This window comes from Clostridium sartagoforme, from assembly GCF_039521405.1.
Lineage (GTDB): Bacteria > Bacillota > Clostridia > Clostridiales > Clostridiaceae > Clostridium > Clostridium sartagoforme.
Map to the genome: position 1 here is coordinate 1 of NZ_BAAACH010000036.1, position 57,671 is coordinate 57,671.

Annotated in this window: 66 protein-coding genes; 59 read left to right on the forward strand and 7 right to left on the reverse strand. The window is 26.7% G+C overall.

Annotated features, from left to right (window positions below; genetic code table 11):
- Positions 1–477: 477 nt before the first annotated feature.
- The 4 genes from ABDZ60_RS13560 to ABDZ60_RS13575 all read left to right on the forward strand — a co-directional run bounded on the left by ABDZ60_RS13560 (position 478) and on the right by ABDZ60_RS13575 (position 2,998).
- Positions 478–1,161, forward strand: a complete 684-nt coding sequence (locus tag ABDZ60_RS13560; RefSeq protein WP_343778760.1) for a hypothetical protein — start codon at positions 478–480, stop codon at positions 1,159–1,161.
- Positions 1,162–1,595: 434 nt separating this feature from the next.
- The gene (locus tag ABDZ60_RS13565) at positions 1,596–1,835 is read left to right on the forward strand and encodes a hypothetical protein (RefSeq protein ID WP_047000867.1); all 240 of its coding nucleotides are present in this window, start codon (positions 1,596–1,598) and stop codon (positions 1,833–1,835) included.
- 230 nt (positions 1,836–2,065) lie between these two features.
- A complete protein-coding gene (locus tag ABDZ60_RS13570) occupies positions 2,066–2,413 on the forward strand; it encodes a hypothetical protein (protein ID WP_343778763.1) in 348 nt (115 codons plus the stop codon).
- A gap of 261 nt (positions 2,414–2,674) precedes the next feature.
- On the forward strand, positions 2,675–2,998 hold the full coding sequence (locus ABDZ60_RS13575) for a hypothetical protein (protein ID WP_343778765.1): 324 nt from the start codon (positions 2,675–2,677) through the stop codon (positions 2,996–2,998).
- Positions 2,999–3,168: 170 nt separating this feature from the next.
- Here ABDZ60_RS13575 and ABDZ60_RS13580 read toward each other — a convergent pair whose 3' ends face one another.
- Positions 3,169–4,917 carry an Rqc2 family fibronectin-binding protein gene (locus ABDZ60_RS13580; protein ID WP_343778767.1) on the reverse strand — a complete coding sequence of 583 codons (1,749 nt, stop codon included), beginning with the start codon at positions 4,915–4,917 and terminating at the stop codon, positions 3,169–3,171.
- Between the two features lie 100 nt (positions 4,918–5,017).
- On the opposite strand from ABDZ60_RS13580, the gene dapF reads away from it, so the two are divergent.
- The 34 genes from dapF (at position 5,018) to spo0A (ending at position 31,446) form a co-directional block, all read left to right on the forward strand.
- Entirely contained in the window at positions 5,018–5,836 is an 819-nt protein-coding gene (dapF, locus tag ABDZ60_RS13585) for a diaminopimelate epimerase (protein WP_343778768.1), read from the forward strand.
- A 16-nt stretch (positions 5,837–5,852) separates the two neighbouring features.
- Complete coding sequence (locus ABDZ60_RS13590) at positions 5,853–6,842, forward strand: hypothetical protein (RefSeq protein WP_343778770.1); 990 nt, start codon at positions 5,853–5,855, stop codon at positions 6,840–6,842.
- A gap of 97 nt (positions 6,843–6,939) precedes the next feature.
- On the forward strand, positions 6,940–8,331 hold the full coding sequence (locus ABDZ60_RS13595) for a GspE/PulE family protein (protein ID WP_343778772.1): 1,392 nt from the start codon (positions 6,940–6,942) through the stop codon (positions 8,329–8,331).
- Positions 8,303–9,358: a type II secretion system F family protein gene (locus tag ABDZ60_RS13600; RefSeq protein ID WP_343778774.1), complete on the forward strand. Its 1,056-nt coding sequence runs from the start codon at positions 8,303–8,305 to the stop codon at positions 9,356–9,358. The genes ABDZ60_RS13595 and ABDZ60_RS13600 overlap by 29 nt, the downstream gene beginning before the upstream one ends.
- Complete coding sequence (locus tag ABDZ60_RS13605; RefSeq protein WP_343778776.1) at positions 9,355–9,831, forward strand: prepilin-type N-terminal cleavage/methylation domain-containing protein; 477 nt, start codon at positions 9,355–9,357, stop codon at positions 9,829–9,831. Before ABDZ60_RS13600 ends, ABDZ60_RS13605 begins: the two co-directional genes overlap by 4 nt.
- Positions 9,828–10,265: a type II secretion system protein gene (locus ABDZ60_RS13610; RefSeq protein ID WP_343778778.1), complete on the forward strand. Its 438-nt coding sequence runs from the start codon at positions 9,828–9,830 to the stop codon at positions 10,263–10,265. The genes ABDZ60_RS13605 and ABDZ60_RS13610 overlap by 4 nt, the downstream gene beginning before the upstream one ends.
- Positions 10,225–10,740: a PulJ/GspJ family protein gene (locus ABDZ60_RS13615; RefSeq protein WP_343778780.1), complete on the forward strand. Its 516-nt coding sequence runs from the start codon at positions 10,225–10,227 to the stop codon at positions 10,738–10,740. The genes ABDZ60_RS13610 and ABDZ60_RS13615 overlap by 41 nt, the downstream gene beginning before the upstream one ends.
- Positions 10,731–11,159: a hypothetical protein gene (locus ABDZ60_RS13620; protein ID WP_343778782.1), complete on the forward strand. Its 429-nt coding sequence runs from the start codon at positions 10,731–10,733 to the stop codon at positions 11,157–11,159. Before ABDZ60_RS13615 ends, ABDZ60_RS13620 begins: the two co-directional genes overlap by 10 nt.
- Before the next feature lie 8 nt (positions 11,160–11,167).
- The gene (locus ABDZ60_RS13625) at positions 11,168–11,797 is read left to right on the forward strand and encodes a hypothetical protein (RefSeq protein WP_047000875.1); all 630 of its coding nucleotides are present in this window, start codon (positions 11,168–11,170) and stop codon (positions 11,795–11,797) included.
- Complete coding sequence (locus ABDZ60_RS13630; protein ID WP_047000876.1) at positions 11,775–12,188, forward strand: hypothetical protein; 414 nt, start codon at positions 11,775–11,777, stop codon at positions 12,186–12,188. Before ABDZ60_RS13625 ends, ABDZ60_RS13630 begins: the two co-directional genes overlap by 23 nt.
- Positions 12,185–12,541 (forward strand): hypothetical protein, encoded by a 357-nt coding sequence (locus ABDZ60_RS13635; protein WP_047000877.1) that lies wholly within the window; start codon positions 12,185–12,187, stop codon positions 12,539–12,541. The genes ABDZ60_RS13630 and ABDZ60_RS13635 overlap by 4 nt, the downstream gene beginning before the upstream one ends.
- 156 nt (positions 12,542–12,697) lie before the next feature.
- Complete coding sequence (gene efp, locus ABDZ60_RS13640; protein ID WP_016208644.1) at positions 12,698–13,255, forward strand: elongation factor P; 558 nt, start codon at positions 12,698–12,700, stop codon at positions 13,253–13,255.
- 136 nt (positions 13,256–13,391) lie between these two features.
- On the forward strand, positions 13,392–13,754 hold the full coding sequence (locus ABDZ60_RS13645) for a CD1247 N-terminal domain-containing protein (protein ID WP_016208645.1): 363 nt from the start codon (positions 13,392–13,394) through the stop codon (positions 13,752–13,754).
- Between the two features lie 170 nt (positions 13,755–13,924).
- Entirely contained in the window at positions 13,925–14,848 is a 924-nt protein-coding gene (spoIIIAA, locus tag ABDZ60_RS13650) for a stage III sporulation protein AA (protein WP_040437045.1), read from the forward strand.
- Positions 14,836–15,354 carry a stage III sporulation protein SpoIIIAB gene (spoIIIAB, locus tag ABDZ60_RS13655; protein WP_016208647.1) on the forward strand — a complete coding sequence of 173 codons (519 nt, stop codon included), beginning with the start codon at positions 14,836–14,838 and terminating at the stop codon, positions 15,352–15,354. The genes spoIIIAA and spoIIIAB overlap by 13 nt, the downstream gene beginning before the upstream one ends.
- Before the next feature lie 14 nt (positions 15,355–15,368).
- Positions 15,369–15,566, forward strand: a complete 198-nt coding sequence (gene spoIIIAC, locus ABDZ60_RS13660) for a stage III sporulation protein AC (RefSeq protein WP_016208648.1) — start codon at positions 15,369–15,371, stop codon at positions 15,564–15,566.
- 8 nt (positions 15,567–15,574) lie between these two features.
- Positions 15,575–15,958 carry a stage III sporulation protein AD gene (gene spoIIIAD / locus ABDZ60_RS13665; protein WP_016208649.1) on the forward strand — a complete coding sequence of 128 codons (384 nt, stop codon included), beginning with the start codon at positions 15,575–15,577 and terminating at the stop codon, positions 15,956–15,958.
- Positions 15,959–15,966: 8 nt separating this feature from the next.
- Positions 15,967–17,196, forward strand: coding sequence for a stage III sporulation protein AE (spoIIIAE, locus tag ABDZ60_RS13670; RefSeq protein ID WP_016208650.1), 1,230 nt, complete (start codon positions 15,967–15,969; stop codon positions 17,194–17,196).
- Between the two features lie 8 nt (positions 17,197–17,204).
- A complete protein-coding gene (gene spoIIIAF, locus ABDZ60_RS13675; protein WP_343778791.1) occupies positions 17,205–17,783 on the forward strand; it encodes a stage III sporulation protein AF in 579 nt (192 codons plus the stop codon).
- A 13-nt stretch (positions 17,784–17,796) separates the two neighbouring features.
- Positions 17,797–18,405 (forward strand): stage III sporulation protein AG, encoded by a 609-nt coding sequence (gene spoIIIAG, locus ABDZ60_RS13680; protein ID WP_343778793.1) that lies wholly within the window; start codon positions 17,797–17,799, stop codon positions 18,403–18,405.
- Positions 18,406–18,444: 39 nt separating this feature from the next.
- Positions 18,445–18,972, forward strand: a complete 528-nt coding sequence (locus ABDZ60_RS13685; protein WP_016208653.1) for a SpoIIIAH-like family protein — start codon at positions 18,445–18,447, stop codon at positions 18,970–18,972.
- Between the two features lie 84 nt (positions 18,973–19,056).
- Positions 19,057–19,443 (forward strand): Asp23/Gls24 family envelope stress response protein, encoded by a 387-nt coding sequence (locus ABDZ60_RS13690; RefSeq protein WP_016208654.1) that lies wholly within the window; start codon positions 19,057–19,059, stop codon positions 19,441–19,443.
- A 125-nt stretch (positions 19,444–19,568) separates the two neighbouring features.
- Positions 19,569–19,973: a transcription antitermination factor NusB gene (nusB, locus tag ABDZ60_RS13695; protein ID WP_016208655.1), complete on the forward strand. Its 405-nt coding sequence runs from the start codon at positions 19,569–19,571 to the stop codon at positions 19,971–19,973.
- Between the two features lie 21 nt (positions 19,974–19,994).
- Positions 19,995–20,843, forward strand: coding sequence for a bifunctional 5,10-methylenetetrahydrofolate dehydrogenase/5,10-methenyltetrahydrofolate cyclohydrolase (locus ABDZ60_RS13700; RefSeq protein ID WP_343778798.1), 849 nt, complete (start codon positions 19,995–19,997; stop codon positions 20,841–20,843).
- The gene (xseA, locus tag ABDZ60_RS13705) at positions 20,833–22,032 is read left to right on the forward strand and encodes an exodeoxyribonuclease VII large subunit (RefSeq protein WP_343778800.1); all 1,200 of its coding nucleotides are present in this window, start codon (positions 20,833–20,835) and stop codon (positions 22,030–22,032) included. The genes ABDZ60_RS13700 and xseA overlap by 11 nt, the downstream gene beginning before the upstream one ends.
- Positions 22,033–22,046: 14 nt before the next feature.
- On the forward strand, positions 22,047–22,259 hold the full coding sequence (xseB, locus tag ABDZ60_RS13710) for an exodeoxyribonuclease VII small subunit (RefSeq protein WP_016208658.1): 213 nt from the start codon (positions 22,047–22,049) through the stop codon (positions 22,257–22,259).
- Positions 22,252–23,127: a polyprenyl synthetase family protein gene (locus ABDZ60_RS13715; protein WP_016208659.1), complete on the forward strand. Its 876-nt coding sequence runs from the start codon at positions 22,252–22,254 to the stop codon at positions 23,125–23,127. Before xseB ends, ABDZ60_RS13715 begins: the two co-directional genes overlap by 8 nt.
- A 19-nt stretch (positions 23,128–23,146) precedes the next feature.
- Positions 23,147–25,006 (forward strand): 1-deoxy-D-xylulose-5-phosphate synthase, encoded by a 1,860-nt coding sequence (gene dxs / locus ABDZ60_RS13720; protein WP_016208660.1) that lies wholly within the window; start codon positions 23,147–23,149, stop codon positions 25,004–25,006.
- Between the two features lie 11 nt (positions 25,007–25,017).
- Positions 25,018–25,827, forward strand: coding sequence for a TlyA family RNA methyltransferase (locus ABDZ60_RS13725; RefSeq protein ID WP_343778803.1), 810 nt, complete (start codon positions 25,018–25,020; stop codon positions 25,825–25,827).
- A 98-nt stretch (positions 25,828–25,925) separates the two neighbouring features.
- On the forward strand, positions 25,926–26,777 hold the full coding sequence (locus tag ABDZ60_RS13730; protein WP_343778805.1) for an NAD(+)/NADH kinase: 852 nt from the start codon (positions 25,926–25,928) through the stop codon (positions 26,775–26,777).
- Position 26,778: 1 nt separating this feature from the next.
- On the forward strand, positions 26,779–27,228 hold the full coding sequence (locus ABDZ60_RS13735; RefSeq protein WP_016208663.1) for an arginine repressor: 450 nt from the start codon (positions 26,779–26,781) through the stop codon (positions 27,226–27,228).
- Positions 27,229–27,245: 17 nt separating this feature from the next.
- Entirely contained in the window at positions 27,246–28,946 is a 1,701-nt protein-coding gene (gene recN / locus ABDZ60_RS13740; protein ID WP_343778807.1) for a DNA repair protein RecN, read from the forward strand.
- 181 nt (positions 28,947–29,127) lie between these two features.
- On the forward strand, positions 29,128–30,318 hold the full coding sequence (spoIVB, locus tag ABDZ60_RS13745) for a SpoIVB peptidase (RefSeq protein WP_343778809.1): 1,191 nt from the start codon (positions 29,128–29,130) through the stop codon (positions 30,316–30,318).
- A 321-nt stretch (positions 30,319–30,639) separates the two neighbouring features.
- Positions 30,640–31,446 (forward strand): sporulation transcription factor Spo0A, encoded by an 807-nt coding sequence (gene spo0A / locus ABDZ60_RS13750; RefSeq protein ID WP_016208666.1) that lies wholly within the window; start codon positions 30,640–30,642, stop codon positions 31,444–31,446.
- A gap of 148 nt (positions 31,447–31,594) precedes the next feature.
- Here the strand turns inward: spo0A and ABDZ60_RS13755 are convergent, their stop codons facing one another.
- Positions 31,595–31,774 (reverse strand): hypothetical protein, encoded by a 180-nt coding sequence (locus tag ABDZ60_RS13755; RefSeq protein ID WP_047000892.1) that lies wholly within the window; start codon positions 31,772–31,774, stop codon positions 31,595–31,597.
- Between the two features lie 397 nt (positions 31,775–32,171).
- On the opposite strand from ABDZ60_RS13755, the gene ABDZ60_RS13760 reads away from it, so the two are divergent.
- The 9 genes from ABDZ60_RS13760 (at position 32,172) to scpB (ending at position 40,486) form a co-directional block, all read left to right on the forward strand.
- The gene (locus ABDZ60_RS13760) at positions 32,172–32,690 is read left to right on the forward strand and encodes an NUDIX domain-containing protein (protein ID WP_343778812.1); all 519 of its coding nucleotides are present in this window, start codon (positions 32,172–32,174) and stop codon (positions 32,688–32,690) included.
- Between the two features lie 200 nt (positions 32,691–32,890).
- Positions 32,891–33,526, forward strand: coding sequence for a stage II sporulation protein M (spoIIM, locus tag ABDZ60_RS13765; protein ID WP_016208668.1), 636 nt, complete (start codon positions 32,891–32,893; stop codon positions 33,524–33,526).
- A gap of 70 nt (positions 33,527–33,596) precedes the next feature.
- Entirely contained in the window at positions 33,597–34,475 is an 879-nt protein-coding gene (locus ABDZ60_RS13770) for a tyrosine-type recombinase/integrase (RefSeq protein ID WP_016208669.1), read from the forward strand.
- 50 nt (positions 34,476–34,525) lie between these two features.
- Positions 34,526–35,695: a phosphopentomutase gene (locus ABDZ60_RS13775; protein ID WP_016208670.1), complete on the forward strand. Its 1,170-nt coding sequence runs from the start codon at positions 34,526–34,528 to the stop codon at positions 35,693–35,695.
- A gap of 15 nt (positions 35,696–35,710) precedes the next feature.
- The gene (locus ABDZ60_RS13780; protein ID WP_047000894.1) at positions 35,711–37,015 is read left to right on the forward strand and encodes a pyrimidine-nucleoside phosphorylase; all 1,305 of its coding nucleotides are present in this window, start codon (positions 35,711–35,713) and stop codon (positions 37,013–37,015) included.
- A 91-nt stretch (positions 37,016–37,106) separates the two neighbouring features.
- Complete coding sequence (locus tag ABDZ60_RS13785; protein WP_016208673.1) at positions 37,107–38,327, forward strand: D-alanyl-D-alanine carboxypeptidase family protein; 1,221 nt, start codon at positions 37,107–37,109, stop codon at positions 38,325–38,327.
- 187 nt (positions 38,328–38,514) lie between these two features.
- Positions 38,515–39,030, forward strand: coding sequence for an NUDIX hydrolase (locus ABDZ60_RS13790; RefSeq protein ID WP_016208674.1), 516 nt, complete (start codon positions 38,515–38,517; stop codon positions 39,028–39,030).
- A 108-nt stretch (positions 39,031–39,138) separates the two neighbouring features.
- A complete protein-coding gene (locus ABDZ60_RS13795; protein ID WP_047000895.1) occupies positions 39,139–39,885 on the forward strand; it encodes a segregation/condensation protein A in 747 nt (248 codons plus the stop codon).
- Positions 39,878–40,486 (forward strand): SMC-Scp complex subunit ScpB, encoded by a 609-nt coding sequence (scpB, locus tag ABDZ60_RS13800; RefSeq protein WP_016208675.1) that lies wholly within the window; start codon positions 39,878–39,880, stop codon positions 40,484–40,486. The genes ABDZ60_RS13795 and scpB overlap by 8 nt, the downstream gene beginning before the upstream one ends.
- 183 nt (positions 40,487–40,669) lie before the next feature.
- Here scpB and ytfJ read toward each other — a convergent pair whose 3' ends face one another.
- Positions 40,670–41,152 (reverse strand): GerW family sporulation protein, encoded by a 483-nt coding sequence (ytfJ, locus tag ABDZ60_RS13805; protein WP_343778821.1) that lies wholly within the window; start codon positions 41,150–41,152, stop codon positions 40,670–40,672.
- A gap of 9 nt (positions 41,153–41,161) precedes the next feature.
- A complete protein-coding gene (locus ABDZ60_RS13810) occupies positions 41,162–41,761 on the reverse strand; it encodes a DUF2953 domain-containing protein (protein WP_343778823.1) in 600 nt (199 codons plus the stop codon).
- 251 nt (positions 41,762–42,012) lie between these two features.
- On the opposite strand from ABDZ60_RS13810, the gene ABDZ60_RS13815 reads away from it, so the two are divergent.
- From ABDZ60_RS13815 to ABDZ60_RS13825, 3 genes are all read left to right on the forward strand, one after another.
- Positions 42,013–43,062, forward strand: a complete 1,050-nt coding sequence (locus ABDZ60_RS13815) for a D-alanyl-D-alanine carboxypeptidase family protein (RefSeq protein ID WP_047000898.1) — start codon at positions 42,013–42,015, stop codon at positions 43,060–43,062.
- Positions 43,063–43,242: 180 nt separating this feature from the next.
- Complete coding sequence (locus ABDZ60_RS13820; RefSeq protein ID WP_047000897.1) at positions 43,243–44,232, forward strand: sulfide/dihydroorotate dehydrogenase-like FAD/NAD-binding protein; 990 nt, start codon at positions 43,243–43,245, stop codon at positions 44,230–44,232.
- On the forward strand, positions 44,232–45,509 hold the full coding sequence (locus ABDZ60_RS13825; RefSeq protein WP_040437173.1) for an FAD-dependent oxidoreductase: 1,278 nt from the start codon (positions 44,232–44,234) through the stop codon (positions 45,507–45,509). The genes ABDZ60_RS13820 and ABDZ60_RS13825 overlap by 1 nt, the downstream gene beginning before the upstream one ends.
- Positions 45,510–45,721: 212 nt before the next feature.
- Here the strand turns inward: ABDZ60_RS13825 and ABDZ60_RS13830 are convergent, their stop codons facing one another.
- Entirely contained in the window at positions 45,722–46,645 is a 924-nt protein-coding gene (locus ABDZ60_RS13830) for a metallophosphoesterase (protein ID WP_343778825.1), read from the reverse strand.
- A 291-nt stretch (positions 46,646–46,936) separates the two neighbouring features.
- Between ABDZ60_RS13830 and ABDZ60_RS13835 the strand changes: the two genes are divergently transcribed.
- From ABDZ60_RS13835 to ABDZ60_RS13855, 5 genes are all read left to right on the forward strand, one after another.
- Entirely contained in the window at positions 46,937–49,648 is a 2,712-nt protein-coding gene (locus ABDZ60_RS13835) for an AAA domain-containing protein (protein WP_343778827.1), read from the forward strand.
- Positions 49,649–50,076: 428 nt separating this feature from the next.
- Entirely contained in the window at positions 50,077–51,567 is a 1,491-nt protein-coding gene (locus tag ABDZ60_RS13840) for an NlpC/P60 family protein (RefSeq protein WP_343778829.1), read from the forward strand.
- A gap of 257 nt (positions 51,568–51,824) precedes the next feature.
- A complete protein-coding gene (locus tag ABDZ60_RS13845) occupies positions 51,825–52,016 on the forward strand; it encodes a hypothetical protein (protein WP_157453706.1) in 192 nt (63 codons plus the stop codon).
- 29 nt (positions 52,017–52,045) lie between these two features.
- Positions 52,046–52,243, forward strand: a complete 198-nt coding sequence (locus tag ABDZ60_RS13850; RefSeq protein ID WP_016209075.1) for a hypothetical protein — start codon at positions 52,046–52,048, stop codon at positions 52,241–52,243.
- A gap of 162 nt (positions 52,244–52,405) precedes the next feature.
- Positions 52,406–52,549 (forward strand): hypothetical protein, encoded by a 144-nt coding sequence (locus tag ABDZ60_RS13855; RefSeq protein ID WP_016209076.1) that lies wholly within the window; start codon positions 52,406–52,408, stop codon positions 52,547–52,549.
- Here ABDZ60_RS13855 and ABDZ60_RS13860 read toward each other — a convergent pair.
- Positions 52,511–52,897 (reverse strand): ImmA/IrrE family metallo-endopeptidase, encoded by a 387-nt coding sequence (locus ABDZ60_RS13860; RefSeq protein ID WP_343778833.1) that lies wholly within the window; start codon positions 52,895–52,897, stop codon positions 52,511–52,513. The two genes, ABDZ60_RS13855 and ABDZ60_RS13860, sit on opposite strands and share 39 nt — an antisense overlap.
- A 467-nt stretch (positions 52,898–53,364) precedes the next feature.
- Here ABDZ60_RS13860 and ABDZ60_RS13865 point away from each other — a divergent pair, with 467 nt between their 5' ends.
- From ABDZ60_RS13865 to ABDZ60_RS13880, 4 genes are all read left to right on the forward strand, one after another.
- Positions 53,365–53,649, forward strand: coding sequence for a DnaD domain protein (locus tag ABDZ60_RS13865; RefSeq protein ID WP_278245143.1), 285 nt, complete (start codon positions 53,365–53,367; stop codon positions 53,647–53,649).
- Complete coding sequence (locus tag ABDZ60_RS13870) at positions 53,639–54,394, forward strand: ATP-binding protein (protein WP_343778849.1); 756 nt, start codon at positions 53,639–53,641, stop codon at positions 54,392–54,394. The genes ABDZ60_RS13865 and ABDZ60_RS13870 overlap by 11 nt, the downstream gene beginning before the upstream one ends.
- 507 nt (positions 54,395–54,901) lie before the next feature.
- On the forward strand, positions 54,902–55,678 hold the full coding sequence (locus ABDZ60_RS13875) for a phage antirepressor (protein WP_343778835.1): 777 nt from the start codon (positions 54,902–54,904) through the stop codon (positions 55,676–55,678).
- A gap of 343 nt (positions 55,679–56,021) precedes the next feature.
- Entirely contained in the window at positions 56,022–56,603 is a 582-nt protein-coding gene (locus ABDZ60_RS13880) for a GNAT family N-acetyltransferase (RefSeq protein ID WP_343778842.1), read from the forward strand.
- 271 nt (positions 56,604–56,874) lie between these two features.
- On the opposite strand, the gene ABDZ60_RS13885 is transcribed toward ABDZ60_RS13880, so the two are convergent.
- A complete protein-coding gene (locus tag ABDZ60_RS13885; RefSeq protein ID WP_343778844.1) occupies positions 56,875–57,603 on the reverse strand; it encodes an integrase core domain-containing protein in 729 nt (242 codons plus the stop codon).
- Positions 57,604–57,671 lie beyond the last annotated feature (68 nt).

Below are 57,671 nucleotides of genomic sequence, written 5' to 3' on the forward strand. Positions count from 1 at the left end.
TAACATAAAAAGTGCATAAATTCCTACATTTTGATGTTGGAACTTTTATGCACTTTCATATTAACATTTACAGTTCCTATTCTACACTTTTTTATTCCTATTATTTTAGGGACATTAGTTGGCTGTATATGTAAAAATTTTAATTTAATAAAAACAACATACCAAATAATAATATCTATTATTATTTGTATAATTTATCTTGTAATTATAGCTTTTTATACTTCAAGTCAAAATGAAACCCAACTTTTGATAATTTTATTTATTTGGAATTCAATTTTAATTTTCATTTCAAATAAAATTTATTTATATTTTTGCAATAAAAAGAATGCACATTCTTAATATTATTATTTAAAATAGAAGTGGACAAAATCAATATTTGTACACTTCTATACTATATATTATCAACCTTGATTTAAAACAGATCCTAAAATATAAACTATTTAAAAATAGTAAGAAAATGTATATCACAATAAAGGGGTGAGGGGAATAAAAATAAAGAAAAGAAAGCATATAATTAAACTATGTATCTTAGTAGCAATACTTGGATTTTTATCACACTCAATAATGGGATACTTACCTATTATAGGAAATCTGATAGCGGAAAAAAAGTTAAGTGATTATGCGACTATACAAAAGGGGAGTCCACAAAAGATTGAAACAAAATATGATTGGTATAATACTAAATATAAGTCTATTAAAGGAAATCTTAGTTATATGCTACAAAGGAATACAATTTATGATGACAAAGTAAGTGAGCAAGTAAATTATGACGTACTAAAGCAATATTCTATAGTAAACAGTGAATTTCCACAAAATTTAAGTTTTCCATCCATAAATACAATTTGGACAGAACTTAATGCAGATGATTATTCAATAAAAAGTCAAAGACTTTATCTTTTGGGTGTTTATAATACAGAAGATATATCAGAGGAAGAAAGTAAAAAAATGTGTGCAATAATTGCAGATAAATTTATAAATCTCATGGGTGAAGATTATAATTTTACAGGAATACAAATTATTTACTACGATAAAAATGGTGGATATGAATGTGCAATAGATGCTCATGGATTTAAAAAGTTAGAATATGATGAAATACTTTCTAAAACAAAAAAAGTAGATAGATTGCCGGAAGACTACTTAGATTGGTTATCAAAACAATAACTATATTGTAGTTTTCCAATGGAATTAAATAAATTGGTATCTACTTAAATCATTAATATGTTACGAACTAAAGGTGGACAAATTATATGTCTACTTTTTATTTAATAATATCCAACAGGAACATAGTTTTCTTCATCATCTTTATTTCATTTTTATAAGAGGTAGAAGCCTTATTATTTTTAGTTCACAGTGCACAAGGCACAATTTTATTATTTTTATAGGGAACAGGTGTCAGGTAACAGGTGTTCAGTATCAGGTTTATTTCAAAAATATGGTATTTATATGCAAATATAATGTATAATAAAAATAAGAATTATTACGCGATATGAAATTATTGTGAACTAATTAAGAGAATTTGTTCTTTTAAAATTGAATAGTACGGTATTTACAAAATATGTTATAATTATTTTGTAATAGTAAAAAGAGGTGGAATAATGGATAATAAGGGAATAAAATCTATTTTGATAAAGATTTCATTTATAACTGGGATTATATTATTGATATGCTTTTTTGGAGGTTTAGTGTATTTACGTTATGATTATTATACTAACTCTAGTCCTTACGCTTCAACACCATTATCTGTTTATAACATAATTCATGGCATAATATTTTTAATTCCAAGTATTATATGCTTTGTTATAGCAATGTTATTAAATTCAAAAACAAAAAAATAAAATCATTCTAGGTTAATTATGATTCTTATACTATGAAAACAAAATAAAAACATATTTATATAAATACCGTATTATTTAGTGATGAATTTCACGATATTTTTTAGTGTGCAATTTAAATATATTAGGAAATTGTATTAATATGCTAATTGGAATGGCCATTTATATAAGTGGGTGTTCTTCTTTTTCAGATAAATCAATTTTGAAAGGTTATATAGATAAGGAGGAATATTTTGCTAGAGACGGATTCCAAGATTACACGGACTATTATAAGTATCATTATGAGGAATCTAATAATTTATTTCTCGAAAGAAAGTAATATTTATTCAGTAGTCACAGAGGATAATATAGAAAATATCCGTTCATATTTTAATAGCTTTGGATCTTGGATGGATTCTTCTAATAGAACTGATGAATATGACTTTGATGACCCTTGCATTTCAGAAGGCGATTATATTTATATTAAAATAAAAGAAGGGCAATCAATCGGAAATTCAAAGTATACAAAGTTTGATAATTATACTATTTATTTTTATGAGACTGAGTCAGCCATACTATTTTTTATTCACTCTAATATTTGATATAGAAATTATAATTTGTCTATTAGTTATTATGAAGAATTTTAAATTAAATATATTATCAACATTATTTTAAAATAAAGCCTTAATTTGTGCCCTACTTTAATTAAGTATTAATTATTGATTTAAATTATATAATCAGCATTACTTCAAAAATATGGTATTTATATGTGAATATAATGTATAATAAAAATAAGAATTATTATGAAATAGTAATATATTACGTATCACTAACTAAGAAAAAGTTTTTTGGAGGTATTGATTTTGAATCAAATTAATAAAAAAATAGGATTAGGTTCGCTTTCATTATTACTATGTATTATGGGAATAATATTTTCTTTTAATTTTGGAGATAGAGTGTGCTATGGAGATGTTATTTTAAAATACATAGGCTTAAATCCGTGGTCTAATGGAGATACTGGAACACATTATACCGTTTTTTATTCTCTTATATTTTTTATACCATCATTCATAATAGGTTATAAACTCAAAAATAATTTTGGAGCGAAAATAGGTAAAATGATTTCCTTAATTATGATTATATTAATTTTATTATTTTTCCCAATACTATCTATAAATATTAATTAATTTTAAATTATTAGAAATTAAAGTCCAGTGATTTCAAATCACTGGACTTTTAAATTAAATATATTATCAACATTATTTTAAAACAGAGCTTTAATTTTAAATGTTAACTAAAAATTGTGAACTGTGAACTGTGCCTTGTGAACTATGAAATACCTGTTCCTTGACACTTGTTACTTGTTTAATATTTTGTTTCCTTCAAATTTCAAAGTGTTGTATAATGATGGCTCTGTATATAAAGTGTAATTAGTGTGATATATAACCATACCAGGTTTTGAACCATTAGGTTTTTTTAAGTTTTTTACTTTAGTATAATCCACCGGAACTTTTGTAGAATTTTTAGCCTTACTATAGTAAGACGCAAGTATGCCGGCTTCTTCTAAAGCTATATCAGATGGATTATCACTACAAAGTATAACATGTGAGCCAGGTATATTCTTTGTATGAAGCCACATATGATTTTTATTTGCAAATTTTAATGTTAAGTAGTCATTTTGAATATTATTTTTACCAATATAAATATCAATCCCATCAGAAGAGATTATATGCATGGGCTTAGAAGATTTATCTTTTTTATTATTTTTACCAGTATTTTTAAATCTTAAATACCCAGTTTCGATTAATTCCTTTTTTATATCATCTATTTCAATATAGCTTTCACAATTTAATATATTAGTCATAACGGAATTCAAGTATTGAAGTTCTTCTTCATTTTTTTCTAATTGTGCTAATGCAGATTCTTCAGATTTTTTTAATTTATTATACTTTTTATAAAAAGATTGTATATTTTCAGATGGTGTCTTATTTTCATCTAGTTTTATAGTTAAATACTCCTCTTTATCGCTATAAAAATTTAACAATGATATTTCTTTTAATCCTTTTTTTATCATATATATATAAGAAGTTAATAAATCACCATTAATTCTATATTTTTCTTTTTCATCACATTCTTCAAGAATATTTTTTAATTTTTTAGATTTATTATTACATCTATCTATATTAGTTGAAATTAATTTTTGTAAATCTGTAGATCTATTTAAAAGTCTATCCTGCTTATCTTTAACAGTAAAAAATTCATCAAGTAGTTCACTTGGATTTTTAAAAGATATTGAGGAATAGATGTTTTCAAGATTACTTAATTTAATACAATGAAAATCTTTAAAAACTTCATTATCTTTATATATTTTATATTCAAACTTATTTTCTACATTTTTCATAAAATTTTTAAAGAAATTAAAAATATTTTCTATATTTATGGTATTATTATCTTGTAAGAAATTTTCATATATACACTTTGATAAGGATTTACTTATACCAGTAAATATATTTGAAAATATTCGTTCATCTATATTAACATCATTATTATTTAAATATGATTCAATATCATTTATTGAAAAATCAAAAGGATTTACTTTGTTAGAGGCTGGAGGATATACATAATTTACACCTGGATATAAAACTCTATAAGTATTTATATCAGAGGAGATATGCTTAATACATTCCATAACTTTATTATCTCTTTCTCTAACAAGAGTTATATTACTATGTCTTCCCATAATTTCAATTATCAATATATATTTACTATAAAAGCCTAATTCATCTGTAGATTCAATGTGCAGCTGAATAATTCTATCACCATTTAATTGAGTTATATTTGTAATTTTACCACCAATTAAATATTTTCTCATAACCATAGTAAACATTGGTGCTTGCAAAGGGTTAGGTTTATTTATATTAGTTAAATGTATTCTAGGAAATTTTGAAGAAGCTGAAATTAATAATTTAAGATTTTGTCTATCTTTTCTTAATGTTAAAATTATTTCATCTTTTTCAGGTTGATTAATTTTATCTATTTTACAATTTAATATTGATTTTTTTAAATCATATAATAAACTATATAAGTAGATACCATCAAAAGCCATAAATATCATCCTTTCTTTGGTAATAAGATAAAGATAGTATAACATTTAATTAGTAATTTTATCAATGGGGCATATGCAGTTAATACAAGGGGGAGTTTTGATGAATTTTATAAAAATGCAGGGGTTAGGAAATGATTTTATCTTTATAATAGATAATAAAAATGAATTTATTGATAATGAAATAGAGATTGCAAAGAAGGTATGCGATAGAAGGTTTGGAATAGGGGCAGACGGATTAGTTATAATAAGAAAATCTAATATTGCAGATGCAAAGATGGTAATAATAAATAGTGATGGATCACGTGCAAATATGTGTGGAAATGCAATTAGATGTTTTGCAAAATATTTATATGAAATTAATTCAATAGATAAAAGTATAATAAGTATTGAAACAGGAGATGGAATAAAAAATGTAGAACTTAAAACAAATAATAATAAAGTTGAATTAATAAAAGTAAATATGGGAAAGGCAAGTTTTAGCGGAGAAGATATTCCTTTAAGAAACAAAAAAGACTTAATAAATGAAGAAGTAAAAATAGGGGAAAAAACATATAAATTAACAACACTGTTAATGGGTGTGCCACACACTATTCTAATTAATAATAATGATGAATATACGATAGAAGAAGGGAAAATTATAGAAAAATATAATTTGTTTATTGATGGTACAAATGTTAATTTTATTAAGATAATTGATAAACAAAATATAGAAGTAAGGACTTGGGAAAGAGGCGCCGGAGCAACTTTAGCTTGTGGAACTGGATGTTGTGCATCAGTAGCAGCATTAAAAAAATTAGGATTATGTGATGATAAAGTTAAAGTAAAAACATTAGGTGGAAGTTTAGAAGTTGAAGTTGTAAATGACGAAGTATATATGATAGGGGCTGCAGATTTTATTTGCAAAGGTGAACTATATTAATTAAAAGAGGTAAAATATGAATACAAAGAAAATAAGGAGAATTTTCCTTGTTAACTTTATTTTAATAATAGCTATATTATTATATGGCTGTAAAAAAGATTCTGAAATAGAGGAAAATAAAATCAATATTTTAAATGGAGCAATAGCTATAGAAGATTCAGGACAATATAAAATTTACAATTTAATAAATAATAAATATGAAAAAGTAGATACAGAATATATAATTACGTCCTATGACTTAAAAAGCGGAAGTTTTATTTATAGTGAAAATGGAGAATATAAAATAAAACATTCAGGAAAAGAAGAGTTAATAGAAGACAATAAAACGGTTATTTCACCTAAATTATCTGAAAATGGTAAATATGTAGCATATTTCACAAAAGAAGTATACCTAAATTTGAAATTAAAAGATTTAGTAAATAATGAAGAGGTATCAATAAATAGTAATGTAGCTATTTCAGGAAGTCTAATGGATTGGTTAGACGAAAAAAATTTAGTTTATTATGGTGTAGATAATAATAAAAATAATGGGCTATTCATTTATAATATTGAAGAAAAACAGGAGAAACTTTTATATAAAATAGATTTAGGGTATGTAGAATTTTTAAAGGGCTTAGATAATGGAGTAGTATTTTTACAAGAGAAGGAAGGCAAACAAAAAATATTTAAAATTATAGATTCAAGTGGAAAAGCTATAGATATAATTGAAAATGTTATGGATGTTAGTGATGTTGAAGTCACATCTCAAGGTATATTTATATTAGGAAAATTACAGGATAATAATTATTCATTATATAAAATTAATGATGGGAAAGCTAAAAGATTAGTTTATGATTTCCCTAAATTAATAAATTTAGATAAAGGCCTTTCGAAAGATGAAAATGGAAATATAATTTTTATTGGAGGAGACATCCCTAATCAAGAAAAGATTTATGTTTGTGAAGATGATGCTATAAGCACAATACACGAGAGTTCTGGATCATATAACTTTATTGATTGTAACTAGAAAGATTTATAAGTAAAATTATAAATCTTTCTTTTTTTTACTTATAAAAATGTATATTTTTGCTAAAAATGGATATTAATTTAGATGGTGATTTAATATGAACATTTTTAATTTTGAAATGGATGAAATAAATATAGAAACAGCTAGAAAATTAAATAAATATAAAGCTATAGAAAATAAATCTTTACCTATAAATATTAAAGAAGATTTTATAATAGTATTATCTTCAGAGGATGTTTTGGAAAATAAAGAGGAAGTAGAGTTTTTATTTAATAAAAAAATAAAAATAATAAAAGAGAGTAAAGAATTTATTTTAGATTTAATAGAAAAAATCTTTTTAGGGGAACGAGAAGAGCTTTTTGAAATTATATTAGCTAAAGCTATAAGTTTAAATGCATCAGATATTCACTTTGAGCCACAAGAAGAGGATATTTTTATTAGATTTAGAGTTGATGGAGTTTTAATAGATTTTACAAAGATAAAAAATAATGAATATCAGAAGTTATTATCTAAAATAAAGCTTAATGGAAATATGGATATAACTGAAAGAAGAAGACCTCAAGATGGAAAAACTCTAATTAATATTAAAAATAAAAGTTATGATTTAAGATTATCCACCATCCCCATAATTTATGGAGAAAAATTAGTAATAAGAATTTTATATGGAGAAGTATTTAATTATGATATAAATAGTTTAAATATGAATGAAAATCAATTAAGAAAATTGAAAAAAATAATGTCTTTAAAACATGGGTTAGTTATTATAAATGGGCCAACAGGAAGTGGAAAATCAAGTACATTATATTGTATTTTAAAAGAAATAAATAAAAAAGATATAAATATAACTACTTTAGAGGATCCAATAGAAGTAATGATTAAAGGAATAAATCAAGTTAGCTTAAATAGAAAAGCCAACATAACATTTGCTACTGGTCTTAGGAGTATTTTAAGACAAGACCCGGATGTCCTTATGATAGGAGAGATAAGGGATGAAGAAACAGCTAATATGGCTGTAACAGCATCTTTAACAGGACATAAAGTTTATTCAACAATTCACACTAAAACACCACAAGAAGTATATTTTAGATTAGAAGATATGGGAGTTAAATCTTATTTAATTAAAGATTCTTTAATAGGAATAATATCACAAAGATTGATAAGAGTACTTTGTGACAATTGTAAAAAGGAAGAAAGGCAAATTCTTTTTAAGGGAAAGGAAATAGTACTCTATAAGAATATAGGATGCAGTAAGTGCAATTATACTGGATATAGAGGAAGAGCTGTTGTTAGCTCAGTAGTTAGTATTGATAGAGAAATAAAGAGGAAAATTACAAATATTTTCCAGGAAATAAAAGAATTAAGTAATGAAGAAATGATAGATAATCTAAATGAATTATTAATTACTGCTAGAATATCATCTTCAGATTATAATAATTTTTTAATAGAAGAAGGATTTGATTATGAAGAAAATAAAATTATCTTGGAATAAAGCAGATTATAATAGTTTAGGATTATTATCAGGTAATATGTCCATATTGCACAAAGAAGGAATTTCACTTTTAATTATGATGGATTTACTATTAGAATTACCAATGAGAAAAACATATAAGGAAAGTATAAAGATAATAAAAACATCTATTATTGAAGGAAAATCTTTAAAAGATAGTTTTAATGAATTTAGTGATTTATATCCAGAATTTTTTGTTGGAATGATTTCTATGGGAGAAAAAAGTGGGAATCTAGCAACAGTTTTAAAAGGTGTAGAAGATCATTATAATAAAATGAATTTTATTAAAAGCACTATTAAAAATGTTTTGTCTTATCCAATATTAATATTTTTATCTATTATAATGCTATTAATATTTATTACATTTATAACTATACCAAACTTATATGATTTTTACATTAATTTAGGTATTGAAGTTCCGTTTATATGTAAGTTTTTATATAACTTTGTAAATTATATAAAAAAAGATTTTATTTCCTTTCAAATTTATTTTATTTCATGGGGTATTTTAATTCCATTTATAGTCTATAAGGCTTATATTAAAAGGCATTTAATAAAGTTATTAAATAAAATACCAATTATAAATGAATTTAACGAATTTATTTTTATATCTCTATTATCAATAATAGTTAAAAGTGGAGTCAATTTATCTAATGGTTTAATGTACTCTGCAAGCAGTTTTAAAAACTCATCTTTAAAGGAGAGATTCTTAATTTTAAATTCAAGTATATTGAAAGGAAAAAGTATATCAGAAAGTTTAAAAGATTGTGGAGATTATTGTAAATATACTATAGCCATTATAAAACTTGGAGAAGAAGGTGGTTCTATGGATGAAAGATTAAATTCGTTGTCTAACTATCTTGAGAAAAAACTATTATCAGATATAAATAGATATATGTCTATTTTACAACCAGCATCAGTTTTTATAATGGGAATCTTTGTAGTAATATTTTTAGTTGTGTTTATAGTACCATTATTTGGCTCATTATTAGATGGAGGCTTTCAATGATGAAAAAGGCATATACCCTTATAGAACTTATTGTTGTGCTTTCTATATTAGTTATATTTTCTACAGTAACAATTGGTGGAATAAAATATTTTAAAGATAAAAGTGAAGATTTAAATTTTGAAAACTATGTTTATGAAGTAAAGTCATTATTAAGCTTTGCCAAAAGTTATTGCAGAAAAAATAAAGTAATAGGAAATATAATTATAAGCAGCGACAGAAAAAGCATTATATTTGATGTAACTGATAAAACATATAAATTGAATAAAAGGGTAGACTTTGATAATGGTACAGAGATAGGAAGTAATTTTAAACTAGGGAATAATAAAATTAATGATGAAGGGTTTATAAAAGAAGCGGGAACAATAACCTTATCTAATAAAAATAGTAAATTTGTAAAAATAACAATATCTGTAGGAAATGATATTATACGAGTAAGTGAAAATGATGATAATGAAGGAGATATGATAGAGTGAAAAAAGGAAGTACTTTAGTTGAAAGCATAGTAGCCATTGCAATCTTATTACTAGCAACAACTATATCACTTAATATTGGAATTATTGGAACTAACTCTAAAAAAATAAGAGACAAAAAGAATGTAGCAAATAGGGTTGCATATGCAATAGAAAATGAAATTAAGTATAATACAACTTTCAAAAATTTAACTAAATCCTTTAAAGACAATAAAATATCTTATATATATTCAGATAATACATTAGAAGAGTTAGTAAATACATCAATATTAGATTTAGAGATTGGAGAGGGAATCGAAATAGAAAAGGTTAAAGAAATTCTAACATCAGAAGATGAAAATATGCCTGTAATGGAATTAAAGGTTAAGATTAAAGATGATGATGGAGGAATTTTGTGTGAAAGAAAATTTATTAAATCTTATTGGATGGAAAAATAAAAAAAGAAGAAAGAGATGTTTTACTTTAATTGAAATAATATTAGCTATGTTTATTGAATTGATTTTACTTAGTCTTTCCTTTAAGATTGGATTAATTTCTTATAAAAGTTACAAAAGCTTAATTGAGTCTGCCAAAGCTCAAGATTCATTTGATGATGCTTTGCTTAATATAGATAGGTTATTAAAAACACAAATGATTAAAAGTATTGAAATAGAAGAAAAAAATTTAAATAATAACGGGAGTATAAAGGTAAAATACAAAGTTGACCATAATACAAATGAAATAAAAGAAAAAAGGATTTTTTTAGACAAGGAAAATCAAAAGATAGTTCTAGAGACATATAAAGATGGAAAAAGAAAAGGTGTAAATGTAATTATGAGAGAAGTTTCAGATTTTGCTATCATAAAGAAAGAAAAACTATATTACTTGAAAATAAAAAACAATAAGGGGGAAGAAAGAGTACTATGTTTATAAAAACTAAGAAAAAAGCACATGCTTTTCTTGAGAGTTTAATAATATTTATGTTTGTTCTTGTAATGGCGAATTTATCTATAAAGGTGATATCTAAAAATTATTTAAAATCTCAAAATTTTTCAACTTATGAAGATTTAAAAAGTTTAGAAGCAGAAGAAGAAAAAGTTCTAGAAATAATTAATATTAAATGTCAAGATGAAAGCATAAATAAAGAATTACTTGTAGAGGCAGTGAAAAATGAAAAGAATATAAGGTATCCAGAATTAAAGAATATTGAATTTACTTATGAAAATAGTGGATATTTTATAAAAAGAAAGAAAAGCAACTCTACTATGTATATTGAACTTATAGAAAAAAAGGTTGAAGATAAAAATATATTTATGCCAGCATATTATAAAACAAAATATATAATTAATTAGGAGTTAAAATGATAAGTTCAATAGGAGTATATGAAAATAAATATTTATATAAAAATAAAGAATATGATAAGTTTAATGTAAAACTATTAGTAGAAGAGTTAAGCAAAAAGAGAAGAATTATTATCTTATCTCAAGCTATATTTATAAAAAAATATAGGATATATAATAAAAGAATAAATATAGAGAAATTTATAGAGAAAAAAATAATAGAAGATTTCTCGGATAAAACCAATTTATTATTTCACTATGAATTTATAAAAGAATCTAAATATATATACATATATTCTATTAGATATGATAATATAATGAAATTATGTGAAGATTGTAGTTATCTTGAAATAAATCCTATTCAATTTTTAATACAAAAATATATCTTAAAAAATATAAAAAAAAGTAAATTTTCTATAATAATGTGCAAAATAAATGATTTATTTCATTTAATAAATATGGAAGCGGGTGCAATAGAAAATTCAATTGTTACTAAAAATATTTCAGATATAGATTTGTTTTTAAAGAATTATAAAGATGATAACAAAATGCTAATAATTGATAAAAATATAAAAGATATTACTATAGATACTTATGATTATATTATTGATATAGGAGAAAAATTCTATGAAGAAATATTTAAAAAATAAAAATTTTATACCGAAGGATTTTATTGAAAGATTAAATGATAATTCAGAAAAGAAAAATAATAAACTTATAACGTTATTGATAGTACTTAATATAATGTTTTTTCCCACAACCTTTAACAAAGTTATAATTAATAAGAAAGAAATCAATGAAGAAAAACTTAAAGTAGAAAAAGACTCAAATTTAGAAAAAGATATAAAAAGGGAAAACTTAAAGTATTGGGTAAATTCTATTAATTCAAACATAATAAATATGAAGATTCAAAATAGTAGTGGAATTATAAAGATAAAAGGAGAAGAAGAAGTATTCAAAATAGAAGCAGAAGAGGAGTTTAAGATTAAATCAATAATAAAAGAGGAAAATAACTCATTTATATTAGAGGTGAGCTTATGAAGAAAGTAAAAATAATATACTTATTAGTTATTTTTATAACAATCCTTCAACTTTTATTAGCAGCTATTAATAATAAAGAAGAAGTTAATAACTCTATTGAATGTATAACAGAAGTAAAAAATGCTAAATATATAAAGGACATAGAAAATGAATTTAAAAATATAAATAATTTAACAATATTGAGTTATAATAAAATTAATGAAACAAATTGGGTAATTAAATGTGTTTTAAAGGGCAGTAAGGATCTAGTAATGAATGATTTAGAAAAAATAAATGGATACTATGTTAATGAGTATAATTTAAGTTATGATAAAGAAAATATTTTGTTAGAGTTGGAATTAATAAGTAAATAATGACAATATTTCTTTTTAGTTCATATAAGTAATTGCATTTATTTATGAATTTTGATAAAATATTTTTGTTATGTCATAAACATTGTTGAAGTTATGACGAATTAGATAACAAAAGGTTATGCTAAATATGGAATAAAGTTTTTGGAGGTATATTTAATGATATCAGCAGGAGATTTAAGAAAAGGTGCTACTTTCGAGTATGAAGGACAAGTTTATACAGTAATAGACTTCTTACATGTTAAACCAGGTAAAGGTGCAGCTTTTGTAAGAACAAAATTAAGAAATGTTATTTCTGGGGGAGTTACTGATACTACATTTAACCCAACAGCTAAATTACAAGAAGCAGTAATTGAAAGAAAAGAAATGCAATATCTTTATTCAGATGGAGAATTATACTACTTCATGGATCAAGAAACTTTTGAACAAATTCCACTAAACTACGAAAAGGTAGAAGATGCTATAAAGTTCATAAAGGAAAATATGTTTGCTATAATTAAGTTCTATAAAGGAGAAGCTTTCTCAGTAGAAGCTCCAAACTTTGTTGAATTATTAATAACTCAAGCAGATCCAGGAATAAAAGGTAATACAGCAACAAATGCATTAAAGCCTGCTACATTAGAGACAGGTGCAGTTGTTAATGTACCTATGTTTGTTAATGAAGGAGATGTAATAAGAGTAGACACTAGAACTGGTGAATACATGGAAAGAGTATAGTATAGTGATAAGGGGATGTCTGCGACATCCCCTTAATTTAGAATATAAATAAAAGAATAAAATTTTTTATGGATATTATCCAATTTTAGGGTATAATTTGAATAGATAGTATTTCTGTTTAAAAGGAAGTGAAGATATGAGTAATATAAAAAATAAAATAGAAAAAATAAGAATGAACATTCATAGTATTAATGATGATAAATATAGTAATATCTTCAGCAATATTTTGTCGGTTTTAGATGATATGTCAAATGAAATTGATAATATGAGGGAGAGACAGGATTATTTAGAAGAAAGTGTTCAATATATGGATGAGGATATTACTGGGTTACAAGATGAGTTATTTGAGGAAGTTTCTATAGAAGATCTTATAGAAATGGAAGATGAATACATAGAAGTAAATTGTAAAAATTGTAATAAACCTATTTTTGTTGAAAAGGAATCTATAAATAATAATAAAGTAATACCATGTCCTTTTTGTAATAAAGAAGCAATGTAATTTAATAAATAACTTTAATACCTGCCAATTTTTTAATTGGCAGGTATTTTATTTTAGCTTAAATTTTTTTAGGTTAAATAAAAATATTTTACATATTTAATTATAAGTATGAATATTATTTGATAGAAAGAAATAAGTTTAAATATAACACTACAAAAGGAAGTGATAAAGTGAGGTATGAGGAAGAAATTTTAAAGGTACTACCTTTAAAAATAAGCAATGAAGTTAAAGAAATACTTTTAAAGGAACCTGTTCAAGAAATAAGAATAAAAGTTAATAAATCCATAATAATTAATACAGCACATAAAGAAATAATATTAAAATATGTTACTACAATTGAGGACATAAAGCAGATATTGGTAAAGGTATCTAATTATTCATTATATGCATATGAAGAAGAGATAAAACAAGGTTATATAACCATAAGGGGTGGACATAGAATTGGTATAGCAGGAGAATGTGTTTTAGTAAATGGAGAAGTTAGAACTATAAGAAATATCTCCTCTTTAAACATAAGAATATGTAGAGAAGTAATTGGATGTTCTAATGAAATTATGAAATACATAACTAAAGAAGATAGAGTGTTTAACACTTTAATAGTATCTCCTCCTAAATGTGGTAAAACAACAATTCTAAGAGACATAGCAAGAAATATTTCGTCAGGAATGCCACTTATAGATTTAAAGGGGAAAAAGGTATCTATCATAGATGAAAGAAGTGAAATAGCAGCTTGCTTTAATGGTGTGGCTCAATTGGATGTTGGGATAAGAAGTGATATTTTAGATAATTGTTTGAAAAAAGAAGGAATGATTATGGCCATTAGAAGCTTATCTCCAGATATACTTATTTGTGATGAAATTGGTACTGATGGAGACGTTGAAGCATTGCATATGGCTTTTAATTCAGGAGTAAATATTATAGTAACAATACATGGTTATAGTATAGAGGATGTTTATAAGAGAAAAGTATTTAAGGATTTATTAGAAAACTCTATTTTAGATAGAATAGTTGTATTAAGTAATAGAAAGGGTGCAGGAACAATAGAACAAATATATTCAATAGGAACGGAGGGGGAGTTTAAGTGCTTAAGATAACAGCAGTTATTATTATTTTTCTATCTTGTACTTATATAGGATTTTATTATGGTGAAAGCTTTAAAAAGAGAAGTAGGCAACTTAACTCAATACTGAAATCAGTATTATTTTTAAATAATGAAGTAATGTATACTAATACACCTCTGCCAGAGGCTTTAAAATATATTTCATTAAAGGTAGAATCACCTGTTAATTATGTTTTATCTAATGTTTCAGACAAACTTTTAAAAAGTGAAAGTACAAGCGTATATGAGGCTTTTGAAAAAGAATATAAGAAAAACAAATCAGAATTCTATTTGCAGGATGAAGATAAGAGGATAGTTAAAGATTTTTTAAGATCTCTTGGAGAATCTGGAGTATATGGACAAGATAAACTATTTAATTTGACAATAGAAAATATGAAATTAAATTGTAAATCTGCTGAAGAATTGGCAAAAAAGAATATAAAAATGTATAGAGTACTAGGAATATGTATAGGTGCGATGATATCAATTTTTTTAATTTAATAGGAGGGTAATAAATGCTAGATGTAAGTATTATATTTAAAATAGGGGCTATGGGGGTACTAATTATAGTTATTGATAAGGTTTTAAAGGCAAGCGGTAAGGATGATATTGCTGTAATAACCAATATTGCAGGAATAGTAATTATATTAATTACTGTAATAGGACTAATAAGTAATCTATTTAATACAATAAGAACCATGTTTATGCTATAGGTGTTATTATGGAGATTATTAAGATTGTTGCCTTTGCTTTTGCAGCATTATTTATATTTCTAGTTTTTAAAGATAGAAGAAGTGATATATCAATACTAATATCATTATCGGCAGGTGTAATAATTTTCTTATTCATCATTACACAACTTAATGATGTAATTTACTTTATAAAAGATATAGCTAATAAAGCTAATATTGATATGGTATATATAGGGGTTGTTTTAAAAATATTAGCCATAGCGTATTTAGCTACTTTTTGTAGTGAAATATGTAAAGATGCAGGTGCTTCTAGTATAGCAAGTAAGGTTGACTTTTCCGCAAAAATATTAATATTAACATTAGCAATACCAATACTTATGGCTGTACTTCAATCAATTTTACAAATATTGTAGGTGTTTTTATGATAAAAAGTATGTTTACAAATAGAGTTATATTAGTAATAAGTATAATTATCATAACTTTTATAATTCTTCCAGGTAAAAGTGTTTTAGCTAATGAAGATAATACAAACAACATAGAGATTAATACTGAAAAAAATATAGAGGAATTTAAATTAGAAAATGAAGAAATAGATGGTAAGTTAAATTCACTATATAACTATATAAATAATATGAAGTCTGATATTGAAATAATGAATGATTTGGATCCAGTTGAATATATAAAAGGCTATATTAAAAATGGAGAAGGAAATTTATCCTTTAAAACCATTAGTAATGCAGTTGTAAGCTTTCTATTTAAAGAAGTAAAAACAGTTTTAGCATTATCAGTAAGCATAATAGTAATTGCAATAATATGTGCACTACTTAAAAATTTACAAGCTGCTTTTTCAAGTGAAGGGATATCAAACATAGCATTTTTTGCATGCTATGCATTGTTAATAGTGATTTTATCAAAAAGCTTTATAGTTTCTATAAATATAGCTGTTGGTGTAATAAAAGATTTATCTGATTTTATGTCGGCTATTTTACCCGTATTGGTTATGATGATTGGTACAATAGGTGGATTTACACAAGCCGCAACTATGGATCCTATAGTTATTGGAGCTACACTTATTATTCCAAGAATTTATACAACTGTAATTATACCTTTAATACTTGTAACCTTTGTATTAGAGTTTGCAAATAATATTTCAACTGAAAATAAAATAAGTAATTTGTGTAAACTTACTAAGCAAATAACAATATGGTTTCAAGGAATAATATTAACGATATTTATAGGATTATTAACAGTAAGGGGAATAACTTCATCAACAATAGATGCAGTTACGCTAAAAACAGCAAAGTTTGCAATAGATAATTTTATTCCAATAGTTGGAAAAGCTTTTTCAGATGCAATAGCATCAGTTGCAGGATATTCATTAATAATAAAAAATGCTATAAGCTCTGTTGGGTTAATCATAATAATACTTATGATGTTGTATCCAATAATTAAAATAATCTTGATTTCATTTGTGTATAAAATAACTGCAGCCATAATAGAACCAATAAGTGATAAAAGAATTACAAATTCAATAGCAGCAGCTGGGGACTCATTAATACTAATACTATCATGCGTATTGTCTGTAAGTTTAATGTTCTTTGTACTACTTGCAATCATGGCATCGGCAGGGAAATTTGTTATAGGAGGGTAAAGAGAACAATGGAGGAATTAAAGGAATTTGTTATAACCCTAGTTACAATGCTTATATTGATGACTGCAGTAGAATTAATAGCGCCAGATAATAACATGAAAAAGTACTTAAAATTTGTTTTAGGGTTAATATTTATAGCAATTATGTTATCTCCTATAATTTCTGTCTTTACAAAGGGTGAAGAAAACATTTCAATACAGATACAAAAGTATATAGATCTAAGCGAAAATCAAAGTATTGAAGTTAATAAGGAATATAACAATAATAGCCAAAATACATTTAAGAAAAATTTAGAAGAAAATTGTAATAGAATTTTAAAAGAAAAATTTGATAATAATGAATTTTCAAGTGAAATAGATTGTGAAGTTGATATGGATAACATTAAATACTCCATTAATACAGTTAAAGTTGGAGTTAAAAATAAAGATGTATCAAAAATACAAAAGATAATTATAAATACAAAAGAAGATAGCCAAAGCGTGTACTCCCAAGAAGATAAAGTAGAAAAAGAAGATGAAATAGTGAGTTACTTATCAGAAGTACTAAATGTTTCAAAAGACAAGATAAAAGTTTATAAAGTAAATTGATAGGAGTGAGAAAATGGGGAAAGGTGATTGGAAAAAAGAGCTATCTACTATTATAAATGATAAAAAGTTTTTAAACGCAGTATGTATTGCATTAGTTTTAGCTTTTGTTTTATTAGCTATTAGTTTTTTAACTAATGCAAGAAAAAAAGAAGACAAACCAACAAATGGTACTAGTATTACAAAAAACTCATCAGATTTACAACAGCAAGTTGAAGAAACTATGAATAATTTTGAAGCACAGGAAAAAAAAGAATTAAAAGATCTTTTAAGTAAAATTGAAAACGTAGGAGAAGTTGATGTTAAAATTCATTTTAAAAGTGGAGAAGTAAAGATCCCTGCGACAGAAGAAACAACCCAAGAGGCAACGACAGAAGAAACTGATAATCAAGGTGGAAAGAGAAAAAATACTAATCAAACTGATGGAACTAAAGTTGTTATGTCCGTAGATAATGGAAAGAATGAACCATATATTCTGCAAATAAATAAACCAGAGATAAGTGGAGTTATGGTAGTAGCAGAGGGTGCAAGTAGTGCAAAGGTTAAATACGATATACAAGTAGCTGTATCTGGATTATATGGTATTTCAATAGATAAGGTTAATGTATATCCTATGAAAAATTAGCATATAATTAAAATGAAAAATAGATGGGGGGAACCAAAAATGACAAGAAAACAATTTGGAATTATTTTCACGCTAATGGCTCTTATAGTATGTGTAGGAGTTATAGCAGCAAGACTAAACAAGACAGGACTAAATGATCCAACAGACTTTAGCCAAGTAATATCACAAGGAACAGAGGAAAATAAGGATAATGAAAAGAAAGATGATAAGGAAACATTAGGAACACAAGATTATTTTTATAGTTTAAGAAGCGAAAAAGAACAAAAAGATGCAGCAACACTTCAACAATTAACATCAATGAAAGACGATGAAAATGTATCACAAGAGCAAAAAGATATCGCTAATAACGAATATATAGAAAAAACTATGCTTATAGATCAAGAAGGAAGAATAGAAGTAAATGTTAAAAACCAAGGTTTTGAAGATGTACTATGCTCTATAGAAGGAAATAAGGTTAGAGTAGTTGTTAAAGCTGAAGAAATAACAGATGCTGACAGTTCAGCAATTCAAGAAATAGCAGAAAATGTTTCAGGAATAAGTGATGTTATAATAGAGTCAAAGAAATAATTCGTTGTAATATAATTATTGGTTTGATATAATGAACATAAGAAAAAAAGAGTTTTGTCATCAAAACCTTTAGGAGGTAAATATATGGAAAATAAAAATTATGATGATAATTTAGGAATAGTAAAAATTTCTGATGAAGTTGTTAGTGTAATAGCTGGAATTGCAGCAGAAGAAATTAAAGGCGTAGAAGACTTACAACAATTAGGCGGTAACAACATATCACAATTATTAAAAGGTAAGAAGAATATAGGAAAAAATGTTAAAGTAACATTAAATGAAAATAGTGCTGTAATAGACCTAAATTTAGCGGTAGAGTATGGCATAAAAATACCTGAAGTAGTAAATGCTGTTCAAGAAAATGTTAAAAGAACAGTAGAAACAATGACTGGATTAAACGTTGATTCAGTAAACATAAATGTTCAAAGCATTTATATACCAAAAACTGAAAAAGAAGAAAGTAAGGAAAATTAATTTCACCCTCTGATTTTTCAGAGGGTGTTTTCCTTGTGCTTTAAATAAATTTGTTGTAGTATATTTATGATTAGAAAGTTATAGAAAGTTAATAATAATAGTATGCAGATACTAAGGAGGATAAAATGAATAGAAAGAAATCTAGAGAAATAGCAATGGAATTGCTTTTTGGAATGACTTTAAGCAAGAATACATTAGAGGAAACCATTGAAACATTTATAGAAGATTATGAAATGAATTTAAAGACTATAGATTTAGAGTACATAAAAGAAATCTTGGCTAAGGTTGAAGAAAATATAAATGAAATAGACAAAAAAATTGAAGGCTCATTAATTAACTGGAAGTTAGATAGAATATCAAAGGTTAATATATCAATACTTCGATTAGCTATTGCAGAAATGATGTATTTAGAAGATGTTCCAGAAAAGGTTGCTATAAATGAAGCAATTGAGATAACAAAAAAATATTCAGATGAGAAAAGTGTTTCATTTATAAATGGAGTTTTAGATAGAGCTTTTAAAGAGTTATAAAAAATAATGGGGGAATTTTTTATGGGGAAAATTATAAATGGTAAAGAAATAGCAAAGGATATAAAAGAAGAAATAAAGGAATACATATTAAAAAGAAAAGAAAAAGGATTTAGAGCTCCTAAGATAGTATCTATTTTAGTAGGTAATGATGGAGGGTCTATATATTATATAAATAATCAAGAAAAGGTTGCGCTTTCCTTAGGATGTAGTTTTGAAAAATTGTTACTAAATGAAGAGATATCAGAAGAGGATTTGATTAAAGAAATAGAATTACTAAATGATAATAAAGATGTGGACGGAATAATATTACAATTACCTCTTCCAAAATCATTTAATGAAAAGAAAATAATTAATATAATTTCCCCAAAAAAAGATATAGATTGTTTAACATATATTAATCAAGGAAAATTATACTGTGGTGAAAAGACATTTATACCTTGTACACCTAATTCTATTATAAATATTTTAGAAAGATCTAATATAGAGTTAGAAGGAAAAAATGTTGTAGTTATAGGAAGAAGCAATATTGTAGGAAAACCTGTATCACAATTATTATTAAATAAAAATTCTACTGTGACCATTTGCCACTCAAAAACAAGAAACTTAAAAGAAATTTGTAAATCAGCGGATATAATAGTTGTTGCAATAGGAAAACCTAAATTTTTAAATGGAGAATACGTAAATAGTAATTCAATAATAATAGATGTAGGAACTTCAGCTGTAAATGGTAAAATTACAGGAGATGCTGATTTTGATAAAATTTCTGATATAGTCAAAATGATAACGCCAGTTCCAGGTGGTGTTGGAGCTTTAACAACAACATTGCTTATTAAAAACACATGTGAGGCATTAGAAAATAATGAAAATTAAAACATTAACAGTTAGTGAACTTAATAGCTACATAAAAAAAACATTAGACAATGATTTTATATTAAATAATCTTTTAGTAAGAGGAGAAATATCTAACTTAAAGTATCATAGTAGTGGACATATATATTTTTCTTTAAAAGATTCAACAAGTAAAATTAATTGTGTAATGTTTAAGAGCAATAGTATAAGTTTAGATTTTAAATTGCAAGAGGGAATGGAAGTTATAGCTAATGCAAGATGTTCTATCTATTCAGAAACAGGTTCTTTGCAATTATATATAGAAAAATTACAAAAAGAGGGTATTGGTGAACTTCATATAAAGTTTGAAAAATTAAAAAAACAGCTGCAAAAAGAAGGCTATTTTGATGAAATTCATAAGAAAGCTATACCTAAAATGCCAAGAAGAATAGGTGTAGTTACATCAGAAACTGGAGCTGTAATAAGAGATATAATTAATGTTTCAAGAAGAAGAAGCAGCTTTGTTGATATTGTATTATATCCAGCTTTGGTTCAAGGAGAAAAGGCATATAAAACAATAATAGATGGAATAAAATTTTTTAATACAAATAAGAATGTTGATGTTATAATTATTGGTAGAGGTGGAGGATCAATAGAAGAATTATGGAATTTTAACGAAGAAGAATTAGCTAAGGAAATATTTAATTCTAAGATTCCAATAATATCTGCTGTTGGACATGAAGTTGATTTTACAATTTCAGACTTTGTAAGCGATTATAGAGCATCAACTCCATCTCAAGCTGCAGAAATTGCTGTACCATTAGAAAGTGATATAATAAAAGAAATAGAAAACTATAATAAAAGAATAAAGGAAATAGCCTTTAATAAATTTAATTATGAAAAAGAAAGATTATTTAATTATAAAAAAATATTACAATTAAATAATCCAGAGGTTACATTATCTAATTCTTATTTAGAAATAGATAATATACAAGATAAAATGAAAAAAATAATTAACAATAGAATAGAAAAAGAAAAACTAAAACTAAAATCTTTAAATGATATTTTAGAAGCGCATAATCCTATAAATGTTTTAAAAAAGGGATATACAATTATAGAGGATAATGATAAAAATATAATTTCATCTAAAAAAGCATTAAAAAACTTTGAAGAAATTAATATAATATTCAAAGATGGAAATGTTAAGGGGAAAATTATTTCTATTGAATAAGGAGTTGAGAATTTTTGGCGAAAAAAGAATCTTATGAAGATATGATAAAAAATCTTCAAGTTATTTTAAGTAATATGGAAAATAGCGAATTGCCACTTGAGGACTTAATGAAAGAATATGAAGCTGGAGTTAAACTTATTAATAAATTATATAAAACAATAAATTCTTTAGAAGGAAAGCTAATAACTATAAAAGAAAATATGGAAGTGGAGCTAAAGAATGAGTAATATTATAGATAATTATAGAGAGATTATAAATGATTATTTAACAGTATATTTTAAAGATAAAGGAAGTTATAATAAAATCATATATGATTCAGCAAGTTATAGCTTAAATATAGGAGGAAAAAGAATAAGACCTATATTATTTTTATTAACTTATAATCTATATAAAGATAATTACAAAGATACAATAGAAATGGCCTCAGCAATAGAAATGATTCACACATATTCACTTATTCATGATGACTTGCCATGTATGGATAATGATGATTTAAGAAGAGGAATGCCAACCAATCATAAAAAGTTTGGAGAAAATATTGCTGTACTTGCAGGTGATATGTTACTAAATGAGGCAATGAGTTTAATGATTAAATTTTCCATTGAACACGGAGAAAAAGCTTTAAAAGCAGCAAGGGAAATAGCAGAAGCAGCAGGTCCAGAGGGAATGATCGGTGGTCAAATAGTAGATGTTATAAATGAAGGAAAGTCCATATCTAAAAAAGAACTTCTTTATATGCATAACAAAAAAACTGGAGAATTAATAAGAGTATCTATTGTAGCAGCAGCTATTCTTGCAGGAGCTCCAACTAAAGATATAGAAATTTTAAATAAATTTGGAAATAAGCTTGGTTTAGCATTTCAAATAAAAGATGATATATTGGATATAATAGGAGATGTTTCAAAACTTGGCAAAAATATCAAAAGTGACGAGAATAATCATAAATCTAACTTTATAACATTATATGGACTAGAAGATTGTAAAAAAGAATGTGAAAATTTAACAAATGAATGTCTTGAATTGTTGAAGGGCCTTTCGGTAGAGTCTATTGATTTAGAAAATTTAACTTTAGATTTATTAAATAGGGAATTTTAACAGAAAGAAAGGTTTAATTATGGGAAGAATATTAGATAAAATTACTTCTCCAGAAAAGGTCAAAGAACTATCAAATGTTGAACTAGAAGTTTTAGCAGGAGAAATTAGAGAATTCTTAATAGATAGTGTTTCTAAGACTGGAGGACATTTGGCCTCTAATTTAGGAGTTGTAGAATTAACTATAAGTTTATTTAAAAGTTTTAATTTGGAAAAAGATAAGATAGTTTGGGATGTTGGACATCAAAGCTATATACACAAGATATTAACAGGAAGAAAAGATAAATTTAATGAATTAAGAAAATATAATGGGTTAAGTGGGTTCCCAAAAAGGTGCGAAAGTAAATATGACTGCTTTGATACAGGACATAGCAGCACCTCCATATCTGCTGCTTTAGGAATGGCAAGAGCAAGAGATATAAAAAAAGAAGATAGAGAAATAATTGCAGTTATAGGCGATGGAGCATTAACTGGTGGTATGGCTTTAGAAGCATTAAATGATGTAGGTTTTAATAAAACAAAGATGATTGTAATTTTAAATGATAATCAAATGTCTATTTCTCAAAATGTAGGTGGATTATCAACTCATTTAAATAATTTAAGAATGGCACCAAAATACAATAAATTGAAATCAAATATAAATGAAACTTTAAAATCTTCAAAAGCAGGCACAAAGGTCGCAAGTTATATATCTAGATTTAAAGACAGCATAAAGCAATTTGTAGTACCATCAATGCTTTTCGAAGATATGGGATTGAAATATATAGGTCCTATAAATGGACATGACATACAAACCATGACAGAAGTATTAGAGAAGGCAAAGAAAATTGATGAGCCTGTTATAATACATGTAGTCACAAGTAAAGGAAAAGGATATGATCTTGCAGAAAAAAATCCAAATAAATTTCATGGAGTAAGCCCATTTGATTTAGAAAGTGGAGAAGCTTATATTCCAAGTTCAAAAACTTATTCAAAAGCATTTGGAGATGCTATGATAGAACTGGCAAGAAGTAATGAAGATATCGTTGCTATTACAGCGGCAATGCCTGATGGAACAGGACTTAAAGATTATGCAAAAGAGTTTCCTAAAAGATTCTTCGATGTTGGAATTGCAGAAGCTCATGCAACAACTCTTGCAGCAGGATTAGCAAGTGCAAACTTAAGACCTGTATTTGCAGTATATTCTACATTTTTGCAAAGAGCATTTGATCAATTGATTCATGATGTATGTATTCAAAATATGCCTGTTGTATTTGCAATAGATAGAGCTGGGTTAGTTGGAGAAGATGGAGAAACACACCAAGGTATTTTTGATTTATCTTATTTATCACAAATACCTAACATGACGGTATTAGCACCAAAGCATTTAGATGAAATAAAAGTTATGTTAAAATGGGCACTTTCTCAAGATGGACCAGTTGCCTTAAGATTTCCAAGAGGAGCTGATTGCTGTAAAGAAATATTACCGTTAACTAAAATAGAATATGGTAAATGGGAAAAATTAATATCTGGGGAGAAGATAGCTATAATAGCAGTAGGAAAAATGCTTCAACACGCTTTATTAGCAAAAGACATATTGGAATCTAGGGGAATTAATCCAACTATAATAAATGCGACATTTGTAAAACCATTAGACACTAATATGATACAAGAACTTGTAAATGATGGATATAACATAGCTACAATTGAAGACAATATAACAAACGGTGGATTTGGCAGTTATGTGTTAATGAAATTAAATGAACTAGGATTTAAAAATAAATTCAAGTCATTAGGATTTAATGATAAATTTATACCACAAGGTGATGTAAACTTACTTTATAAAGAAAATAAATTAGATCCAGAAGGAATAGCAGAATCTATTATAGAACTTAACAAATAAAGGAGATAAAGATGTCTGGGAAAAAAGAAAGATTAGATATACTATTAGTTGAAAAGGGTATATTTACATCAAGAGAACGTGCAAAAACAAATATAATGGCAGGAAAGATTTTTGTTGATGGAAGAAGAGTTGATAAAGCAGGAGAAAAGGTCAATATTGATGCAGATATAATTTTTAAGGGACAAGAAATACCATATGTCAGCAGAGGTGGTTTAAAACTCGAAAAAGCTATAAAAGAGTTTGGGGTGAACTTAGAAAATAAAGTTTGTATGGATATTGGAGCATCTACAGGGGGATTTACTGATTGTATGCTTCAAAATAATGCAAAAAAAGTATTTTCTATTGATGTTGGTTATGGACAATTTGCTTGGAAGCTTAGAACCGATCCAAGAGTAGTCTGTATGGAAAGAACAAATATAAGATATGTTACCCCAGAAGAATTGGGGGAAACAACAGATTTTGCTTCAATAGATGTATCTTTTATTTCATTAAAAAAAATAATGCCAGCTACTTTAAGTTTGTTAAATGATAATGGAGAAGTTGTAGCATTAATAAAGCCACAATTTGAAGCAGGAAAAGAAAAAGTAGGGAAAAAAGGCGTAGTAAGAGAAATAAGTGTTCATAAAGAAGTAGTAATGAATATAACAGAATTCTTAATTAGCCAAAACTTAAATATTTTAGCTGTAAGCTATTCTCCGATAAAGGGACCAGAAGGAAATATTGAATACTTAGTTTATTTTACTAAAGATGCAAAAAGAGAATCAAAATTTACATTAGATGATATAGATAGAATAGTAAATGAATCTCATAATATATTGTAAAAATTATTATAGAATTAGTATATTTAAGGCTTCAAAATATTTTGAAGTCTTAAATGGATATGTTTGACTTGTAAAATAAAAATAAGGGGTGCTTTTGGATGAAGAGAGTTGCCATTGCAATAAACCCATCTAAAGATAAAGACAATAAAGTGGCTATAAAGGTTAGAGAAAAGCTTTATAAACATTTTAATAATATAGAGATAATTATGTTAAATAGTTATGATATAATAAATTATAAGTTTAAAGAACTGCTCGACCTTATAATAGTTTTGGGGGGAGATGGAACTATCTTAAGTGTTGCTAGAGGAATAAACGGCAAACTAGATGTACCAATCTTAGGAATTAATATTGGAAACTTAGGTTTTATATCAAGCATAGAAGTTTCCGAAATTGATAAAGCCTTTACAAAATTAAATGAAGGGAGCTATATATCTCAAAAAAGAATGCTTTTAACTTGTGAATTACCACTAGAAAATATAAAAAGCGAATCCTTAGCATTAAATGATATAGTTGTAGCTAGAGGAACCCTGTCAAGAATGGTAAGATTTCAAATTTTTATAGATGGGAAAAAATATTATAGCTTCAAAGGTGATGGACTAATTATTTCAACTCCAACAGGTTCAACTGCCTATTCATTTTCAGCTGGAGGCCCTTTTATTTATCCGGATGTTGATGTTATTGCATTAACTCCAATATGTCCTCATCCTAAGGGGATGCAAACTATAATTTTAAATAGTAGCAGTGAGGTTGAAGTTAGGGCAGAAAATGGGGATGAAGAGCTATATATAACATTTGATGGGCAAAAAGCAATAAAAACTACTAGTAAAACCATAATAAAGATAAGAAAAGCAAAAGAATATGCTAATATAGTTTTATTTGATGATTATGATTATTTTAAGGTACTACGGTCAAAAATTCTAAATAACTGGGAAGAATGTGAAGGTGATTAATTTGAAATTGAAAAGACATAATAAAATTTTAGAAATAATTAATGAGAAAGATATAGAAACTCAAGAAGAACTAGCAGAAGAACTTAAAATGGCAGGTTTTGATGTAACTCAGGCAACTGTATCAAGAGATATAAAAATATTAAAGCTAATTAAGATGCAAGGAGCTTCAGGCAACTATAGATACGTTGCATCATCAAAGGAATCAAAGGATATAAACGACAAATTATCTAGTATATTATCAAATGCAGCTATATCAGTAGAAAATGTAGATAAGTTTGTCGTAGTAAAAACTTTGACAGGATCAGCTATGGCAGTTGCAGAAGCAATAGATACATTATTTGATACAGAGGTTGCTGGAACCATTGCTGGAGATAATACAATTTTTATATTAGTTAGAAGTTTAGATAAAGCAGAAGAGTTAGTAGACAAAGTTAGAAAAATGATTTTATAAAATTAAAGGTGATTAATATGCTGTTACAATTAAATATAAAAAACTTTGCATTAATTCAAGAATTATGCGTAGAATTTGGAGAAGGTTTCAATATATTATCAGGAGAAACAGGTGCAGGTAAATCTATATTAATTGATACTATAGATTATGTATTAGGTGGAAAGTTTTCAAAAGATTTAATAAGATACGGAGAAGAAAAAACTTTTGTAGAAGCTGTTTTTTCAATTGAAAATGACGAGGTTATTGAAATTTTAAAAGAATTAGATATTGAAGATGAAGGTATGATTATAATATCAAGAGAAACTACTTTATCGGGAAAAAGTATAATAAAGGTTAATGGAAAATCAGTAGTACTTTCTTATTTAAGAAGAATAAGAGAAGGCTTATTAGATATTCATGGACAACATCAAAATCAAAACTTACTAAACAGAGCCTTTCACATATATTATTTAGATGATTTCATAGGAGAAGATTTAGATATTTATTTAAAAAAGTTTGAGAGCTTAAGAAAAGATCATAATTCAATTCTAGAAAAGATAAGAGACCTAAATGGCAATCAAGACAGAGAAAAACTTGTTGATTATATAAGATTTCAAATTGAAGATATAGAAAAAGCTAAACTAAAGATTGGTGAAGAAGAAAGTTTAAATGAGGAATTTAACTTACTTTCTAATGCAGAAAAGATATCTTTAGCTTTAAATAAAACTTATTCTCTTTTAGATAATCAAATAGAAGGTATTTCAGTTATAGAAGGTATATCAAAGGCTATAAATGAATTATCTATAGTTGAAAAACATTTTGAAAAATTAAAAGATAAAAGAGAAAGAATGGAAGATGCCTTATATACCCTAGAGGAGATATCTAGAGAGGTAAGGGATTTATCATCAGAAATACATTATGATGAATTTGAACTTGAAAAGATTAACTCTAGAATATATGAAATTAGTTTATATAAGAAAAAGTATGGTGAGTCTGTAGAAGAAATTTTAAATTATTTAGAAAAATTAAGATTACAATATGATGAAATGATTAATTCTGAAGAAATAATAAAGGAATTAAATTTAAAAAAAGAAATTATAGAAGAAGAAATGAAATCAGTATCAGAAGAAATGCACAATATTAGAGTTACTAATGCAGTTAACCTAGAAGAAAAGGTTAGATATGAATTAGCTTATATTGGTATGGAAAAATCTCAAATTAAAATATCTATAGAAAAAAGTAAAAATTTTAATTTAAGAGGATTTGATGAAGTTTCCTTTTTAATTTCTACAAATCCAGGCGAACCATTAAAGCCATTAGAAAAGGTACTTTCAGGTGGAGAGCTTTCAAGAATTATGTTAGCACTTAAATGTGTTTTTGTTGATAAAGACAAAATCCCAACTCTTATATTTGATGAAATAGATACAGGTATAAGTGGAACTATAGCAAAGAGAGTTGGAGAAAAGATGTATCAGGTTTCTTGTAAGCACCAAGTTTTATGTATAACACATTTACCTCAAATAGCAGCTTTATCGGATTGTCATTATTTTGTTTCGAAAAAAGTTGAAAATGAAAAAACATTTACACAAATAAGAACTCTAGATAAATACGATAAAATTAAAGAAATAGCAAAAATGACTAGTGGAGATGAAGTAAGTGATGTTACATTAGAAAATGCATCAGAAATGGTTGCTTTTGCAGAATTAAAAAAACAAGAAATATTAAAAAGTTATTTATAAGTGACATACATAACTTATAAAAAAATGAACACACTAAAATCATGGTTATTTACCATGATTTTATTTTTTTATATTTTTAAAGTTATATACTAAAAATTTTTAACGTTTTTAACAAACTTAATACAGCATATAAGAATTAAGATGAGGGAAAGTTAAATACAGAAGCAAAGGAGGAGGTAATATGAGAATGAAAAAATTTAAATATTTAGTTGTAATAATAACTCCAATGTTGATTCTGGGTTTAATTACTTTCTTTAGTTTAAGTAATATTCCGGAAAAAATATATATAAATGAGGCTATTCCAAGCTCAGATTTAATAGTATCAAATAATATTTTTATGAAAAATACTAAAATAAATAAGGATAAGCTTCAAATAAAATTATTAGGATTAATTCCTGTAAAATCAGTTTCAGTTTCAAAAATAAATGATTTAGAAGTATATCCAGGAGGAATAAATGTTGGTATAAAGTTATCTACTAAAGGTGTATTAGTAGTTGGGCATTCCGAAATACAATCAGTTGAAGGTAAAATAGAAAGTCCAGCAAAAACCTCAGGAATAGAACTTGGTGATGTTCTTATAAAAATTAATGGAGAAGAAATACAAAGTTCAAAAGATTTATCTAAAAAGGTAAAAGGCTTAAATAAATCCAAAATAAGCGTAGATTATCTTAGAAATGGGAATGTTGAAAGTAAAGAAATATATTTAGAAAAAGAAAACAACGAGTATAAATTAGGTCTTTGGGTTCGAGATTCAACAGCTGGAATAGGAACTCTCACTTTTTATGATAAAAACACTTCAATATTTGGTGCATTAGGTCATCCAATAACTGATGGAGACACAAATAAGCCATTTACAATAAGTGATGGAGATTTATTAAATTCATCAGTAATAAGTGTTAGAAAAGGAGAAAAAGGTTCTCCAGGTGAACTAAAAGGATTATTTGTAAATGAAAAAGAAAGTTTAGCTAAGATACAAAAAAACACTGAATCTGGTATATTTGGTGAAGCAAAAGTAGACTTGACTAATCCAGTATTTGATAAACCATTAAAGGTAGGTTTCAGAAATGAAATAGTAGAAGGACCTGCACAAATAATAACTACAATAGATGAAAATGGTCCTAAAATGTATGATATAGAAATAATAAAAATATTACCACAAGAAGAACCAGGACCAAAAAGTATGGTAATTAAAGTTACTGATGAAAAATTGCTAGAAACAACAGGTGGTATAGTTCAAGGAATGAGTGGAAGTCCAATAATTCAAAATGATAAATTAGTTGGAGCTGTTACTCATGTGTTAATTAATAAACCAGATGTAGGGTACGGAATATATATTGAGTGGATGTTAAAAGATGCAGGCGTAATAGAATAATAAGAGTTATTAATATTTTAGGTGTTATAATATAAATTAATGAGGATATATAAGTATTCTCATTAATTTGCTGTCATAAAAGTGAAGTTTATTAAAAGTTAAAATAAATTTTATAATAATATTTTGAAAAAATTGTAAAAAAACTATTAAAATTAAATTAATTGTGCTATAATTATATTAAATTTATTCTGTAAAGAATTGTTTTTTTTATGTAATGTCTATATATAATATTTATAGATGAATTTAAAAGATAAATTAAAAAGGAACTTAGTATGGTACTCTTAATAAATGGAGTATTTTGGGAAGATGGGGGAGAAAAGTATGAATGATTCAAAAATTTCAGTTCTAATAGCTGATGATAACAAAGAATTTTGTAGTATCTTAAATGATTATTTATTAAATCAAAGAGATATAGTGGTTACTGCTGTTGCTAAGGATGGAAGGGAAGCCTTAGCCCTTATTGAGGAAAAGCAACCAGATTTAGTGGTATTAGATATAATAATGCCACATTTAGATGGTTTAGGAGTCTTGGAAAGACTTAATTCTATGAACTTAGAAAAAATGCCAAGAATAATAGTATTATCAGCAGTAGGTCAAGATAAAATTACTCAAAGAGCTATAACATTAGGTGCGGATTATTATGTTGTTAAGCCTTTTGATATGGATGTTTTTACTAAGAGAATAAGAGAAATGTTTAATGGTTCTTCTAATGAAGTGGTTAGAAAACCAACTACAGTAGTTGAAACAGAAGTTAGAAGTCAAAATAAAGGGCCTATAGATTTAGAAACTGAAATTACTAATATAATTCATGAAATAGGTGTTCCTGCACATATAAAGGGATATATGTATTTAAGGGAAGCAATAACCATGGTTGTTAATGATATGGAATTATTATCAGCTGTAACTAAAGAATTATATCCATCAATAGCTAAAAAGTATAATACAACTGCGTCCAGAGTTGAAAGAGCAATAAGACATGCTATAGAAGTAGCTTGGGGAAGAGGCCAAGTTGATGCAATAAATAAGCTATTTGGATACACAATTCATAATGAAAAGGGTAAGCCTACTAATTCAGAATTTATTGCAATTATAGCTGATAAATTAAGACTTAAGAATAAAGTATCTTAATATTGGTGTTTAAGCCATTATTTAAAAACCTTTATTTATTGACGTTTTGTCAGTAAATAAAGGTTTTCATTAATTTATTAAAAATTATAAATATAAAAGACAACAACCAATCATTAGAAAAAAATGATAAACTGTTGCCTTTTGTAGATTATGACTTAGAAATACATGCTTTAACATTTTTTATTACTTCATCAAGTTTATTCTTAAATTGATCTTCTGAATAAACACTTTGAGCAGTATATAAGCTTTCTGATATTACTTCTAAATCACCTATTGCGACATTAGGGAGAGCATCGGATAAATATTTTAATATTTCTTTTTTAGACAATATTACCTCCTAACTTGTAAAGTTTTACAAAACAAAATTTCTATTTTACAGTTGCTTTTCAGTTTACAGTTGTTTTAATTTTGTAGATAACAGGTATTAGGTATAAACTATAGTTAGAAATAATGTGAACTAAATGAATCGATTTTTAATTTATTTATATTCTCTTAAATATAGAAATGTGCCTTTTTATATTTATAGATTATAAACTATCTCATATAAAGATAGTAAAGATTTAGATAAGGTTATATTAAAAAGTATTTTTGATATTAAATTTTGGTAATGGTAAAATAAAGTAATAAGTTTATTTTATTATTTCTTGTCTTGAGTTTTAAGTAGTTATCTACTTGGAAATAAAGAATAATTGAACTTATAGATATTTTATATTAAGGAGAAGGTTATGAATTTAAATGAAAAGATATTAAGCGAAAGATTAATTCACAAAGGAAATTTTATAGATTTTATAAATAAAGAGGTAGAATTGCCAAATGGGGTTAAAACTAACAGGGATATTATAAAACATCCAGGAGCGGCAGCAATTATAGCATTTTTAGATTGTGAAAATATAATTTTGATAGAGCAGTTTAGATTGCCTTTAAATAAAGTAATTTTAGAAATTCCAGCAGGAAAGCTTAATAAAAATGAAAAGCCTATGGAATGCGCAAAGAGAGAACTTACAGAAGAAACTGGATATATTGCAAAGGATATAGAATATTTAGGTTCTATTGCAACAGCTCCAGGATTTTGTGATGAAATTATATATTTGTATAAAGCTTATAACTTAACTTTGGGAGAAAAGAATGAAGATGAAGATGAATTTACAAATGTAAAGATTTATAATATAAAAGATGTTAAGGATATGATAAAAAAAGGCGAGATTATAGATGGTAAGACTATAAGTATATTTACTTTCTTATAAAATTTAATATTATAGAAATAATAGTGCTTTACTTTTAATTTTTATGTGGACATATATAGTGTTGTATTGCTTTAAGTAGTTAATACAGCACCATATATGTCCATTTTTTTATAAAAAAATATTTTACATATATTCAATTATGAATAATAGGGGAATTTACAACATATTATGTTCTATAGCAACTATGGAGGAGGAATAATATGAATTTAATAGAACGGATAAATTCAAACTTCAGAGAAAATAGAATATTTTATTTACTAGTACTAACATTTTTCTTTGTAGGTATATTACTGGGTTCATATACCATAAAATATATGGATGGAGTAGATGCAAAAGACCTAGCGGATTACTTTACAGGATTCATTAAAAGTATAAATGTTGAAGAATTAAAAACTAATGAACTGCTTATAGGCATAATAAAAAATAATTTAATAATAATTTTACTTATAATAGCACTTGGTTTTACTGTTTTTGGGGCACCCATAATATTGATTATTGATTTAATAAAAGGATTTACATTAGGATATACTTTTAGCTTTTTATTAACTACTTTCGAGGGAAAAGGAATTTGGATTGCTCTAGCATCAACAGTACCACAAAACATATTTTATATACCTTTTTTCATAGGAATAAGTATTATTTCTTTGGAATTATCTTCAATAAAATTAAAAGGGAAGTTCTTTAATGGAGTTGGAGGCAACAAGCTTAGTATAAATGGACTAGCAATGAAATTAGGTTTTTTTGTTTTATTATTCGCCATAGGGGTTTTAATCGAGTGCTATGTGAGCCCTGGGATAATAAAAATGGTAATTACTAAAGTTTATAAATTAACCTAATCCAATGAGAATAAAGAAGGAATAAGAGTGTTTTTGTCGAATTAATAATATATTAGGATAGGGGAGAATTATGAAAGAAATTGTGAATAATTATAAGGAAGCTTTATTGAAAAGTCATAAAAGTGAAAACACTGTTTATGCTTATGTAACTGACGTTAACTTATACGTTAAATATTTAAATAGTAAGAATATGAGTATTAATGAAACGGATAATGTATCGGTACTTGGTTATATACAACACTTACTTAGCCAAGGTAAATCTGAGAGATCTATAAATAGAATAGTTATAAGTCTTAGAAGTTTTTATAATTATTTAAAGGATCAAAAAGTTGTAAATGAGATTCCTAAAATATATTACAAGAATACATCTACAACTAAAAAGTTACCTGAAATATTGACTATTGATGAGGTAGACAGAATAATTAAAATCGTCGATAAAGACTGTAATAAAGGAGTAAGAGACAATGCTTTATTAGAACTTATGTATGCTACAGGCATGAAGGTTTCTGAGATAATAGGATTAAAGGTATATGATATTAACTTAGAGTTAAACTTTGTGAAATGTCACGATAATAAAAATTATGAGAGACTTATTCCAATAGGAAGAAGTGCAATAGAAGCTTTAAAAGAATACTTAAAGATAAGAGATCAAGTGGCATGTGCAGGAGTTGAAAACTTATTTGTTAATTTAAATGGAAATCAATTAACAAGGCAAGGCGTATGGAGAATAGTGAAAGAGTATTCTCATAGAGCTGGAATTAAAAAGGAAGTTAATCTAAATACTTTTAGACATTCCTTTGCAGTACATTTATTACAAAATGGAGCTAATGTAAGAGCAGTTCAAAAACTTTTAGGAAATCAAGTTTTAACTTATATGGACACATATTATGAAATAATTAATAACGATAAGATAAATATTGTATATAAAAACTCCCATCCTAGAGCATAATAATAGAGAATAGTTAATTCTAGGCTTTATATTTGAAAGGAGTAGGTAAAATGAAAAGAGTAATATTAGTAGTAATGGATAGTCTAGGAGTAGGTGAATTGCCAGATGCAGATCTTTATGGAGATGTTGGAAGTCATACTCTAGACAATACTTATAAAGCCTGTGGGGGATTAAAAATAGACAATCTTGAGAAATTAGGATTTGGAAATATAGAAGGGGTAAAATATTTAAATAAAGTTAATAGTTCAATTGGAGCTTATGGTAAGCTTATGGAAAAATCAAGAGGTAAAGATACAGTAACTGGACACTGGGAAATTGCAGGGGTAATATTAGAAACTCCACTTAACACTTACCCAAATGGTTTTTCAAAAGAAATAATTAACGAATTTTTAAATAAGGTTAATAAAAAGGATATTTTAGGAAACTGTGTTGCATCAGGTACAGAAATTATAGAGAGACTTGGTGATGAGCATGTTAAAACAGGATATCCAATAGTTTATACGTCAGCAGATAGTGTGTTTCAAATTGCAGCTCATGAGGATATAGTTCCTTTAGAAGAATTATATAATATGTGTAGCATTGCAAGAGAAATGCTTGTTGGAGAAAATATAGTTGGGCGAGTAATTGCAAGACCTTTTATTGGATCAAATGGGGAATATAAAAGAACATCTAATAGAAGAGATTATGCTTTAGATCCATTTTCAAAAACAATGCTTGAATATTTATATGAAGATGGAAAAGAAGTTGCAGCAGTAGGCAAAATAGAAGATATATATAATAAAAAGGGTGTTACAAAGGCAGTTCACACTAAAAATAATATGGATGGAGTGGATGCTACCTTAAGATATATGGATGAAGTTAAAGAAGGACTTATATTTACTAATTTAGTGGACTTTGACATGTTATATGGACATAGGAATGATCCTAAGGGATATGGAAAAGCTATAGAAGATTTTGATAATAGATTAGAAGAAATATATAGCAAGATGTCAGATGAAGACATATTAATATTAACTGCAGATCATGGATGTGATCCAACAACAGAAAGCACAGATCATTCAAGAGAATATATTCCTCTATTAGTTTATGGAAAAAATATAAACCCTTGCAATATTGGAACAAGAAACAGCTTTACAGATATAGGTAAAACAGTTTTGGATTATTTCAATATTAAAAATGATATAAATGGTGAAAGTTTTTTATCTAATATATTAAAATAGGAGGATTACATCCTTATGAGAATGTATGATATTATATTAAAAAAAAGAAAAGGCTTAGAATTATCTAAAGAAGAAATAGATTTTTTTGTAAAGGGATTTACAAATGGAGAAGTGCCAGATTATCAGGCTTCAGCATTACTTATGTCAATATTTTTTAATAAGATGAATAAAAGAGAAACAGCTGACCTTACTATGGCCATGGTTAATTCAGGAGATAAAATTGACTTATCTTCAATAAATGGAGTAAAGGTAGATAAACATTCTACTGGTGGTGTTGGAGATAAGACTAGTATTTGTTTAACACCTTTAGTTGCATCTCTTGGAGTTCCAGTTGCTAAGATGTCTGGTAGAGGTTTGGGGCATACAGGTGGAACTATTGATAAATTAGAAGCTTTTGATGGATTTTCAGTTGAACTTTCTGAAGAAACATTTATAAATAACTCTAATACAATAGGAATAGCTTTAACTGGTCAAACAGGAAATATTGCTCCAGCAGATAAAAAAATATATGCCCTTAGGGATGTTACAGCAACAGTAGATAATATGTCATTAATAGCATCAAGCATAATGAGTAAAAAAATCGCATCAGGAGCAGATGCTATAGTTTTAGATGTAAAAGTTGGAGATGGAGCATTTATGAAAACCCCAGAAGATGCAAAGGCTTTAGCTAGAGAAATGGTAGACATAGGAACTTCAGTAGGAAGAAAAACAATAGGTGTAATTTCTGATATGGATCAACCTTTAGGATATTCAATAGGAAATTCGCTTGAAGTTATAGAAGCTATAGAATTATTAAAGGGAAATGGCCCTAAAGATTTAGTAGAGTTAACACTAGCTTTAGGTAGTTATATGCTTGTTTGTGGAAATAAAGCAAGTAATTTTGAAGAAGGAAAAGCATTATTGCTAGAAAATATAAATAATGGTAAGGGATTAGAAAAGCTTAAAGAATTTGTTAAGGCTCAAGGTGGAGATGCAAGTTTTGTAGATGATACTAGTAAATTTCCTAAAGCAAAATATATAGTCCCTGTAAAAGCTAATGAAAGTGGTATAATTTCAAAAATAAATGCCGAAGCTTTTGGATTAATTGCAATGGAACTTGGAGCAGGAAGAGAGACAAAAGAAAGCACAATAGATTTATCTGTAGGTATAGTTTTAAATAAAAAAAGAAGTGAAGAAGTAAATGAGGGGGATATACTAGCTTATATTCATAGTAATGATGAATATAAAGCAGAAAAGGCAAAGAAAGATATATTAAATAATATTATTATATCTAAATCTTTAGATAAAGACATTCCTCTAATATATGATGTAGTACAATAAATAAAAACATAAATATGATAAGAAGAAATTAGTTCTTTTTATCATATTTTTATTTTTATTGGTAATAATAAGCTTGAAGGGAGGCAATATAATGTACAAAAAAACTATAAATAAAATTGTTGCAATTGTTTTAAGCTTATTATCTATAGCTGCAATTCCGGTTAAAGCAGATGTAGAACCATATGATACTTCAACAGAAACTTATGAAGAATGGACTATGGAGGTTTTTAGTGATGAAGGAATAACAGTAGATGCAAGATCTGCATTACTAATAGAACCAACAAGCGGAAAAATCCTTTATGAAAAAAATATCGATGAAAAATTTGCACCAGCTTCTGTTACCAAAATAATGACTATGCTTTTAACCATGGAAGCTGTAGATAGCAACAAGATATCATTACAAGATAAAGTAACATGTAGTGAAAATGCAAAGAAAATGGGTGGAAGCACAATGCTTCTAGATACAGGTGAAGTAAGAACTGTCGAAGAACTTTTAAAAGGAGTTGCAATTGCATCTGGAAATGATGCAGCAGTAGCCTTAGCTGAGTATTTAGGAGGCACAGAAGAAGCTTTCGTAGGAATGATGAATAAAAGAGCTCAAGAGTTAGGAATGACTAACACAACTTTTAAAAATAGTAATGGATTGCCTATAGAAGGTCATTTATCAACTGCAAGAGATATTTCAATTATGTCAATGGAGCTTTTAAAACATCCAACAATTTTAAAATATTCAGGAATATATATGGAAACAATATCTGAAGGCAGAAAATCTCCAATAGAATTAGTTAACCATAACAAGCTTGTAAGATTCTTTGAAGGTTGTGATGGACTAAAAACAGGTTATACTGAAGAAGCCAAATATTGTATTTCAGCTACTGCAAATAGAAATGGTGTAAGAATGTTATCTGTTATTATGGGAGCACCAACATATAAAGTAAGAAATAGAGATGCGGGAATGTTATTAAATTATGGATTCTCCAAATTTGAAGGCAAGAAGATTTTTGCTAAAGATGAAGACGTAGAAAATATTTATTTAAGTAAGCAAACAGATAAATTCTTAATAGCAAAAGCAAAAGATGACTTAGTTGCAATTGTGCCAAAGGGAACAAATGCTGAATTAGAAAAGAAAATAGTAATAGATGAAGTTAAAAAAGAATATAAACAAGGTGAAATCGTAGGTAAGTGTGAAATTTATTTAGGAGAAGAAAAAATTGGCGAAATAGAGTTATATTCTGATAGAGATATTAAACTAGGTGGATTATTCGAAAACTTCAAGTTTAATATGAAGAATATGTTTAAAAAAGGAATATAGTAAAAAATAGTTATACCTTCAAATACATATAAAAATATTGGATATTAAGTATAGATGATACTTATATCCAATATTTTATTTTTTTTGCTTAATTATTGTAAGGGTTATGTTTAGTATATTATAATTTATCACATAAGAAATAAAACTTGAAATAAATATTAAGTTATAGTTTATAAGGAGAATTATCATGGAATTATGGGATATATACGATAAAAATAGGCTTCTAACAGGTAGAACTATAGAAAGAGGGAATAAATTAAAAAAAGGTGATTTTCATCTTGTGGTTCATGTTTGTATTTTTAATTCAAAAAATGAAATGCTTATTCAACAACGTCAACCATGGAAAGAAGGCTGGCCTAATATGTGGGATATAACTGTAGGCGGAAGTGCTTTAGCTGGAGAAGATAGCATAGAAGCTGCTGAAAGGGAAACACTTGAAGAAATAGGATATAAAATTAATTTATCAAATGAGAGACCATTTTTCACAATAAATTTTGAGGTTGGTTTTGATGATTATTATCTTGTTGAAAAGGAAATAGATATTGAAAGTTTAACCTTACAATATGAAGAAGTTAAGGCAGTTAAATGGGCAAGTAGAGAAGAAGTTTTACAATTAATTGAAGAAGGAAAATTTATTAATTATTGGTTTAGCAATAATCTTTTTGATATGAGAAAACAAAGAGGCTCTTTTAATAAAATATAACTTTCCATTTTACTTGATATCAGTACTTTAAAAAAGGTTGTCCTTTACTATTAAAATTGATATTATATACTGGAAGGAATATAGAGTTATTAAAGGAAGCTGATGTTTATGGAAATGCCAAAAGTAAAAGTAGCAAATTTCGAAGGGCCTTTTGATTTATTGTTACATTTAATAAAAAAAAATGAAATGGATATATATAATGTAGAAATATATAAAATTACAACTCAGTACTTAAAATATTTAGATGAAATGAAGATTATGGATTTAGATATAACTTCTGAATTTATAGTTGTTGCAGCTACACTTATAGAAATAAAATCTAAAAAGCTTTTACCTAATACAAAAGTGGTAGAAGAAAACGAAGAAGATATTGAAAAAAACCTTATGGAAAAGCTTATAGAATATAAAAAAATTAAAGGAGCAGCTTTATTTTTTAGAGAAAAGTACATAAATTCTGGAGATATATATACAAAAAAGCCAGAAATAATTGAAGAAACTAAACAAAATAAAAAAGATGAAGATATTCTTAAAAACATTACATTAATAGATTTATATAATATTTACAATAAATTAATAGATAATTTTTTTAAGAAGCAAAATAAAGAAAATATAATACAAAGAAAAATATATATAGATAAATATAAAGTTGAAGATAAGATGGAAGAGTTATTAAGTAACATTGAAATAAAAAAGATTATTAAATTTAGGGATATAATAAATGAAAGTGAATGTAAATTAGAGGTAGTAGTAACATTTTTAGCTTTATTAGAACTAATAAAACTTAGGATGATAAAAGTATATCAAGATCAAAACTTTAATGATATCCTAATGGAGAGGAGAAAAATAAATGAGTAAATTTGAAATTGCTCAATATGAGTTTGAAGAGATTTCATCAAAACCAAAGATTAAATCTGCAATTGAAGCATTGCTTTTTGTAAGTGGAGATCCGTTAACTGTAAAAGATTTAAGTAATTCTCTAGAAGTCTCACCAAAGTTTGTTGCTAATTTATTGAATGAAATGGTTTTAGAATATGAAGATGAAAAAAGAGGAATTAAATTAATATCTATAAATGGAGAATATCAATTAGTAACTAAAGCTGAAAATAGTGATTATATTCAAAAGTTACTAAGAAAGAATAAAAGACAATCATTATCACAAGCTTCTTTAGAAAGCTTAGCTATTATTGCATATAAACAGCCTATCACTAGAGTAGATATAGATGAAATAAGAGGAGTAAAATCTGAAAGTGCTCTTCAAAGATTATTAGAAAAAGATTTAATAAAAGAAGTTGGAAGATTAGAAGTTCCAGGAAGACCTATATTATTTGGAACTACTGAAGAATTTTTAAGACAATTTGGATTAAAAGAATTAAAGGAATTACCTTCATTAGATTTATATTCAGATGGTGAAGAAGCTGCTATAGACGCTATTAATGATGTAATTAAAGATTTATAAGATACAGGACTGTCGCATAGACAGCCCAATTAAGAATTAATAATTAAAAATGGATAATTATTGATGTAATTTATTCCAAATTACTAAAAATAATTTAGTTTTGAAAACTCCTAAAGGAGTTTTTTTATTAATTTTTCATCCTTAATTTTTAATTTTCGACAGAGCTTCATATCTTATAAATTTCTAAAACAAGCTATTTGAAGAAGAATCAGTATCATCACATAAATCAGGATTACATGTTTTATCTTCAACATTAACTTTAGAATCTTTATTTTTCTTCTTATCGCTGTTAAAAGCACCTTTTATCATATCAAGAATTTGAGGTACAGAGTCAACAATTCTATCATATGTATTATCTTGATCAACAGGAAGAATCCTTACAGCATCATCTCTAAGAACTAAAAATGCTACAGGCTTAACTGTAACACCAGCACCAGAGCCACCACCAAAAGGATAATTTGCAGTATTTTCAGGTGATGTTTTACATTGATTCCCAAATTCACTTCCTCCAGATGCAAATCCAAAGGTTACTTTTGATATAGGTATAATATAGCTACCATCTCGTGTTTCCACTGCATCACCAATAACTGTATTTACATCTATCATATCTCTCAGATTTTCCATGGTACTTCTCATTAAATTTTCAACAGGATGTTCATTTGACATATTATCTCCCTATTCGGGAGCCACCTCCTTAATTTCAAAAGATTTAGATATTAAATATAAGATATATATAATATTAGCAATATTAAAGTAAAATATACTAGTTATTCCAAAAGATATAATATTGGTGTTGAATTTAGGAGTAATACCAAGTTTTATATCTTTAACTATAAAAACCTTATCTAAAATTAATCTTAATAAGGTAGGAATATTATTCATTAATCCATAAAGTATTGCACAATAAGCTGCATCTTCAATTCCAAAATTTAAATGCCCTTTTATTTTTAATAAGGGCTTAAATTTATTACAAGAAATATTATTGTATAGCTTTTTTATAGAAATTTTCCTTACTATCTTTTTTTTCTTAATATGCCAGGAGTTAGAAGAGTTTTTATCTTTATATTTCTTTGTAGTTTGTTTTTTGAAATCTAATTTATTTCTGTAAACAAGCTTTTTAAGTAATTTATTTTCAATACCTTTATTTGAAGAAAATATATTTGAATTAAATAATTTTAAATTAAATACATTATTGTTAAAACTTATTTCAACCTTTAGAGGAATAGGAAAAACAAAAAGTAAAATTAAAAATATAAAAAATAATATTAAAGGCATATCTTCACTCTTTTCTACAGTATTCTAATAATTTCCATAAGTAAAAATAAAAAAAATAACAAAAATATGTTTAAAAAATAACTTTTAGAACAAACTACTCATAGATGGTTAGTATAGAAGGTGATAACATGAAAATTATAAAAAAAGTTATTTTTACTATTTTATTAGTATTATTGACAACAGTATGTAATGTTTATACAGCAGAAGCATTTATTGAAGATGATATAGATATGGATGATGAAACAGTAGAAATGCTTGATGAGGATTTTATTGATATAGATGGAAATAAAGTTGATAAAAAGTTACCATTAAGAGTATCTGCAAGAAATGCCATAGCTATAGATGGGAAAAGTATGGAAGTTTTATGGGGACAAAAAGGTTATGAAATAGTTCCAATGGCAAGCACTACTAAGATATTGACATCCCTTATAGCAATAAATTATGGAGATTTAGATAGAAAAGTAACCATCAGTAAAAATGCTTCATCTATTAGGGGTTCAACAGTAGGCTATAAAGCTGGAGAAGAAGTAACAATGCGAGAGCTATTATTTGGGCTTATGTTTAGATCTGGAAATGATGCTGCAATAGCAATAGCAGAAGATATAGGGGGCTCTATAGATAATTTTTCTAATATAATGAATGATTTTGCAAGAAGTTTAGGAATAATAGATTCTCATTTTGAATCACCACATGGTTTAGATAGTGCAAAACATTATTCTTCAGCATATGATTTAGCAATTTTAACAGCTAAAGGCATGGAATCTGATATATTTAGAGAAATAGTAGGAGAAAAAGTTATATATAAAGATAAATATAATTTTACAAGAGATTATCAAAACATAAATAAAATATTATATAGAATACCAGGTGCTAATGGGGTAAAAACTGGTTATACAGGAGGGGCAGGCAAATGCTTAGTTTCATCTGTAAATTATAATGATAGAAATATTATAATAGTAGTACTAAACTGTCCAGATAGATGGAATGTAACTGAAAAAATATTTAATTATGTAACTAGCTGCAACACTTTTATGGATATATCCAATAAAGAAATTTTAGAAAAAGAAAATTTAGCAGGGCTTGGAAAAATTATTGAAGAAGAAGATATAACTTATGGATATAAAGAAAAGGATGTAGTAGAAGTAGAAGTTTTTAATAGATATTGTGATATAGAAAGTGGAGATGTTCTTGGAAAAATATCTATTAAAGAAGAAGAGTATGAGAAAGATAAATTTCCATTAATAAGTAATATAAATATGAGTAAAGAAGAATTTGAAAATATAATATTTAGTAAGGAGTAGAAGAATTTTTTTCTACTCCTTTAGTGCTTTTAAAACTATAAGATTTCTAGATACTTTAAAAATGATAAAAATACATATCTTTAAGGGAGATTTTACACTATATCAAAATATAGTGTAACAAAATGAATAATAGAAAATAATCTATTATTATGTAAGAAATCTAATGGGGAGATTAAAAATATGAAAGAAACTGTAGATTGTATAGATTCAGGGACAGAGTTTTGCCCGTGCCATCTTGCTGAGTCCAACGAATGTATCCTTTGTTCTCAATTACAGGGTAGTTGTTTTTGTGATTGTCTAAATTGGAATGGAGTGTGCATATATCATGAATTTATTAATAATGGATCTAAGGCAAAGGAAGGAAGAAAGACATATAATTGTTTAGTTGAAAAGAAAGTTTTATATCAATCAGATGTTTTATTAATTAAATTTAAAGTTCCACATAAGCTTGCAATAGATCTAGTTAAACCAGGAAGCTTTATTTTTATAAGAACCAATGAAAATATTTATTTTGATGTACCTATCTCTATTTTAGAGTCTAATATAGAAACAAATATAGTAACTATAATGATAGAAATAAGAGGAATTAAAACAAAGAAATTATTAGATATAAAAGAAGGTGGAGAAATAACAATTAGAGGGCCATATTGGAATGGAGTATTTGGCTTAAAAAATCTAGATAAGCAAATTAATAAAAATGTGCTAGTTATAGCAAGAGGAATAGGAATGGCTCCTATGATGCCAGTAATAAGAAAGTTATCATTAAATAATAATAATGTAAATTTAATATTAGATAAAGCTCCTTATAGTGATAATTATGTTAAAGAATTTTTAGCAGAATATGATTTAAATATTATAGAAGAATCAGTATTAGATAAGGGAGAGTTAACTGATGAAGTTAAGGTAATTATAAAATCTTATATAAAAGAAAAAAATGTAGGATATATTCATATAGCAGGAGCAGATATATTAACAGTTAAGATGATAGAGTATTTAAATAGTATAGGTGGGGAAGATATTAAGCTATCTTGCTGCAATAATATAAAAATGTGCTGTGGGGAAGGGGTATGTGGTAGTTGTACAGCTAGATTCTCAGGACATAGGGTAAAACGTTTTTGTAAAGTTCAAGCTGATCCAAGAAATGTATTTGAAGGGAGAAGATTTATATGATAAAGACAATTATTGTTGGAGGCGGATGGTCTGGTGCAGCAGCTGCAATAACAGCTAAAAAAGCAGGAGCAGAAGTACATCTATATGAAAAAACAGATTTATTGTTAGGGCTTGGAAATGTTGGGGGAATAATGAGAAATAACGGAAGATGGACAGCTTCTGAAGAGTTAATAGAGCTTGGGGCTGGAGATTTAATTGATATTGTAGATAATACAGCAAGACATAAAGATATAGATTTTCCAGGGCATAAGCATGCAACATTATATGATGTTAATTTAATTGAAGGTAAAGTAAGTAAGTATTTAGAAAAAATGGGAGTAATTATTCATATAGAAAGCAGAGTAACTGATGTCAAATTAGAAGGAACTAAGATTAAAGGTATATATCTTAGTGATGGTACTTATGAAGAAGGAGATGTGTTTATAGAAACTACAGGAACAACAGGACCAATGGGGAATTGTTTAAGATATGGAAATGGATGTTCAATGTGTATTTTAAGATGTCCAGCCTTTGGTCCAAGATTAAGTATAAGTGAAAGATGTGGAGTATCTGATATACAAGGTGAAAGAGATGAAGATACTTTAGGAGCCTTTTCAGGATCATGTAAACTAGCTAAAGAAAGTTTATCAAAAGAAATAGTTGAACAATTAGATAAAACAGGATGTGTAATTTTAGAAGTTCCAAAGGAAGATGTAAATTATGATAAACTCAATGCTAAAGTATGTCAGCAATATGCTCTAAAAGAATTTGCAGAAAATATAATTTTACTAGATACAGGACATGCTAAGCTTATGACAACTTATTATCCATTAAAGAAGCTAAGAAAAATTAAAGGCTTAGAAAATGCAAAATATGTGGACCCGTATGCAGGAAGTAAGGGAAATTCAATAAGATATTTATCAGTAGCTCCAAGAACCAATGATTTAAAGGTAAAAGGAGTAGACAACCTATTTTGTGCTGGAGAAAAATCAGGGCTTTTTGTAGGACATACAGAAGCTATAGCAACTGGTAGCTTAGCAGGACATAATGCTGTAAGGCTTGCAATGGGAATACCTTTATTAATTTTGCCAGGTTCAATTGCAATAGGAGATATAATATCTTATGCAAATGAAAAAGCAGGAATAAGAGAAGGAAGGAAAAATAGATATACCTTTGCAGGTGCAGAATACTTTAAGAGGATGAAGGAGCTAGGGCTTTATACAACAGATAAAGAAATAATAAAAGACAGAATTAAAAAAATTAATTTAGATAAAGTGTTTGAGCAAAAGTTAATTTAGTTCACAGTTTTTTAGGGAATAGGGAACAGGTAACAAGTGTCAGGGAGCAAAGTAGAGAAGAAGATAAAGAAGGGCTTTATATAATGGATTAAGTATGAAAAAAGGTAATAGGCAGGGAGTGAATACTTTCCTGCCTTTAATATTGTTTGATTAAAATTATTCCTACTTTAGCATAAGATATGACAAATGCCAATTTACCATTAGAAGATTAATTAAGCATCAGTTCTTTTTCTTAAATCGAATGTTTCGATTGGTTCTGGGCCTCTTAATATTTTTCTTTTTATATGGAGATCACCTGGAGGGTTATAACTAATTCTCCATTCAACTAATATTATTTTTCCATCTGCTATTTCAATACCTTGTATTCCATTTGCTCTTACGCAGGATCCGTCATTAAAGTAGGGTAATTCGTTAATTTTAGGAAAGTGTGGTCTATGGGTATGTCCGCAGATAATCATAATTTTGTTTTTTTCAATCCAATTGCTATAAAAACGCTCAATTTTATGAATTTTTTCAGCATTTTTTACAGGGCTTGAGGGATTTGTGAATCCTATTGAGTGAAGATATCTCCAAAAATATCTTACTGAAAGCAGAGTAAAACGCCAGAATTTGTCATTCATTAAGTCACCTTGATGACCATGAACAGCTAGTATTTCCTGACCTGTATCTTTATGCTTAAATATTACTGCTTCATGTATTTTAATGTTAGGAAATAATTTTATGGTCTCCTGATTATAATCATCGTAGTATTCATAGTAATTTTTTTCTACAAAATTCCTATACTTTAAGTATATATTGTGATTGCCATATAACATAATTAATCTATTATAATCGTAGAATTTCTGAAATAGTGTATATACTTCATCATGTGCAAGTCTGATTTCTTTAAAATTAGAGTTTTGCCAAAGTTCATCTCCATCTCCAAGTTCCACATAAGTATATCCATTGTTAAAATAGTATTCTAATGCGAATAAAAAGATATTTTGATTTTTTGCAAATTCATCAGATGGTGTACAATTCCCTCTGTGACAGTCACTGAAAAATATATATCTAGAATTATTATCAAAGTATTCAATTTTTGCATTATTATAAGCTTCAGTTAATCTTTTGTCTGATAACTTATTTTCTGATATCATAATACACCTCTTTAAACTTTTAAAATTAACTTTTGTATTAATATGAAAGAAATTTAATTATATCTAGTTAATTTGCCCTTATAAAAAAAATATATTCAATTTCAAAGCAATCAGAGTATAAAATAGAACTATTTATCCATAAAGAAGAGGCTATGATTTTTGATATTTTAGATATACATGATATATAATTTATTTTGAAGAATATGTTATAATAGTTATAAACTGTGAACCGCGAATTGCGCACTGTGAACCGAAAAATACTTCATAAAGTTTTACAAAGGAGATCGAGTTTTGAACATAGAAAAGAATCTTATACTAATAAAAGGTAAGGATAGTACAGAAAATATAGAGTTTTGTAAATATGAAAATAAAATGTACACCGTAGTTTTCAAAGGTGGAAGAACATATAGATATAATTACGATAACATAACTTGGTTAAGCAATCCTACTGAATTAAATATTAAAAATAAGGCTATATACGCAAATAATAAACCATTAGTTGGAATATTAAAAGCATTAGAATTTAATAATTATATTAAAGTAATTTATAAAAACAATTTTAATAAAACATATCATAGAAATCAAATAATTGTGGAAAAATCATGTCTTACAAATAAAAGCACTGTAAATTGCTTTGAGTATTTCAAGGAACTTTCAAAAAACATTGGGTTAATTGTGGATGGACATAAATCATTTCTAGGTAAGCAATATGAAAAAATCTCTTACATTAGTTCTAACAGCGCATTATCATATTATTTAAATCCTACTAAAGAGTTAAAATCTTCAGTTAATAAAGATACTATTATTTTTCCATTTGGGTTTAATCTAAGTCAAAAAGAGGCAACTTTTAAAGCATTAGCTAATCAAATTAGTATTATTGAGGGTCCTCCTGGTACAGGTAAGACTCAAACAATCTTAAATATTATTGCAAATTTAGTTGTAGAAGGCAAAACTGTTGCAATAGTATCTAATAACAATGCTGCAACAGCAAATGTTTATGAAAAGCTACAAAAGTATGATTTGGATTTTTTTTGTGCAACTTTAGGTAAAAAAGAGAATAAAGAACAATTTATTAACTCACAAAGTACTGAATATTTAAATATGCTTAATTGGAACCTTGATGTAGAGTCAAAGAAAAAATTGGTGCAAGAGTTAAAATTAACACAAAATGCATTAGACAATATGTTAAATAAGCAAAATAAATTGGCTAACTTAAAACAACAGTTATCTGAATTGGAAATAGAAGAACAACACTTTATAAGGGAGTATTTATCTAAGGATATATTAAACTTAAACTTTAAATCCATATTCAAGTTAAAAGCAGATAAGATAATGAACTTAATCATAGATATAAAAATGATAAGAAATAAAAGTAAAGGGTTATCAACATTATACAAACTAAGGAATTTACTTAAGTATGGGATAATAACCTTTGATTTTTATAAAGTACAGATTGATGAAATAATTGATTATTTGTATAGTTTATATTATAAAATAAGAATAAATGAAATAACCTTAGAAATTGAAGCATTAGAAAAAGAACTTGAAAGATATCATTTTGAAGTTGAAATGAAAAAATTTAGTGAAAACTCTATGAGGTTATTTAAGAATTACATAGCATTAAAATATAGCAAAAGTAAATTAAGACCACAGTTTACAGAAGAAGATTTATGGAAAAACTTTGATAAAGTAATAGATGAATATCCTGTGGTATTAAGCACTACACATTCTTTAAGAAATTGTATTCCAGAGAATTATTTATTTGATTATGTGATAATAGATGAAGCATCACAAGTAGATTTATTAACTGGTGGATTAGCTTTATCATGTGCTAGGAATGTAGTTGTTGTAGGTGATTTAAAACAATTAACTAATGTAGTAAACAGTCAAGATAAAATTGTTAGCAATGAAATATTTAAGAAGTATAATTTGAAAGATGCCTACAGTTTTTCTACTAATAATTTATTATTATCAATTACAAAGTTAAGTGATAGTATTCCTAAAACACTTTTAAAAGAACACTATAGATGTCATCCAATGATAATAAGTTATTGCAATAAAAAGTTTTATAATAATGAACTTATTATATTAACTAATGAAGCAGATGGAGATAAACCACTTGCTTTATATAAAACCAAAGTAGGAAATCACGCAAGAGGTAATATAAATCAACGAGAAATAGATATTATTATTAATGAAGTTTTACCTTTAATTAAGGATAGCAAATCAATTGGAATTATAGCACCATATAAATTACAAGTAAAAGAAGTGTCTAATTTAGTGGATGATGTAATTGAAGTAGATACAGTTCATAAATATCAAGGTAGAGAGAAAGATGTAATAATTTTAAGTACTGTTGCAAATGACATAAATGATTTTATAGATAACTCCAATTTAATAAATGTAGCAGTTTCAAGAGCAGTTAAGAAATTAATAGTAGTTTCTTCAGATTTTGAAAATCATCACAGCAATATTGGAGACTTAATTAAGCATATTAAATATAATAACTTAGACATTATAGAAAGTAATACATCATCAATTTTTGATTTCCTTTATAAATCATATTCAAATAAGTTAGTAGAAATCTTAAAGAAATCGAAGAGAATATCAGAGTTTGCTTCGGAAAATTTAATGTATGGACTAATTAAAGAAGTATTGCAAGAAAAGGAATACAATACCTTAGATATAGCTATTCATGTTCCACTAAAAATGACTATAAAAGATATAAGTAAATTAACTTATGAAGAAAGAAAGTTTGTTTTAAATCCATGGACACATAATGATTTTATTATATTTAATAAATTAGATAAGATGCCAGTATTAGTAGTAGAGGTTGATGGATATAAATTTCATGTAGAAAATGAGGAGCAGCTAGTAAGAGATAGGATGAAGGATCAAATATTAAATAAATATGACATTCCTATAATAAGATTTAGGACTAATGGTAGTAGTGAAAAGGAAAAGCTGCTTGATAAATTCAGTGAATTATTGAAAGAATCATAGTCAGATGATCATTACTCTAATTTGATTTATAAGAAGTACAAACTGCCCAGCATTAATTATTGAAATGCCATTGTGTTAGTATAAAGTAGTTATTTAGTAGGTCCATCCTATTTTTAGAAATGTAAATGTCACCACCCTTGGCAAAAAGAAACAATTAAATTGAAGTGATTTTTAATAAAGTACCTCACAAAATAATTGTAAGACAATGGGGGAAAAAACTATAAAATGATGCTTAGGCAAGGAAAATCAAGGATTTTATACAGTGGGTATTTGTAATTATAGCAATATAAAAGAAAATATAATAGATTAATTTTGATACATATAGGGGGATGAAGTTTTACCTACTAGTTTTTCTTGTCCAATCAATAAATATTCACAAAACTAATTTAATATGATAATATGCAATTATAGGACAAAGGGGGTTATTTATGATTAAGAAAAAATTCAGAATTTTTCTCAGTGCTATGATTTTTACACCAATTTTTTCATTAGGTTTTTCACCGCTAGAAGAAGCTAAGGCATATAATGCAGGTGGAGATGGGATAATCAAAATTAACTCATGGGATCTTAATAATTTTAATAGTACATTAGATTTATGGACACAAACTAGAGTTAATTATGCTCCGGAAGAAGTAAAGAACAGATTTGTATCTGGAGATTTTGATGGCAATGGTGAAGATGAAATTGCTTCATTTTATGATTATGGTAATTCAACAACTAAAATCCATCGTTTCTATGACGAAGGAGGGGGATATAAGACTTCAACTCCTTGGAATTCAGGTACTGGAAATTTTAATGCTGACAGCATTACAAATAAAGTGGTAGCTGGTGATTTTAATGGTGATGGCAGTGATGAAATATTAGTACTTTATGATTATAAAAATTCAAATGTAACTATGTTTCAATTTTCATTAAATTCAGATGGACAAGCTTTTAGTGATAAATCAGTATGGAGTTCCAAAAGCTTTACAGGAGATAAAGTTACAGCTATGGTACCAGGAGATTTTAATGGTGATGGCAGTGATGAAGTATTAATCTTCTATGATTATGGAAATAATGTTACCGGTATGTTTGAACTAAAAATGAATGCAGACGGAACATTTACAGATAGATATTCTTGGGAGTCTAAAACATATAATTCAAATAATATTAGAAATAAAACTGTTGCTGGTGATTTTAATGGTGATGGTAGTGATGAAGTAGCGATGTTCTATGACTACGGAAAGGGAATAACTAAAATATGGACTTTATATAATGATAATAATGTGTACTCAGAAAAACTAACATGGGAGGCAGCATCTTTTGATTCATCTAAAATAGATGGTAAAGTAGTTGCAACACGTAATAATAATGGAAGCCAGGATAAAATAGTAGCATTATATGATTATGGAAATAATAAAACAGGAATCTTTACATTTGAGGTAAACGCTAACAATAAGTTTATTGCTACAAAAGTGAAAGATTTAAATAATTACGAAGCAGAGAGAATTAAAGGAAGAGTCTCAATAGGGAAATATAATGGACAAGATACCAGATTAGTAGCAATGTATGATGGTACTGTAGTACAATCACAATCTAAAGGAGATAAAGTCATTGCTGAAGCAAAGAAACAAATAGGAAAAGAATATCTATATGGAGCAATAGGACCAGATAGATTTGACTGTTCTGGTTTGGTTCAATATGTACTTAAAAAGGCAGTTGGTATTAATTTACCAAGAACAACTTATCAGCAAATTAACGTTGGAACTCCTGTATCATATAGTCAATTGCAACCAGGAGATTTAGTATTTACCTATGGCGTAGACCATGTTGGAATTTATGTAGGTGGGGGTAAATACATACATGCACCTTATGAAGGGGAAACTGTTAAAATTTCACCTATAACAGATTTTTATGCAGCAAGAAGAGTACTTAAGTAAATTATAATCTATTAAGACTAGTAGGTAGGATGAATCTTATTTACTAGTCTTTTCTATTTTAAGAGTATAGAATATAATATTTGCATATAGATGAATAACTAACTCCAGATTAGAATATCATGGAGAATATGAGGTGTTAGATTATATACATTATCTTGAGATTTATATTATAATTAGGATATAACTTAACTATAATTTATTACACAGTCGTAGGATTGGACAAACTAATGGTTTTTACTTTGGGAGGTGATATAGGTATGAAGAATTTTGTTTCAAATTATCTACTTAAATATATTTTTCTATTTTGCTTTTTCTTACTTTTAGGACAACTAATCAAATCATTAAATATGGATTTTAGCAAGGCGTTTGCTTTTGTATGTGGAATGATATTGTATGACGTAATAATCTATCTATATAAGCAGATAAAGAAAGGTAAAACTAATTCGTAATCTTAAACTGAATAAAAGGGGGAGCTAGAATGAAAAATAAATTGAAAACAAATAAAAAATTAAAATTATTAGGCCCTTTTATTATTGCCATTGGTGTTACTTTAATATTAAATTTCATATTAAAATCTTCTGTAACTAGTGTAAGCCCTACAGTTTTAATATTTGGTATTTTAATATTACTAATTGGAATAACAATTAATATAAAGAGTAATAAGAAGGAGAATTAAATTTTAAAATTTGAGATTTAAAGATAGCTTATCAAAAGCATTTAATATAGCTATTTCTCGTACTTACAAAGTATAGCCTGCACTACTCTATAAATTCTAATTTGTAGATTAGATATAATGAACAATTGTAAACTTATACGAATAAATTTAAGGGGACTTTATATGAAAAATATAGATATATATGGTTTAATTATAATTACATTACTAATAGGAGGAATGTTTACAGGTTTAGGTTGGATAATTAAAAGTCAAAATGCAGGAGATATGTTAAATGGATTTGATGAGAAAAAATATTACAAAGAATAGCTGTGAAGCAAAAATATTTGCCTCAGTTTCTATAATATTTGTTTTATCAAATATATTATTTGATAGACATAGATAATTTTCATTAGGATGTAATATAGCATGTCCTAATTGATGAGCCAGTACATAGGTTTTAAATCCTTCTTTTAGTTTATTATTTATATGGATTATTTTAATTTTACCAGCTTTTTGATAGAATCCATTAATATTACCTAAATCATAAAAAATAATGCCAATGCCAAGATTCTTTATTATTTCTAAAGGATCTCTGGTTTTATGTTTTTTAATTAATTTAATTACTTGTTTTTTTATAAGCTTATCCTTCGTATAAATACCCTTTATTTTCCCCATAAGATTCCCCTGAAGTTTAGTCCTTTCTATATTTCTTAGGTGTATGTTTAAGCTTATTTTGCATCTTTGCATATTCTAATCCAGCTTTTATTGCCTGAATTATAAATTGCATATCTTTATCATCAACTACATTACCGCTTAATAATAATCCATCTTGTGTTTCAAGTTCAGCAATGGTCGCAGCAAGTTTTTTTCTATGTATTTTTCATCTTTTTTATTTAAAGATATATTAAGGCTCTTAGATTATCCATCCTGTGGAATATCTCTAATATCAGTTAGCCCATTTAAATAATCAATAGAACAATTAAAATATTTAGAGCATCTAAGTAGAAAAAGACAGCATATCAACAGGTATTAAGGAACTTGTAAGCGTTGGATATATAGAAAGATTTTATAAAAGAAATGAAAATGGAAGGTTTGAAGGCGGATATGAATATTTAGTATATGAAACAACATCAAATAAAGATATATATGAATTTTATATAAATAATAACTTTGGAAAAATAAACAGTGTAATAATAGATGTTTTAGATAACAATATAAAAAAGTATTCAAAAGAAGCTGTAAAACTGGCTATGATAAAAGCAATTAAAAATAACAAATACACCTTAAGCTATGTTGAGGGTATACTAAATAAAAGTAAGGGTAAATTTAGAAGTAAAAAAGGGGAGTTTAAAATTGGAGATAGTACATCAAGTGATGAAGGACACGTTAGAGAAGAGGGGTATATCCTTGACATTGATGACTTGTAAAACTTGTGGAGAAAGACAAGAAAAATTAGTTAAGCTCTTTGGGAAAACAATTAAAGTTAATATTATATGCAGCTGCAGAGAAAAAGAGCTAGAAGAAAAGAATCAAAGGCTTAAAATCATTAAGAAAAACTCACTAATGGAAAAAAGCTTTTATAATAAAACCTTTGAAAATTGGGATTTTGAAAAAGGTGATACAAAGCTTTATAACTTAGGAATTAAATATATTGATAATTTTAAAGAAATAAAAGAAGAGGGACTAGGGCTGTTAATAACAGGAGCAGTAGGTAATGGGAAAAGCTATTTATCCTTTGCAATTGCACTTTTAAAAAAAGGTGTCCCAGTAGTTTGTATTAGTATAAATGGATTACTAGAAAGAATAAAAGAAACTTATTCAACCCTTGGAAAAGAAGGTGAATGGGAAATAATAAAACTTCTAGGCAATGCAGATCTTTTAGTAATAGATGATTTAGTAACAGAACAAAATACTGAATGGAGCATATCAAAAATTTATACAATAATAGATAGTAGATACAGAAATAAACTGCCAACAGTAGTTACAACAAACTATCCAGTTGGCATATTAAAAGATAGGTATGGAGAAAGAACGGTAGACAGGCTGATAGAAATGTCTACAATCGTTGAAAGCAAGGGCATTAGCATAAGAAAAATCAATGCATTAGAAAATAAGGAAAATTTAAAGAGGTTTTTAAGTTCTAAGATAACTGAAAGCTACAGATATTTATAAGGAGTAAATTGTGTTATCTTTAATATTATCTTAAATAATATAATTGTAAATGATGATAACAAAATAAAAATAAACAAACTAAATACAATAAAATTTTAGGAAGAAGGCAAGGGGCGGGACAAGCATAACTATAGAAGAGAAAATAAAAGAAATAGGATAAATAGATAAGGAGAGCAATAGTTAGTGAAATTATATCTTAAAGGATATGATCGTAAATGATATAAAATAAAAATAAAAAACAATAACCACATAAATAAATGTCCCCAAGATAAATGTCACCCAAGGCTTGTCCTAAGAATTAAAATAACTACGGTAGATAACTAGAGTAAAAAAATAAAAACCTAAAGAAATAACAACATCAGAAAGCACTATCAAAGATTACTAACTATCAAGGAAAAAATATAACGAGATAAATATGAGGCTTATAAGGATTGTCCTAATACAGTAAAAAACTATGGGATATCCCAAGGTAAAAATAAAAGAGAGATTTAAAAGGAGGGCGAAAATATGGAAAATAACTTAGCAATCATTATGGAGAAAGCAGTTATTGGAAAGAATTTCAAAATCTATGGTACTTATGACAACCCATTATTTTTAGCAAAGGATATTGCAACATGGATTGGTTATTCTATTAGTAATGTTAGCAAATTAGTAAATGTAGTAGATGAAGAAGAAAAGGTTCGTAACATTATTACTACCCTTGGAGGTGATCAAGAAACATGGTTTTTAACAGAAGATGGACTATATGAAGTACTGATGCAAAGTAGAAAACCAATAGCTAAAGTCTTTAAAAAAGAAGTTAAAGCTATACTTAAAGATATTAGAAAAAATGGTATGTATGTAAATTCAAAGCTTTTAGATGATATGCTAGAAAATACAGAGTTTTCAATAACTATGCTGCCAAAATTAAAGACAGAAAAAGAAAATCAAAAAACATTAACTAAAGCTATAGAAGAGCAAAAGCCAAAAGTTGTATTTGCAGATGCAGTTACAATATCATCATCTACTATTTTAGTTGGTGAACTTGCAAAACTAATCAAACAAAATGGAGTAGATATTGGTCAAAACAGGCTATTTCAATGGCTTAGAGAAAATGGATATTTAATCAAGAAAAAAGGCCTTGATTACAATATGCCAACACAAAAATCTATGGAACTAGAATTGTTTAAAGTAAAAGAAACAATTATAACTAAAAGCAACGGTGAAAATACCATAAACAAAACAACAAAAGTAACGGGGAAGGGGCAGATATACTTTATAAATAAGTTTATAAACAATGGATAAAGTCTTAGCTATTGCATCCATTAATATATGCAAAATAAATATATGTAATGTCTATGAATTTTAGAATCAAGAATAATGAACCATATCATAAATAAATGCGGTTTTTAGCCGTAGACATTGATATGCCTTGTCTAAGGCTGTTTTTATGAGTAAAAATACCGTATCATAAGTAATAAAATATAATAAGTTTAGCAACGGATATTTACAAAATATGTTATAAATGATAGAGTTAAATAGATGTTAATTGAATTTTAAAGTATAAGGTAAATAGTAATTTGTAGGGATAAACATAATAAATTGAAGGTGTAGTAAGAAAGATTATATTTTGCAAAGGGGATAGATTATGATTTATGATATAAAGGCATTGAGTCCGGAATTAACAAAAGACTACCTAGATTTTTTTGATAATCGAGCATTTTCTGATGGTAATCCTAATGGACCATGCTACTGCACATCACCAAATATGGATAAGATCACTGAGAAAAAAATGGTGAGTGAGTTCGGGAATGATATCAAAGGAACCATTCGCAGATATGCTGTAGAAATGTTAAACGAAGGCAGGATTCATGGCTATCTAGCTTTTGACGGAGATATTTCTATTGGTTGGTGCAATGCTGGGGATATGGACAGCTATTCGGCTTTTGTGCCAGATTTTGCTCGCCAAAATAAATGCGGAAAAACATTTTCTATCGTATGTTTCGAAATCGCCCCAGAATATCGTGGTAAAGGCATTGCAACTGCATTTATTGAACGTATTTGCATTGATGCAAAGGCACGAGGATATGCAGCTGTTGAGGGATATGCAAAGTTTTACAACGACTATGTGTACTACGATTATAATGGTCCAATCAGATTATATGAAAAAGTAGGATTTATTGAAGTGAAAAGGCAAGATGATCAAGTAATAATGCGTAAAATATTATGAATAGAGAGCTTTGGTAGTATATGGAATTAGATACTAATATGTATATAACTAGACAAATTCCAATTTATATTATTGAGATTAAAGTTTTTAAATAGATAGTAAGTGTCCATTGAGCGGTAAGGAAAATTAGTGTTACAATTAAATTAGAGATGACAAGATAAAATTAAATAATTTCAGAAAAGAGAGGAATAGCGCAATTGTTATGAACTTGTCAATATAAAGTAGACATTTAAAAAAAGAGGTATAAATTAGAGATAATTTATATCTCTTTTTATGTAAATCCATAATATTGTCTATATTCTTTAGGTGAAAGATATCCGAGCGCATACGCTGGTCGGTCATTATTATAATACCTAACAAATTCTTGAAGAAATTTACTTATATCTGAATATTCATTGATGTCATAATCACTAGCTATTTCACTCTTAATCCATCCATTTATAGATTCAATTATTGGATTATCAGTGGGAGTTCCTACTCGAGACATAGAACGTTTTATGTTATAATTAAATAGATCTTTATTATAAGGTCGTGATGAATATACAGCTCCCTGATCGGTGTGCAAAACTGTGGGAGTTGTTTTTTGTTTTGTAAGTAATTTTAAATCATTAAGACACTCATAGTAAGTTCTAATATCTCCAGGACGTCCTGAAATATGACTTGAAATAATAGAATTATCAAATGTATCCAAGATATATGTCCATTCATAATTTTTTCCACGATGCTTAAGCATTGTCATATCAGACACTACTATTTGAAGTGGTTCTTTAGCATTCCATTTACCCGAAACTATATTTTTAAAACGGACATTTTCATGGCCGGGTTTACAGTATTTATATTTTTTTCTTGCAGTTGATCGAATAGCTGCATTCTTGCAGCATTTATGTGCTAAATTATCAGAAAACATCCAGCCTGTATTTTTACGTATCAAATGAGCTAATCTATGATACCCATATGAAGGATGTTTCTCATGTTCTTCATTTAATAAATTAGTAAGCATTCTTCTATTCAGTTGATATATATTTTCTTTATTAAGTCTGTTTTTCTATTTATAATAACCTGATCTAT

What these genes read in the sequence shown, in the direction of transcription:
- ABDZ60_RS13565 (WP_047000867.1), top strand. Translation starts at nt 1,596, where the DNA reads ATGGATAATAAGGGAATAAAATCTATTTTGATAAAGATTTCATTTATA.
- ABDZ60_RS13580 (WP_343778767.1), bottom strand. Translation starts at nt 4,917, where the DNA reads ATGGCTTTTGATGGTATCTACTTATATAGTTTATTATATGATTTAAAA.
- dapF (WP_343778768.1), top strand. Translation starts at nt 5,018, where the DNA reads ATGAATTTTATAAAAATGCAGGGGTTAGGAAATGATTTTATCTTTATA.
- ABDZ60_RS13590 (WP_343778770.1), top strand. Translation starts at nt 5,853, where the DNA reads ATGAATACAAAGAAAATAAGGAGAATTTTCCTTGTTAACTTTATTTTA.
- ABDZ60_RS13595 (WP_343778772.1), top strand. Translation starts at nt 6,940, where the DNA reads ATGAACATTTTTAATTTTGAAATGGATGAAATAAATATAGAAACAGCT.
- ABDZ60_RS13600 (WP_343778774.1), top strand. Translation starts at nt 8,303, where the DNA reads ATGAAGAAAATAAAATTATCTTGGAATAAAGCAGATTATAATAGTTTA.
- ABDZ60_RS13605 (WP_343778776.1), top strand. Translation starts at nt 9,355, where the DNA reads ATGATGAAAAAGGCATATACCCTTATAGAACTTATTGTTGTGCTTTCT.
- ABDZ60_RS13620 (WP_343778782.1), top strand. Translation starts at nt 10,731, where the DNA reads ATGTTTATAAAAACTAAGAAAAAAGCACATGCTTTTCTTGAGAGTTTA.
- ABDZ60_RS13625 (WP_047000875.1), top strand. Translation starts at nt 11,168, where the DNA reads ATGATAAGTTCAATAGGAGTATATGAAAATAAATATTTATATAAAAAT.
- ABDZ60_RS13630 (WP_047000876.1), top strand. Translation starts at nt 11,775, where the DNA reads ATGAAGAAATATTTAAAAAATAAAAATTTTATACCGAAGGATTTTATT.
- ABDZ60_RS13635 (WP_047000877.1), top strand. Translation starts at nt 12,185, where the DNA reads ATGAAGAAAGTAAAAATAATATACTTATTAGTTATTTTTATAACAATC.
- efp (WP_016208644.1), top strand. Translation starts at nt 12,698, where the DNA reads ATGATATCAGCAGGAGATTTAAGAAAAGGTGCTACTTTCGAGTATGAA.
- ABDZ60_RS13645 (WP_016208645.1), top strand. Translation starts at nt 13,392, where the DNA reads ATGAGTAATATAAAAAATAAAATAGAAAAAATAAGAATGAACATTCAT.
- spoIIIAC (WP_016208648.1), top strand. Translation starts at nt 15,369, where the DNA reads ATGCTAGATGTAAGTATTATATTTAAAATAGGGGCTATGGGGGTACTA.
- spoIIIAD (WP_016208649.1), top strand. Translation starts at nt 15,575, where the DNA reads ATGGAGATTATTAAGATTGTTGCCTTTGCTTTTGCAGCATTATTTATA.
- spoIIIAE (WP_016208650.1), top strand. Translation starts at nt 15,967, where the DNA reads ATGATAAAAAGTATGTTTACAAATAGAGTTATATTAGTAATAAGTATA.
- spoIIIAF (WP_343778791.1), top strand. Translation starts at nt 17,205, where the DNA reads ATGGAGGAATTAAAGGAATTTGTTATAACCCTAGTTACAATGCTTATA.
- spoIIIAG (WP_343778793.1), top strand. Translation starts at nt 17,797, where the DNA reads ATGGGGAAAGGTGATTGGAAAAAAGAGCTATCTACTATTATAAATGAT.
- ABDZ60_RS13685 (WP_016208653.1), top strand. Translation starts at nt 18,445, where the DNA reads ATGACAAGAAAACAATTTGGAATTATTTTCACGCTAATGGCTCTTATA.
- ABDZ60_RS13690 (WP_016208654.1), top strand. Translation starts at nt 19,057, where the DNA reads ATGGAAAATAAAAATTATGATGATAATTTAGGAATAGTAAAAATTTCT.
- nusB (WP_016208655.1), top strand. Translation starts at nt 19,569, where the DNA reads ATGAATAGAAAGAAATCTAGAGAAATAGCAATGGAATTGCTTTTTGGA.
- ABDZ60_RS13700 (WP_343778798.1), top strand. Translation starts at nt 19,995, where the DNA reads ATGGGGAAAATTATAAATGGTAAAGAAATAGCAAAGGATATAAAAGAA.
- xseA (WP_343778800.1), top strand. Translation starts at nt 20,833, where the DNA reads ATGAAAATTAAAACATTAACAGTTAGTGAACTTAATAGCTACATAAAA.
- ABDZ60_RS13715 (WP_016208659.1), top strand. Translation starts at nt 22,252, where the DNA reads ATGAGTAATATTATAGATAATTATAGAGAGATTATAAATGATTATTTA.
- dxs (WP_016208660.1), top strand. Translation starts at nt 23,147, where the DNA reads ATGGGAAGAATATTAGATAAAATTACTTCTCCAGAAAAGGTCAAAGAA.
- ABDZ60_RS13725 (WP_343778803.1), top strand. Translation starts at nt 25,018, where the DNA reads ATGTCTGGGAAAAAAGAAAGATTAGATATACTATTAGTTGAAAAGGGT.
- ABDZ60_RS13730 (WP_343778805.1), top strand. Translation starts at nt 25,926, where the DNA reads ATGAAGAGAGTTGCCATTGCAATAAACCCATCTAAAGATAAAGACAAT.
- recN (WP_343778807.1), top strand. Translation starts at nt 27,246, where the DNA reads ATGCTGTTACAATTAAATATAAAAAACTTTGCATTAATTCAAGAATTA.
- spoIVB (WP_343778809.1), top strand. Translation starts at nt 29,128, where the DNA reads ATGAGAATGAAAAAATTTAAATATTTAGTTGTAATAATAACTCCAATG.
- spo0A (WP_016208666.1), top strand. Translation starts at nt 30,640, where the DNA reads ATGAATGATTCAAAAATTTCAGTTCTAATAGCTGATGATAACAAAGAA.
- ABDZ60_RS13760 (WP_343778812.1), top strand. Translation starts at nt 32,172, where the DNA reads ATGAATTTAAATGAAAAGATATTAAGCGAAAGATTAATTCACAAAGGA.
- spoIIM (WP_016208668.1), top strand. Translation starts at nt 32,891, where the DNA reads ATGAATTTAATAGAACGGATAAATTCAAACTTCAGAGAAAATAGAATA.
- ABDZ60_RS13770 (WP_016208669.1), top strand. Translation starts at nt 33,597, where the DNA reads ATGAAAGAAATTGTGAATAATTATAAGGAAGCTTTATTGAAAAGTCAT.
- ABDZ60_RS13775 (WP_016208670.1), top strand. Translation starts at nt 34,526, where the DNA reads ATGAAAAGAGTAATATTAGTAGTAATGGATAGTCTAGGAGTAGGTGAA.
- ABDZ60_RS13780 (WP_047000894.1), top strand. Translation starts at nt 35,711, where the DNA reads ATGAGAATGTATGATATTATATTAAAAAAAAGAAAAGGCTTAGAATTA.
- ABDZ60_RS13785 (WP_016208673.1), top strand. Translation starts at nt 37,107, where the DNA reads ATGTACAAAAAAACTATAAATAAAATTGTTGCAATTGTTTTAAGCTTA.
- ABDZ60_RS13790 (WP_016208674.1), top strand. Translation starts at nt 38,515, where the DNA reads ATGGAATTATGGGATATATACGATAAAAATAGGCTTCTAACAGGTAGA.
- ABDZ60_RS13795 (WP_047000895.1), top strand. Translation starts at nt 39,139, where the DNA reads ATGGAAATGCCAAAAGTAAAAGTAGCAAATTTCGAAGGGCCTTTTGAT.
- scpB (WP_016208675.1), top strand. Translation starts at nt 39,878, where the DNA reads ATGAGTAAATTTGAAATTGCTCAATATGAGTTTGAAGAGATTTCATCA.
- ytfJ (WP_343778821.1), bottom strand. Translation starts at nt 41,152, where the DNA reads ATGTCAAATGAACATCCTGTTGAAAATTTAATGAGAAGTACCATGGAA.
- ABDZ60_RS13810 (WP_343778823.1), bottom strand. Translation starts at nt 41,761, where the DNA reads ATGCCTTTAATATTATTTTTTATATTTTTAATTTTACTTTTTGTTTTT.
- ABDZ60_RS13815 (WP_047000898.1), top strand. Translation starts at nt 42,013, where the DNA reads ATGCTTGATGAGGATTTTATTGATATAGATGGAAATAAAGTTGATAAA.
- ABDZ60_RS13820 (WP_047000897.1), top strand. Translation starts at nt 43,243, where the DNA reads ATGAAAGAAACTGTAGATTGTATAGATTCAGGGACAGAGTTTTGCCCG.
- ABDZ60_RS13830 (WP_343778825.1), bottom strand. Translation starts at nt 46,645, where the DNA reads ATGATATCAGAAAATAAGTTATCAGACAAAAGATTAACTGAAGCTTAT.
- ABDZ60_RS13840 (WP_343778829.1), top strand. Translation starts at nt 50,077, where the DNA reads ATGATTAAGAAAAAATTCAGAATTTTTCTCAGTGCTATGATTTTTACA.
- ABDZ60_RS13845 (WP_157453706.1), top strand. Translation starts at nt 51,825, where the DNA reads ATGAAGAATTTTGTTTCAAATTATCTACTTAAATATATTTTTCTATTT.
- ABDZ60_RS13850 (WP_016209075.1), top strand. Translation starts at nt 52,046, where the DNA reads ATGAAAAATAAATTGAAAACAAATAAAAAATTAAAATTATTAGGCCCT.
- ABDZ60_RS13855 (WP_016209076.1), top strand. Translation starts at nt 52,406, where the DNA reads ATGAAAAATATAGATATATATGGTTTAATTATAATTACATTACTAATA.
- ABDZ60_RS13860 (WP_343778833.1), bottom strand. Translation starts at nt 52,897, where the DNA reads ATGGGGAAAATAAAGGGTATTTATACGAAGGATAAGCTTATAAAAAAA.
- ABDZ60_RS13870 (WP_343778849.1), top strand. Translation starts at nt 53,639, where the DNA reads ATGACTTGTAAAACTTGTGGAGAAAGACAAGAAAAATTAGTTAAGCTC.
- ABDZ60_RS13875 (WP_343778835.1), top strand. Translation starts at nt 54,902, where the DNA reads ATGGAAAATAACTTAGCAATCATTATGGAGAAAGCAGTTATTGGAAAG.
- ABDZ60_RS13880 (WP_343778842.1), top strand. Translation starts at nt 56,022, where the DNA reads ATGATTTATGATATAAAGGCATTGAGTCCGGAATTAACAAAAGACTAC.
- ABDZ60_RS13885 (WP_343778844.1), bottom strand. Translation starts at nt 57,603, where the DNA reads ATGCTTACTAATTTATTAAATGAAGAACATGAGAAACATCCTTCATAT.